We start from the raw sequence: 49,204 nt of genomic DNA, 5'->3' as shown, positions 1-49,204 counted from the left end.
GCGATCGGATCCGCTGACGCCGGGCGCCTCCGGCGTCGCGGTGGGCCGCCCGACACCGATGCTCCATGCTGCGGAGGCGGTGTTGCTTATGACGATGATGCCTCTGAGTCATATTTGTGCCTGAGAGTCATGACGCTCTCCAACACCTTGCCCCCGAGCTTCGGCATAGTCCGCTGCCGCTGCCGCTGCCGCTGCCGCTGCCGCTGCCGCTGCCGCTGCCGCTGCCGCTGCCGACTGCCGACTGCCGACTGCGGTGACCAGGCCGTTGCCTCTGCGTTCCGCCGGTCGTCGCAGGCGGCTGAGAGCAAACTCGGGCTGGGGTCCGGATCAACTGCGTCGGTGTCGGCCGACCTGTGGTCCGTCCGGCACGGAGTCCAGGCCGTGCCCGCCAGCGAGCAGGCCGCCTTCGACACCATCGCCAGCCCAGTCGTCGTCACCATCCCAGCCCGGTGCACCGGCGGGTGCCATCCCGCTACCGGGAGGTGCCATGCCACCGTCGGCGGGGGCCATGCCGCCGGGAGATGCCATCCCGCCACCGGCGGGCGCCGTGCTGCCGGGAGGAGCCATCCCGCTGCCGGGAAGTGGCATTCCGCCGTCGCGAGGTGCCACGCCGTTGCTGATCGGGGCCGTGCCGCCGTTCGGCGTTGCTGAGGCTTCGATGGCTGCGGCCGCCCGGCTGGCGGCCCACGCGGCACCGCTTCCGGCGGTCCCACCGCTGGTCCGCCTGGTGGCGCTGCTGGTCTGGCCCGTGCCGTCAGTACCCCGGCCACTGCTTCCGCCGGTCCGACCTGCGCCGCCGGTCCGGCCACTGCTTCCGCCGGTCCGGCCACTGCTTCCGCCGGTCCGACCACTGCTTCCGCCGGTCCGGCTCGCGCCGCCGGTGCGCCGGCCCGCGCCGTCCCGGGGCGTGCGGGGGGACGCGGCTAACCGAGGAGCCGCCCCGGCGGTTGCCGGGCGGCGGCGTAGCCCCAGTACCGCACCGATCTGGGCGCCGACGATGCTCGCCACGGCCAGCACGGCGGAGACCGCCAACGGTCGGTTCACCCGGTCGGTGGTGCTGGCCCGGGCTGCGCCGACGGTCATCGCGGGCGGTTGACCTGCTGACTCCGTACCGCTGGGTGGTGCCGTGTCCGCACGCTCCGGTGCTGTCCGCTCCGGTGCCGCCCGCTCGGGCGCCGGCCGGGGCGCAGGCGGCTTTGGCGCCGCGGGCCGGTCGACCAGCCGGCCGGTCGCGTGCTGGCGGGCCCCCTGGTCGGCGGCCTCCGTGGGCAGTCGGAGTAGTTGGCCGGGCCGGATCCGGTCCGGGTCGTCGAGTTTGTTCAGCTTGGCGAGCTGGCGGTAGTCGCCGAACTCGTCCAGGTAACGCTCGGCCACCTCGCCGAGGTAGTCGCCCCGCGCCACCCGGTATACCGGCTCAGCCTCCTCGTTCGCTGCGGAGCCACCGGGCGCGGCGAGCCCGGTGCCGGCCAGGCCGAGTAGTCCGCTCCGGGTCGGCGGGGCCGCCGCATCGGGTGTCGCGCCCGCGCGGGTCGGCGCGGCGAGGATGGCGACGGCGGGTGCGTCCGGATTCGCGTACGCCGGGGGGCCGTAGATCGCCGCGGCGCTGGCGGCGGCCGGGCTGGCAGCGAGGATCAGCGCGACCGAGCCGACCAGCGCGGCGGCGGCCTTCTGTTGGCGACCCATCCCGGGCAGCTTCGGCGCCGGCCGGCGCAGGCTCTGCGCCCCCAACTCGACGAGGACGGAGAAGGCGAATGTGGCCCAGCCGAACCAGCCGGCCACAGCCAGTGCCCGGAGGAAGAGCTGGCCGTCGTCGCGGCTGGTCAGAGCGGTGCCCACCTCGCTGATCGTGGGTAGGTGATCAGGCAGGGGGTTGCCGGCGAAGGCCAGCAGCGCGATCGGCGCGCCGGCCAGCAGCGCACAGAGCACGGCCAGCGCGCCGATGCCGGTGAGGACCCGTCCGGTCCGCCGTACGACGGACCCACCCGATACGGGCATGGCTGCCTTCCTTCCTACGGTCCTGCGGTGATGGCTCGCGCGGTCGCCTCGCCGGTGACGGTGACCGTGTTGTCGAAGCCGAACAGCCCGAGCATCGAGCGCTGGTAGGTGATCGTGACGGTTACCCGGATCAGGGTCTCGCCGCCGACCTGCGGGAAGCTCACGGTGTGGCCGGTGGTGCCAGCGGACGTCAGGTAGTTGGCCACCGCAACGAGAGCCTCCGGCTGGTCGATCCGCTTGGGGCCGCCCTCGATCGCAGTGGCCCGGTCGATGGCCTGGCCGCCGGCGCGGGCCGCCTCGGCGGCCAGGTTCTCGGCACGTTGCAGGGTGCGTAGCTGCCCGGCGCCGTCGAAGGAGAGGCCCACGATGGCGAGTACGCCGATCATCGTCACCGCCAGGAAGATGCTCACCCGGCCGTGCTCGCCGTGCGAGTCCGCCCGACGCCACTGTCCTGACCTGCCGAGAAGCCCCGTCATCGGAGATCACGTATTAATGTTCGACGATGGACTGTTTTACCTGCCACAACAACGTACGGATCGGCTCGCTGTCGCCACGTGAGCTCGTCGCAGTCGACCACCACTGGCGGATCGCCCACGCCTTCGACTCGGCCTTGCCGGGCTGGCTGGTGCTCGTCCCGCGCAGGCACGTGACCTCGATCGCCGACCTGACCGATGCCGAAGCGGCGGGCCTCGGCACCTGGCAGGTCCGGCTCTCCCGGGCCCTGGGTGCCGTGACCGGATGTGCGAAGACCTACCTGGTGCAGTTCGCCGAGAAGGAGGGCTTCGCCCACGTGCACTTCCACGTGGTGCCACGAATGCCCGATCTCCCTGAGGACCGCCGCGGCCCTCGCGTCTTCGCCTACCTGGGCGCACCGCAGGACCAACGCGTCGATGAGCGGCAGCAGGACGAACTCGCGGCGGCACTCCGTGCACAGCTTGATCACGTCGGCGGATAGGACCGGGCGACTGCGGGGAGACCTCCCACGGTGGTCACCGGGGTTGGATCTGGGACGGTGTCTGATCCGTACCCTCATCACGCGCCACCCGCACTCGTGTTCACCGCAGAACCCGCTCCCGTGATCCCGGACCCGAGGGCTCTGCTCCGGTAGCGGTCCAGTGGCGAGGTGAAGTTCGCCGTGATCCGCTTGTCGGCCGGCATTCCGGGCAGGATGTCGAGCGTGATGTCCTGTAAGGACACCAGGCAACTGATCTCCACGGTCACCGTGGCGTCCACACCGACCGGGCTGCTGAAGGCGTCGTCGAAGCTGGTGGACGTGCCGGCCACCGAGCCGGTGAACCTCGGGCTCAGGTCGTTGGTGCAGGCCAAGCCGTGCCAGTCCAGTTGTTTCCGGGCGGCATCCAAGGCCGCGGTTCGGGCGTCGCCCGCGTCCCGGGAGATCGAGGCGGCGCGGGCTGCGTCGTGCGCGGCGGCACCGATCGCCTCCGCCGCCACCGCGCTGCGCCCGACCACGCCGGCCAGCACCATCAGCGCGATGAAGGCGGGCGCGAGGACCGCCACCTCGATGGAGACCGAGCCCCGCTCGGTGGTGCGGTTCATGGCGGGGTCACCCTTTCCACCGTCCCGTGGGCGGTCTGCCGCACCGCGAAGTCCACGCCGGGCACCACCGACAGGGACCGGCCGCTCACCGTGCAGGTCACCTCGACGTCGTCGGTGGTGACGCAGCTCGGGCCGGCCTTGTCCCAGCCCACCAGCCAGCCGCCGGCAGCCTCCAGGAATCCGGTGGCGCGGTTGACCCCGGCGCCGTCCCCGGCCTGGTGCAGCCGCTGGGCGTTGACGCCGCTCTGGGCGGCGTTCAACGCGGTGGAGCGGGCGAGGAAGACGGCCGCGACCTGGATCGAGGCGAAAAGCAGCACAAGGATCAGCGGCATCATCACGGCCAGCTCCACCGGGTTGGCACCCCGCTCCCGGTCACCGGCCGCGAGGTGGCGCCGGGCGGCGGTGACCGCCCGGTGCCACCTCGGGATCGGGGCTCGACTCATGTCGGCTACTACGGGGCCGTGGGGTTCGAGAAGGTCGGGATGTTGGTCATCCAGTTGTTGGCCCTGCTCAGGGCCAGGCCAGTGACGATCGTGGCGACGAAGACCAGCCCAAAGATGATCACTGCGGTCGGCACCGGGCTGTCACCGCGCTCGCCGTCGTGGCGCAGCTCGGCCAGGCGCGTCGTCAGCGCGACGTGCAGGTAGCTGAGGATGGACATGGCGTGCTCCTTCAGGGATGAGGTCAAATACGGGCGATGAACGGATAGACGACAAAACCGAGCAGCACGAAGACGAGCAGTGCGCCCGGGATATCGAGTCGGCTGGTCACCCCCTCGGCGCGGGCGAGGTTGTCGGTGCGGATCTGGTCGCGTAGCGAGTCGGCCCGGCTGCGCAGGGTCTCGTGCACCTGCGCCCCCTCGCTGCCGGAGGAGCGCATGATCGCGCCAACGTCGCCCAGCTCCGGAATGCCGATCTTGTCGGCGAGGTCGCGCAGCTCGTCCCAGGGCGCGTGCATCTGCATCTGGGCGATCCGCAACGACTCCTGGAGCCGGTCGAACACCCAGCCGTCGCAGACCGCCGCCGCCCGCTCCAGCGACTGCACCGGCCCATGCGCGGCGGAGAGCTGCAACGCCACCAGGTCCAGGTACGTGCAGACGGCCTGGCGGAACTCGTCCCGGGCGGCATCGGCCTTGGTCAGCACGGCCCGGTGTGCCAGCAACCCGCCCATCAGTGCCAGGCCGAGGCTGCCGAGCACCGGTATGACAAGCGGGAACGAGACGCCGAGCACCAACAGCGCCACCCCGAGCACGGTCGGCGTGGCGAGCCCGATCAGCGCGGAGAGCAGCACCGACAGCGCGTACTGCTCGGGGGTCTGGCCGATCAGGGCGAGCTGCCGGTGCGGCGGGCGCAGCCAGCGGGACAACCCGGCCAGCCAGTCCAGCCGTCGAGAAGCGGGAGTGGCGACGCGGCCGGTGCCCGGCGGCTGGTGCAGCCGGCGCAGCGCCGGCCTGAGCGCCGGAGTCGCCGGCACCAGCTCCCGGACCACCAGGAACACACCCAACCCGATGGCCGCCCCGCCGCACACCGCGATGGCCAGGTGCACGTTCAGGATCACGCTCACGCGATCACCTCGCTCGGGTCGGGCGCCGGCAGGAACCGGGCTGGCCGCTGCGGCTGGCTCATCGACCGCACCCAGGCCAGCAGGCCGATGAAGGCGGCGCCGAGGGCGGCCATCACCACCTGACCCACCGGCGTGCCGTACGGCTTGATGTACTCGGTGTTGATCAGCCCGTACGCCAGGGTCGCCAGGGTCATTCCGGTGAGGAAGCGCACCGCGAACCGGGGCTGGGTGCGCTTGGCCTCGATCTCCCGGCGGGTCGCCACCTCCGCGGACGCCGCGCCGGCGATCGAGCCGAGCACGTCACCCAGCCGCTCACCCCGGTCCGAGAGGTGCAGGATCAGCGCCGCGACCACCTGGTCGCAGACCGGGTCGGCGATCTCGTCGGCGAACGCCAGCAGCGCGGAGCGGGCCATCCAACCAGCCTGCAGACGGGCGGCGAGCAGCCGTACCTCGTCCTCGATGCCGGGTGGCACGCTGCTGATCGTGCCGATGATCGACTGTTGGAGGCCCTGCCCGGTGCCGGAGACGTCCTTGAGTCGGCGGGTCCACTCGCCGACCGCCTCGATCCGGGCGATCGCCCGCTGCTCGGCCTTGCCCACTCCGAACAGCCACGGGGTGCCGGGCACCGCCACCGCCACCAGCAGACCCACCACCGGCAGCCCGGTCAGCAGGAAAGCCAACGCGCCAGCGACCAGTGCGGCGACCAGCAGTGCCTGGTGGGCCCGCTGCTCGGCCGGGGTGGTGCCGGGTCCGCGCCACAGCCGACCAAGGCCCGGCCCGCCACCCGGGCGCGGCCCGGGGGGCCGACGGGTGCCGACCAGCGCGACCACGGCGAGCAGCAGCCCGGCCACACAGGCCGCCCCGGAGACCACCGCGACCAACTCCAGGCTGTTTCCCATCAGGTCACCGCCGGGTCAGTCGGGTCTGCCGGGGCCGCCGCCACGCACCGGCTCCGGCCTCGATCCAGCGGGTCAGCAGCCGCACGTCGTACCCGACCCGCAGCAACTGGTCGCGGACCCGCTCCGGCAGGTGCCGGGGGACCGCACGGCCGTCCGGGCCGGGCCCGAAGACGGTGGTGGTGGTGATCCGGCCGGCTTCGCCAGCCCCGATCACCTCCTCCACATGGGAGACGAACCGGTGTTTACGCCCGCCGATCGCGGTCTCGTCCTCGACGGTGACGTAGACGATCAGGTCGAGGGCGTTGCCGGCCATCCGGCGGGCCTGGTCGACGGTCATCTCGCGGCCGTGCGCCAGCGCCAGCTCGACGATCCGTTCACCGACCCCGGAGGCCGTACGGGCGTGGATGGTGCACATCGAGCCCCGGCTGGTGGTCATGGCCTGGAGCATCGGCACGATCTCCCGGGACCGGACCTCGCCCACGATGATCCGCAGCACGCCCATCCGCAGCGAGAGCGGGATCAGGTCGGCGATGGTCACCTCACCTGCCGGTCGGCCGTCGAAGCCGCGCTCGCCGTGCCCCTCCCGGGCCTCGAAGCTCATCACCGCCCGGTGCCGCTCCCGGCGGCGGGCCGGTAGCAGCTCCCGGCTCTCCTCCAGCAGCACGTACGGCTCGTCGGGCGGGATCTCGTTCATCAGTGCCCGGACGATCGTGGTCTTTCCGGCTCCGGCCAGCCCGGCGACCATGATGTTCAACCCGGCGCGCATCGCCGCACGGAGGAAGTCGCGCAGCAGCGGGTCGATCATCTCGTCGAGGTCACCTCGGGTGCCCGCGACATCGTCGAGGCTCACGTCGAGGGTGTTGTGCTTGCGGATCACCGCGTACGGGCGGTGGCTGACGAGGAACACCGCGGCCAGCCGGCTGCCGTCGGGCAGTTGCAGGTCGAGGGTGGGCTTCACGGTGGACAGGGACCGCTCGGTCGCGCCGGCCCGGCGGGCCGCCGCCTGGAGGATCTCCACCAGCTCGGCGTCGCTGTCGGCGATCGGCTCGGCCCAGTCCACCCCACCGCCGTGCCGGGTGATGCGCACCTGGTCGCAGCCGAGGATGTGCACCTCCTCGATGGTGTCGTCGACCAGCAGGGTTTGTAGCCGGCCGAGCCCGACCAGCTCGGCGGTCACCTGGTCGAGCAGCAGGCGCTCCTCATCGGCGGCCATCGGCGTGCCGGCCCGCCGGACGGCGTCCGCGTACTCGGCGACCACCGCGACGGCGAGCCGGGCCCGCTCGGTGTCCTCCTCGTCGACGGTGAACTCCCGGCCGCGCTGCCACAGGGTGAGCCGTTCGGTGAGTTCCCGGCGCAGCTCCCGGACCACCTGGAAGTCCATCCGGGGCCGGGGTGCGGACTCCGGCGGCGGTGTGGCCGCGGGCAACGGCTGCGGCATCGGCACCGACTGGTGGTGTCGGCCGTTCGGCACGGCCAGTGGCGGCGCGGTGGAGGTGACACCCGGCGGCTGTTGGCGCGGGTCGGCGGAGACCGGCTCAAACCGCATCCGGCACCCCCTGCTGCACGGGCCACGTGAGCCGGGCCCGCCGCCGTTCCAGGAGTGCCCCGACCGGCACCTCCAGCGAGGCCGCCGCGCGCATCAGCGGCCGTCCGGTCCGCACGGTCCCACCCAGGGCGAGCACCCCGGCGGTACGCGGGTCGTGCGGCAGCCGTGCGATCACCGGCAGCTTCAGGGCGCGGCTGATCTCGGCTCGCCCGTGCCCGTCGCCGATCAGTAGCAGCCGCAGGGTGCCCGGCGGCACCCGGTGCTCGGCGAAGTCCCGTTCGATCGCGGTGACCACCGCCCTGGTGCCGGAGAGGTCCGGCAGTTGCGCCCGGGTGACCAGCAGCACCACCGAGGCGGCCCGCAGCACCGGCCACGGTGGCCCGGTCACGTGCAGCCGGCCACAGTCGACCAGGACGTCGTAGCCGGGGGTGCCGCGATCCAGGGCGTTGAAGTAGTCGGCGAAGCGTTGCCAGAGCGGCGTGACGCTGCCGCCCTGTGTCGGATCGACGAGCCCGGGCAGCAGCAGTCGTTCCCGGCGGGGCGCGTCCAGGTCGACGAGCTGCGACCAGAACGCGGTTTCCAGGTTGCCGTCGCGCAGCTCTCCGACGGCCAGCTCCCCGATGCCGCGTGGGCCGTCCAGTTGGCCGCCGAGGTAGCCGGCGAGGATCGAGCCGCCGGCCGGGTCGCATTCGGCGAGCACCAGCCGTCGGTGCCAGGCCAGTGCGCAGGCCAGCGCCGAGGTCGTGACGCCGGGCGAACCCTTCGCTGACACCAGCGCGATGATCGCCATGCTCAGGCCGCCTCGGTCAGCACGACAGCGATCCGTCCCTGCGCGGTGAGCGCCACCACCGCGGGCACGTCCCGGGTGGGGAGCGCCAGGTACAGCACCTTGTCGTCGTTGGCCGGGCTGACCATGTCGATCACGGTGGCCGAGAACCGTGTGCCGGCGGCCGCCGCGTCTCCGGCGGTGGTGCTGCTGCGGTCCGGGGTGCTGACGAGCAGGACCTTGTCCCCGGGGTGCAGTTCGCGGGCCGGCACCTGGGCGGTCTTGAGGCCGAGCGCGATCTGCTGCTGGCCGGGCCCGAGCAGCGGGTCATCGGTGACCTGCCCCAGGGTGAGCAGGGTGCCTGGGAGGAGCGCCACCGCGGCCCGTTTGCCGACCACCTCGTCGAGCCGACCGGCGGGCACCGGGCGCAGCCCCTGGCCGCCAGCGACCTGCACGGTGACCAGGTCGGCGGCGCTGATCTCCCGGCCCACCTCGACCGGTCGGGCCACCGCGAGGTAGCTGCCGGTGGCCCGGACCGAGGTGACCGCGAAGGCCGCGCCCAGCCCGCCCAGGGCGATCAGGAGTACGGCGAGGCCGAGCAGCCCCGGGCGGACCCGGCGTTGCCGGACCACTTTGGGCGGGTTGACCGGTGCGTCCACCGACCCGGTCCCGTTGCGTGTCGCGAGGCTCATCGGGTCACCACCTGGAGTTCGTTGATCTGGATCTGCACGGTGCCGCTGGTCCGGGTCTGGAGGATCGGTTCGCCCTGAACGCCGTCGTCGGTCCACCAGCGCACCGTCCAGTGCGTGGTGGCGCTGACCCTGTACGTGTCGGCTTTCGGGTAGCCCTTGTCGTAGCCGCAGTCCGGAGACGCGCGGCCGGCAAGATCTTTGTTCTTCGCGTCGTACGGGGTGCCGGGGCCGTGGCAGGTGACCCGCTCCTTGTTGCCCATGTCCCAGACGATCCGGTCGACCTTCGCCTCGATGGAGACGGTTACGCCCCGGTCGGTCGCGGAGGCGGTCAGCGGGCCGAAGTAGCTGGCGCTCGGGGTGGCCCACATCCACACCGGCAGACCGACCAGGCCGGGGCCGATGTCCTTGCGCGGTGCGACCTTCAGCCGTGCCGGCAGCAGCTTGATCGATGCGAGGGCGCGGCGGGCCAACTCCTCCGGGTCGGGCGGTGCGCCGTAGCCGGGTGGCGGCTCGTCCCGCAGCTCCTCGCGCTGGCTGCCCTGGTTGCCGCCGTCGCAGGTCAGCAGGTACCACTGCTGACCTGCGGGGGTGTTGTCCGGCTGCGGCTCCTCCAGCTTGTAGTAGCAGCCGTCGCCGCTGTTGAACCAACCCTTCAGGTCGTCGTAGCAGGGGATGGTCTGCCCGTCCCACTGGCAGACACCACCACCCCCACCGCCGCCGGAGTCCCCACCGCCGTTGTCCCCGCCGCCGCCGGGATCTCCGGGGTTGCCGGGGTCGTCGTCCCAGACGCTGCAGTCGGGCTGGTCGGGTGGGCAGCCGGCCCCCGGGTCGGCGCGTCGAGCGGCGGCGGCCGGCAGGGTCGCGCCGATCACCAGCAGGAGTGCGAGGCCGATCCCGGCGAGCGCCGGCCGGGCCCGGGGGGTACGGGCCGGAGCACCCCTTCCTCCCCGGGTCAACATGGCTGGTCCTGGTGGGTCGCGCCTGAGTTGATCAGCCAACGCCCGTCGGGATATCGGGCCGCGGTGGCGGTGGAGAGGTGCCTGCCGCCCCCGCTGCCCGGCACCACGCGCTGGTCCTTGGCGTAGATCAGCCGGTAGCTGGTCGTGTCCAGGCAGTCCTGGATCTCCACGGTGGCCGGTTTCGCGTCCAGGCTGACGGCGGTCACGGTCGGGTCGGACTTCAACGTCCCGGTACGCATAGCGCCGTGCTCCTTAGCCGCGCGAATGGACAATCGGACCCGGGTGAGCAGTGGATCAGCGATAAACCGGGACAGTTCCGGCGCGCGTGGATCACTGCGCCCACTCGCCGTGCGCGAGGCCGCGAGATATCCGGAGTACGCGTCAAGTGCCGCCTTTTCGGCGGCTTGTCGGTCGACGTCGGGACCTGCCGGTTGTCTGTCGTCCCGGGCCGCTGTCGGTCGTTCGACGGCCTCCCGTCCGCTGGCGCAGGCGGTGACCGGCACCGCCGCCACGACCGCCAGCAGGCAGATTGCCGCTCGTCTGAGCTGCCGTCCGCGCACCGTCGAGCCTCCTCGTGGTCGCCCGGTGCGGTGACGGGTCACCGCCGCCGGGCATGCGGAAGCGCGCCCGGATCAGCACATCCGGAGCCGTTCATTGCGCTTCTGCATTCACCGTTACGGATCTTTTACAAATGCTTGGTCCTGTGTCGTCCGGTTGTAGAGGTGAGGCTTGCGTCACACCCAAGGGGCGAGCATAGGCTGACGTTCGCCGATGCAACAGAGGCAATTCAAGTGAACACTCTCTGTGATGACAGGTGGTGGTGACGGGTGTCCGCACTGCGTCCCGGACAGCGGCCGAGCGTGGCGTCGTCGAAGATGGGGCGTCGCCGGGTCGCCGGGGGTCGCCTCGGCCTCGTCGCCGGTCCCGGGAGTGGGACATCGCGGCCTCATCCCGGCATCCGATGGGAGTTTTCAGCCGATAGGCGAGCTGCTTCGTCCGACGGGGTGCCCGGCCCGGATCCGGCCGAGGGCGCCCTCTGGTGGCCGGGTGGGGAGGTCGCTTTCCGCGTCATCCGCTACACCGAAGCGATCGTTCAATCACGATCCGTGTTCACCTTCGCGGGGGAGCCCCGGGGCGCGATGGAGGCGTCATGGCGCTGACCGGCCCCCCTGCGGCCGTCCCAGGTCGGGAGAACCCACCCGATCAGACACCCCGGCCGTCCGGCGGCGCGGCGGAACCCGCCCGTCAGGCGGCACCCCGGCCGCATCGCGAACGAACGGCGAGGGGCGTCTCGGCGGAACCCGCCCGTCAGGCGGCACCCCCGCCGCATCGCGAACGAACGGCGAGGGGCGTCTCGGCGGAACCCGCCCGTCAGGCGGCACCCCCGCCGCATCGCGAACGAACGGCGTGGGGTGTCTCGGCTGCGGCACGCGCCCGGGTCTCGACCGTGCTCGCGATCCTTGCGGTCAGCCCGCTGATGCGGATGGCTGCGCTGCGCTACGCCGTACCCCCGGGCATGCCCAGCCGGACCGGCTGCGACGCCTGCGGCGCGTCGGTCGGCCTGACCCGGCCCTGGCCGGCGCTGGGTCCGGCCGCCAGGTGCGGTCGCTGCCGAGCCCGGGCCGGCCCGCCGCCGGGCACGGTCGAGGTGGCCGTGCTCGCCGCGGTGGTGCTGCTGGCACTGGTCGGTCCGTCGGGTGGGGCGCTACCGGCACTGGCCTGGTGGCTCGGCTGGACGATTCCGGCGGTCTTCGTCGACCTGGCCGTGCACCGGTTGCCGGATCGGCTCACCCTGCCAGCGGCAGCCGGAACCTGGCTGCTGCTCGGCGTGGCCGCGCTCGACGCGGAGCCGGGGCACTGGCTGAGGGCCGTCATCGCCGGCGCGGGGCTGGCGCTGTTCTTCGCCACCAGCACGCTGCTGCTCGGCCGTCGGGGCTTCGGGTTGGGTGACGCCAAGCTGGCGCTCAGCGTGGGGGCGCTGCTCGGCTGGTACGGCTGGCCGGTGCTGCTGCTCGGGCTGCTGCTCGCTTTCGGGCTGTCCGCCCTGGTCAGCCTGGGTCTGCTGGCCGCGCGTCGGGCCCGCTGGAGCACGCACCTGCCGTTCGGCCCGTTCCTGTTGCTCGGCACGGCGGGCGCGCTCCTGCTGGCCAGCTGACCGCCCGCCGCGCCCCTCAAGATCGCGCTCGATCCAGGATCTAGTGGTGTTGGTCGCGCTGGAAGACCACTACAACCAGGATCGAGCGCGATCTTGTGCGCGGAACCCACGGCGGAGCGTGCGTGGGGTCAGGGGCGTGCGTGGGGTCAGGGGCGGGAGCGGGGTCAGGGGCGTGCGCGCGGTCAGGGGCGGGAGCGGCTCGCCAACTTGGGGACCGTGCTGTCGGCACGCTCGGCCCGGCGGCGCAGCACCTCACCCGCAGGGCGGGCCAGCAGTGGGGTTGCCACCACGGCGACCAGAGCGCCGAACAGCACGCCCGCGATCACGTCGTGCGGGTAGTGCAGACCCACGAAAACCCGGGAGAAGGCACCGAACGCGGCCAGTGGCAGCGCGATCAGGCCGAGTCGGCGGGAGAGCAGCAGCGTGGTGACCGCCAGCGCGCCGGCCAGGGTGGCGTGGTTGCTGGGAAACGACCAGTCGCCGGGGGGTGGGCAGGCGCCCGCGATGATCGCCCGGCCGACCGTCCGGCATGGCCGATCCTCGTCCACCACGGTCTTGAACCATTCGCTGCCCGCGTACGCGAGGAGGGTCGGCACCGGCGCGATCAGGGCGAGTGCCCGGTCGTGCGGGCCGCCGGACCGGCGGCTCAGCGCGGCCATCAGCAGCAGCGCGCCGAGCAGCAGGATCACCCCCTCGGTGGCGTGTCCGACGAACCACTGCACCGGCTCTGGGCTGGCGGCGGCGGCGTCGATGACGTCGCGGTACCACTCAACGCTGATCTCCGGAACGTCCATGCTGCCGTTGTCGAGCATGCATCACCTCACATCATGTTCATACCCCGTTCACCCTGAGGACACCGTAGAAACAGGGCAGAGGGACGGGCAGCTACGTCAACGGCTTCCACGAGCGGCGCGAGCTGAGCTACCCCGAAGAGGGGTACGCGTTTCCGCAGGCCAGCGACACCGTCGTCAGCGCGCCGAACGCCGCGCTGATCCGGCTCTGGGTCGACGACGAACCGCTGGACATCCGGACCGGGACGCTGCGCAGCCACGAACGGGTGCTCGACCTGCGCGCCGGAGTGCTGCGGCGGGAGACCGAGTGGATCTCACCTGCCGGGCGAGGGGTGCGCATCCGCAGCATCCGGTTGGTGTCCCTCCCGCGTCGCCCGGTGGCCGCCGTCCAGTACGAGGTCGAGCCGTTGGACGCCGCCGTCGAGCTGCGGGTCTGCTCGGATCTGCTGGCAAACGAGAAGGTGCCGGAGCGCTCGGACGACCCTCGGGCCGCTTCGGTGCCCACCGACCCGCTGACCGCCGAGGCATACCGTGCGGCCGGCCTCGACGGGGTGCTGGTGCACCGCACCGAGCGCAGCGGCCAGCGCGTCGCGGTCGCGGTCAGCCACCAGGTGGAGGGGCCGGGCACGGTCACCACCACCGGTGACTGCACCCCGGACCGGGTACGGCTGACCGTGACGGGTCGGCTGCATCCGGGGGAGCGGTTGCGGCTGACGAAGTTCGCCGCGTACGAGTGGTCGGCGGTCGACGGGGCAGCCGCCGACGAGTTGGCCGCCCTGGTCGCCGCCGAGGCGGATGCGGCCCGTGCGGACGGCTTCGACGCCCTGCTCACCGACCAGCGTGCCGCCCTGGACGCGGCCTGGCAGGTCGCCGACGTGCAGCTCGACGGCGATCAGGAACTCCAGCAGGCGGTGCGCTTCGCGATGTTCCACCTGATCCAGGCCGGTCGCCCGGACTCCGACCGGACCATCTCCGCCAAGGGCTTGACCGGCAACGGTTACGACGGGCACGTGCTCTGGGACACCGAGACCTACGTCCTGCCGGTGCTCACCTACCTGGCCCCGGCGGTGGCCCGTTCGGCGCTGAGCTGGCGGCACGCCCACCTGCCCGAGGCCCGGGAGCGGGCGGCGGAGCTGCGGCTGACCGGTGCGACCTTCCCGTGGCGCACCATCGGCGGCCGGGAGTCCTCCGGCTACTGGCCGGCCGGCACCGCCGCGCTGCACGTCAACGCCGACATCGCCGACGCGGTGCTGCGCTACCTGGCCGTCACCGACGACCAGCGATTCCTTGCCGAGGCGGGGCTGGAGCTGCTGGTGGAGACAGCCCGGCTCTGGCACGGCTTCGGCCACTGGTCGGACACGGGCGACTTCCACCTGCACGGGGTGACCGGCCCGGACGAGTACGCCGCACTGGTCAACGACAACGTCTTCACGAACCTGATGGCCAAGCGCAATCTTCGGGGCGCGGCGGACGCCGCCGAACGGCACCCCGACGCGGCCGGTCGGCTCGGCGTGGACCGCGACGAGATCGCCGGCTGGCGGGCCGCCGCCGACGCGGTCTTCATCCCGTACGACCGCGAGCGCGGGGTGCATCAGCAAGCCGCCGGGTTCACCGAGCAGCCCGAGTGGGACTTCGCGAACACGGGCGAGGACGACTACCCGCTGCTGCTGAACTACCCCTATCTGGAGCTGTACCGCAAGCAGGTGGTCAAGCAGGCCGACCTGGTGCTGGCCATGCAGCTCTGCCCCGGCGAGTTCACCGCCGACGAGAAGGCCCGCAACCTGGCCTACTACGAGGCCCGCACGGTCCGCGACTCGTCGCTGTCGGCCGCCCCGCAGGCGGTGCTGGCCGCCGAGGTCGGGCATCTGGATCTGGCGTACGACCTGTTCGCCGAGTCGGTGCTCCAGGACCTGGCGGACCTGGGGGACAAGACCGCCGACGGGCTGCACCTGGCCTCGCTGGCCGGTGCGTGGCTGGCGCTGGTGCAGGGCTTCGGCGGGCTGCGCGACGACCGGGAGGTGCTCTCCTTCGACCCTCGGCTGCCCCGGCGGATCGACCGGTTGGTGTTCAGCTTGCGCTGGCGTGGCCACCGGCTACGGGTCACGCTGACTCCGACCGAGGCCCGCTACGAGCTGCCCGACACCGCCTCCGGCGCCGAGGTCGAGCTGTGGCACCACGGGGAGCGGTTGCGGCTCACGGGAACCGAGCCGGTCACCCGGCCGATGCCGCAGGTGCCCGACCCCGGACCGGAGCCGCTCTCTCCACCCGGCCGCCGCCCCACCCGCCGCTCGGCGGACTGACCCGCCGCAACCAGGGCTGACCCGCCGCGACCGGTTCAGGGGCTGACCCGCCGCGGCCGGCTCGGGTCGAGGTCGCGGCGGCGCGCTCAGGTCGGGCCGGGACCGCCGGCCATCCGCTCGCGGACGGCCTCCAGCGCCTCGAAGGCGTACGCCCAGTTGTGGCACTTGAAGCTGCGCAGGCCGTCGATCGCGGTGTGGCAGTCGGCGCAGCGCACGCCCGCGATGGCAGCCGGGATCTCGGTGTTGACGTACTTGCGTTCGCCGAGGATGACCGTCGCGATCATGGCCTTGTCGTGCAGGCCGGAGAGCGCCGAGGAGACGATGTCGTACCAGGTGACCCGTCGGCCGCACTTCGGGCAGTCCGGTTCGTCACCGCTGACCCAGAGTGGGGCGCCGATGCTGCGCGCCGGCATCCCGAGCAGTTTCTCCAGCCGCCGGACGTCCGACTCCGGGGTGGTCCAGCGGTGTCGGCCGGGCAGCGATGCGGGTGAGTCGTACACGGCGCGGAACAGATCGTGGTCGACCTGCACGGTTTCCCGCTGAGTGGTCATCGGCGTCCCTCCTCGTTGAGTCGGTGCCCCCACCGTGGTCAGCGATGACCATGGGTGCAGCCGGATCAACGACACGAGGGGTCAGCGGGTCATCGCCGTGGGGTGCTAGACATCGAGATCCGCCTCGCCGTCGAAGGGACCCCTCATGACCGAGCAGCCGGCACCCGACGTCACCACCACACCCAACGTCGCCCGGATGTACGACTACTTCCTCGGTGGCAGCCACAACTTCGCCGCCGACCGGGCCGCCGCGGAACGGGTGCTGGAGATCTTTCCGGAGACCGGGGTCGCCGCCCAGACCAACCGGCAGTTCCTGCGCCGAGCCGTCCGGTACGCCGCCGAGCAGGGCGTGCGGCAGTACCTGGACATCGGGGCCGGGCTACCCACCCAGGACTCCGTGCACGAGGTGGTGCAGGCGGTGGCACCCGACGCGAGGGTGGTCTACGTCGACTACGACGAGGTGGCCGTCGCGTACGGCAGGCGGTTGCTGACCGGCGTACCCGGCACCGCGGTCGTCCAGGGCGACCTGCGACGGCCGGACGATCTGCTGGCCCACCCGGACGTGCGGGCCACCCTCGACCTGGACCGCCCGGTGGCGGTGCTGCTGCTCGCGGTGCTGCACTTCGTGTCGGACGACGACGACCCGTGGGCGGCGGTCGCCAAGCTGCGTGACGCCACCGTGCCGGGCAGTCACCTGGTGTTGTCCCACCTGACGTTGGACGGCATCCCGCCGGAGCTGGCAGAGCGCGGGCAGGCCGTCTATCGCAACAGCAGCGCCCCGCTGGTGCCCCGCACGCACGCCGAGGCGTCGCGCTTCTTCAACGGGTACGACCTGGTGGAGCCCGGCCTGGTCGCCACCACCCGGTGGCGGCCGGACGGCGAGCCGGAGGGCGTGGATTCGCACGGCTACGCGGGGGTCGGCGTTCGCCGCTGACCCGCTTTCGCCTCCAGCGGCCTTCCCCGGGTGGTACGACGGACGCGGGGCGTGCGTGCCACCGGGAGGAGCGCCGATGGTGAGCAGGCCCCAGCGGCTGCTGCGGGGGAGCGACTCGCCACTCAGCGCCTCGTTCCTGGAGCTCTTCTTCGATCTGGCGTTCGTGCTCGCCCTCAGCCAGTTGGCCGGGCACCTGCTCCACGACCTCACCCTGGTCGGCGCGTTGCGGACCGCCCTGCTGTTGACCGGGATCTGGTGGATCTGGGTGACCACCACCTGGTTCGCCGACTGGTACGACCCGGAGAGCCCGGCGGTCCGAGGGCTGCTGGTCGGCGCCGCGCTGGGCAGTCTGCTGGCCGGGGTGGCGATCCCGCAGGCGCTGGACGGGCGGGGCCTGCTCTTCGCCGGCGCGTACGTCGCGGTCCACATCGCCCGGGGCGTGGTGACGGCCGTCGCGCTGCGCGGGCATCCGCGGCAGAGCCGGGCGGTGCGAATCCTGTGCTGGTTCAGCGTCTCCGCCGTACCGTGGCTGGCCGGCGGATTCCTGCCGGAGTGGCGGGTGCCGCTCTGGGTGTTCGCCCTCGCGATCGACCTCATCGGCCCACGGCTCGGCTGGCCCACCCCGCTGCTGGGTCGCGCCCGGCAACAGGAGCTGCACCTCTCCGGCGAGCACTTCGCCGAGCGGTACCAGCAAATCATGATCATTGCGCTCGGTGAACTCGTCCTGGTCGCCGGCCTCTCGTACTCGGGCACCCGCCTCCATTTCCCGGAGACCGCCGCCTTCCTGCTGGTCTTCACCACTGCCGTGCTGATCGGGCTGCTCTACGTGACGCCCGCCGGTCTGCGCCTGGGCCCGGTCATCGAGCACGCCGACCCGTCCCGGCTCGGCGTCATCACCGGATACCTGCACCTGGTGATGATCGCCGGGCTGGTGGTCACCGCAGTCGGGGCCGAGCTGAGCATCGCCCACCCCACCAGGACCGGTGACATGACCGCCGTCGTGGTCATCCTCAGCGGACCCGCACTGTTCCTCCTCGGACGGATCCTCTTCTCCCTGGCGATCCACCGGCGACTCTCCTGGCCACGGGTGGTTGCCCTGTTCGTGCTGGCCGGCGCAGCGACCGCCCTGTGGCTCCCGCTGCTGGCGGTCAGCGCGGTCGCCACCGGGGTGCTGCTCGTGGTGGTCCTCCTGGACCGCGCCGGCATCTTCTCCTACCACCGCTCCCGATCTGGCGCGTAGTCGAGAAGCCTGACTAAAGTCAGGTATATGGACTCCGCGCTCATCGCCGCCGTGCGGCGGTTCAACCGGACGGTCACCCAACGGGTGGGTGCGCTCGACGACGAGTACATGGCCCAGGGGCGCCCACTGGCGCAGGCCCGTCTGCTCTGGGAGATCGGTCCTGTCGGCGCCGAGGTCGCCGCGTTGCGAGCCCGGCTCGGCCTGGACTCGGGATACCTGAGCCGCCTCCTCCGCATCCTGGAGAACGACGGCCTGGTCACCGTGGGACCGGCCGACCAGGTCGGCGGTGATGCCCGGGTACGCACCGTCGCGCTGACCGCCACCGGCCACACGGAATGGGCCCAACTCGACGAGCGGTCCGACGACCTCGCCGCCTCGATCCTCGAACCGCTCACCGAGCACCGCCGCGAACGACTCGTCGCCGCCATGGCCGAGGTCGAACGGCTCCTCATCGGGTCGATGGTCGTCATCGAGCCATGCCCGCCGAGCGACCCACGGGCCCGAGCGTGCCTGCGTGCCTACGCCCGGGACATCGCACGACGATTCGACGACGGGTTCGACCCGGCCCTGAGCAACCCCGTCCACGACGAGGCGCTCGTCCCGCCGGCCGGCGTGCTCCTGCTCGCCACCCTCAACACCGAACCGATCGGCTGCGGCGCGGTCAAACTGCACCCCGACGCACCCGCCGAGATCAAACGCGTCTGGGTGGCCGACACCGTCCGCGGGCTCGGCGTCGGGCGGCGGCTGCTGGGCGAGCTGGAACGGTACGCCGCCGAGCGTGGCGTGACCGCCGTCCGGCTGGACACCAACCGCAACCTCACCGAGGCGATCGCCCTGTACCGCGCGGCGGGTTACCGGGAGATCGAGCCGTACAACACCGAGCGCTACGCCCACCACTGGTTCGAGAAGCAGCTCAGGCAGTGAGGTGCTGCGCGGTGCCGGCGAACGATCGGATCAGTGCATTGGCGAAGGGTTATGGCACGTCACCGGACGTGATCTTGTAGCCCGGGGCGCCTCCGGGCACGCTGATGGTTGTCGGAACGAGAAACAGCATCCGGCACCGCAACCAAGGAGACGTTCGTGCGTAAGCTCGTCTATTACATCGCGGCCACCCTGGACGGCTTCATCGCCGGTCCCGACGGCGCCGACCCCACCGGCCCGGACGGCTTCTGGCCCATCCCGGACGACTACCTGCACCACCTCGTCAGTGAGTATCCGGAGACCCTGCCCGGTCCGGCCCGGCAGGCGTTCGGCATCACCGACCAGGGCAGCCGGTTCGACACCGTGCTGGAAGGGCGCCACTCCTACGAGGTGGGCCTGAAGGCCGGCGTGACCGACGCGTACCCGCACCTTCGCCACCTGGTGTTCTCCCGCACGCCGGGTGGCAGCCCGGACCCGGCCGTCGAGGTCATCGCCGAGGACCCCATTGCCACGGTACGAGAGCTGAAGCGCCACGACGGCAAGGACGTCTGGGTGATCGGCGGCGGTGCCCTGGCCGGTGCCCTCTACCCCGAGATCGACCAGCTGATCATCAAGCTGGCCCCGTTGACCATCGGCGCCGGCATCCCGCTCTTCGGCCGCGACGCGGTCTTCGCACCACGCAACTGGCGTCTGACCGATCACACCGTTCTGGACAGTGGCGCTCTGTTCCTCACCTACACGCGCGCCCAGACCGGAAACGAGTCCGCATGAGCACATCCCCCGACACCGTCACGATCCGTCCCATCACCGGGTCGGACGAGATCGCCCTGTTCAACCGCCTGCCGTACACCATCAACCACGAGCTCGACGACGACCTTGCCGACAAGCGCCGCCGACCGGAGTGGATGTGGGTGGCCCTGCGCGGCGACCACCTGCTGGCCAGGGTCGCCTGGTGGGGCCGCGCCGACGATGCCGCTCCGCTGCTGCTGGACATCCTCGACGTCGACGACGGCGCCGAAGACCTGACCGAGGTGGCACAGGCGTTGTACGAGACCGCCGCGAAGCAGGTCCTGGCACCCGGCGCGGTCCCTCCCGAATACGGTCGCTTCATCCCGGCGGACTGGCGCGAGGACCCGGACACGTACCGGGCGGTGCGTACCAGGATGGGTGTCCTCGAGCGCACCGGCGCACGCCTGACTGTCGAACGGCTACGCCTGGAGTGGCGCCCAGCGGCCGGCCTGCCCACGCCCGACCAGCGACTGGCCTTCCGCCCGGCCCTGGACACCGACGAGTTGGTCGCGCTGATGACCCGTGCCCTGGACGGGACCCTGGACGCACACAGCCGTGCCGACCTGGCGCAGATGTCGCCCCACGAGGTTGCGCTCAGGCACTACGAGCAGGAACTCGCCACGTACTCGAGCCCTCGTGAGTGGTGGCGCATCGGCACGTTGGGCGAGAACGGCGAGCAGGTCGGGTTCGTCATTCCGGCGCGCAACGCCTACCACCCGGTGATCGCCTATATCGGTGTCGTCCCCGAACACCGGGGCCACGGGTACGTCGACGGCCTCCTCGCCGAAGGCACCCAAACCCTGGCCGCGGAGGACGTCCCACGCATCCGCGCGGCCACCGACCTGGGCAACGTACCCATGGCGAAGGCCTTCACCCGCGCCGGTTACGTCAATTTCGAGCGCGCGATCAACATGGCCTGGCAGTGAAGGGCGGCCATGGTCACCGAGATGGCGGGTCCGTTTGTCGACCACCTGGCGGTTACGTGGGTTACTGCAGGCAGCGCGGCATCGGCTGACGTTCAGCGGCGCGCAATTGCGCTTTTCCACGGCGCAAGCGAGGCTTAGGCTGCTCGCCGTGTTCCCTCCAGTGAAGATCGTCTCCAGCGAGCTGGAAATTCGTGAGTTCGGGCCGCAGGACGTGGCCCAGGTAGCCGCATTCGTGGCTGCCGAGGACCGAACCGCGCTGCCGCCGGGCTCCCCTGAGGCTGTTGCCGACGTGGACGAATGGCTGGCCGCAACGGTGCACCGGCGTCGGCTGGACGGCGAGGGTGTGCACCTCGCGATGGTGCAGACGGCCAGCGGCGAGATCGTCGGCAGCCTCGGGTTGCGCGACACCGACTGGAGGGCTGGACGCAGCGAGATCGGCTACGGGGTGCGAGCCAGCCGACGAGGCCGAGGCCATGCGACCGAGGCGGCCCGCGCGGTCGGCCGATGGGCACTCACCGAAGGTGGGATGCGGCGTATCCAGATGCGCGTCCGTCTCGACAACGTCGTATCCCTGCGGGTCGCCGAGAAGGCCGGATACCACCGGGAAGGCATACTGCGGATGGTCGACTGGGATGGCGAGAAGGCGCATGACTTGGCCGTCTTCTCGATGATCGCCACGGACCTGGAGACGGCCGAAACCGCCCACTGACCCAACTCTGCCGCGCTACATCGGCTGGCGTGGCCGCTGGTGCCTGTCGGCGACCGCCCGAACGGGCACCAGCGGCCAGGCGGGGTCAGGCCACGAAACGAGTGCGGCGTCGACGTGCGATCAGGTAGCCCGCGCCGCCGAGGAGCAGAAGCGCACCACCCACCCCTGCCACGCTCATGCTGGCGGCACCGGTGACGGGCAGCCCGCCGCCCTCGCCGCTGGCGCCACCCGAATTGGCCGAGGGAGCAATGGTCGTCGAGGCGCTGGGCGTGGCGGCCGGCGTCGCCGTCGTGCTCGGCGTCGCGGTCGGCGTCGCGGTCGGCGTCGGCTCGCCGGTTGGCGGCGTGTTGAGGCCGACGCCAGCGAAGCCGATCGGCCCCCCGAGCCCTCCGAGCGGCCCGGACGGCGTCGTCAGCGTCAGTGGGTCACCGGTGCCGCGCACCGCCTTCGTTCCCTGCCCAGCCGAGATGTCGGCCAATGCCTGCAGGCCGCCCCGCTCGTCGACGTTCTCCTTGCTGAACCACTGGTGGACGATCGACGAGATCTTGTCGGCGCTGGCGTCCGGCTTGGTGGAGATTCCCGCCCCGGTGACGGCGAGGCTGGCACCTGGTGCGAGTTCGTCGGTGAACCCGCACCAGGCCGTCTCCTGGTTACTGTCGACGGCGTACCAGCAGTTGTCGTACTTCTTGGTGAAGTCGAGGTCGTTGAGGACCCGCACCTGAACGACAAGACCCTTGACCGGCGCGTTTCCGATGTTCGTCACGCCCAGCACGGCGGGCACGTCCTCGCCCTGGCCAACCACGTACTTCCGGTTGCCTCCCGTTTGCGGGTCCTTCAAGGTGCCGGCGGCAAGCTTGGCAGAGTCGGGACTGCTCGGTGCCGGGGCGGCGGAGGCAGGAAGGGCAGCGAGCCCAATCGAGAGAATCGTGGTGCTGGCGGCAGCAATTGCGTATCGACGGATCGTCATGGAACCCCCGTAGCTGTATGGACAACCGCGACACCGTACAACCCTGCGCTGCGGTCGTCTGCCCCGAACGTCTCGGCGTGATGAGGCCGCGACCTCACCGAGGCGATTCGCCCTGTACCGCGCCACCGTTAACGCGAAATCGCGCCGAGCACCACGCCCACCAGTGGTTCGAAAAGCACATTGGGCAGTGACGGCGGTGTCAGCCCTTCACCGCGCCCGCGGTGAGCCCTTCGGTCAGGAAGCGCTGCCCGAGGGCGTACATGATCACCACCGGGATGCTGACGAGCAGCGACGCCGCGGCGAGCTGTCCCTGCGGCACGACGTCTCCGGCGATCATCGATTGCATCCCCACCGGAAGCGTCTTGTACTCGTCCTTCGTGATGAACACGAAGGCGAAGAGGAATTCGTTCCAGGCATTGGTCAGGGTGAAGAGCGCGACCGCCAGCAGCCCTGGCTTGGCGAGGGGCAGCACCACCCGACCGAACGCCTGGACGCGGGTGCAGCCGTCGACCAGCGCGGCCTCCTCCAGCTCGACGGGGATCGACGAGAAGTACCCCACCAGCAGCCAGGTGGCGAACGGAAGCGTGAAGGTCGGGTACGTCACCACCAGAGACCACAACGAGTCGGTGAGCCGCGCGCCGATGAGCATCTGGTACAACGGGATGAACAGCAGCGCGCCCGGCATCACGTAGGTGAGCAGCACCGTGACGGTAAAGCCCTGCGCCCCGCGGAACCGCAGCCGGGCCAGCGCGTAGCCCGCCAGGGCGGCGCAGACCAGTGCCACCGCGGTGGACGCCGCGGACACCAGCAGAGTGTTGAGATACCAGCGGCCGAACGGCTGGTTGTCGAACAGGGCACCGAACTGCTCCAGGGTCCACGGAGTTGGCCACAGGTCGTCGGTACGCATGACGACCTGGCCCTCGGACTTGAAGGCCGTGACGGCGATCCAGTACAGCGGGCCCAGCACGAAGACGAGCAACCCGGCCAGTGCGACACCGGACCCCAGGCCCGACACCAGGGACGACGCCCGGCGACCGCCCCGGGACTGGAGGCCCGAGACCACCCGGCCGACCGCCGCCGCGATCAGCAGAATCACCCCGAGGACCACCGCGGCCTTCCAGAAGATCCCTGGCGATGCCCAGAAGAGCAGACCGGTGACCCCTGCGGTGACGACCCACGGGAGCGCCTTCCGCGCCGTCCCGGCCCACCGCCGCGCCCCGATCCACCACGCCGCCCGGCGTCGCCGGGTCGATCTGATGCCGGTGTCCTGGCGCAACAACCGGACCAGGACGAACACCAGCCCGCCGATGATCGGCAGCATGACGAGCGTGACCGCCGCCCCCGCGCCGTACTGCAGCTGCAGGATCGCCTTCGAATAGGCGACGAGCACGTACGGCGCGGTCACGTCGCCCGGGCCGCCCTGCGTCAGCAACCAGACGAGGTCGAAGTTGTTGAACGTCCAGATCGACGACAGGGTCACCGTCACGGTGATCACGTGGCGCAGTCCGGGCAGCGTCACGTGGGTGAACCGCTGCAACGACGACGCGCCGTCGATGGTCGCCGCCTCGTACAGGTCCGCCGGGATGGCCTTCAACCCCGCGAGGAAACACACGGTGAAGAACGGCACCCCCTTCCAGACGTTGACGAGGATCACCGACGGCATGGCCAGCGAAGGGTCGGACAGCCAGCCTGCGGGCCAGCTGTCGACCAGGTGCGCGCTGGCCAGCAGCGGCCCGATCCCCGAGGCGGTGAGCAGGGTGTTGACGCTGCCGAAGATCGGGTCGAGCAGCGCGCGCCAGCTGAACGCCGTCACCACCGTCGGCACCACCCACGGCACGAGGAGCAGCCCGGTCAGCAGGGCCCGCCCACGACGCCGCTGGTGCAGCAGCAGGGCCGCGGACAGCCCCAACACCACCTTGAAAACCTCGGCGTACGCCGTGAAGACGAACGAGTTCACCACGCCTGTGTGGAACTGCTCGTCGCCGACGAGGGCGAGATAGTTGTCCAGGCCGACGAACACGGTGTCCTGCCCGTGCCGTTCCGTGGTGCTGGTGAGGATCGACCGGGCGATCGGCACGAGAACGAGACTGCCGACCAGCACGGCCATGGGTGCGAGGAACAGTGCGGCCAGCCGCCAGTCACGACCCAGCCGTCGCTGGGTCGCTGTGAGAGAGCCGGGTCCCGACGGCGGGGAAATCCTCGCCGTCGGGACCCGCGCAGGGCGGACCGATTTCACTGCGGCAGCCCCTGCTGGTTGAAGATCTGCACCATCTTGGCGTCGGCGGCCGTCACGGCCTGCGCCGGCGTCGTTCCCTGAACGACCTGCTGCATCATGTCGGTGAGGACGTAGGCCGCGCCGACGGCCTGCTGGCCCGCGCTGGCCTTCTGCGGGAAGGCCAGGCCGTTCTTCGTGGAAAGCGGCAGCGACAGCTGGGTGATCTTGCGCAGCATGGGGAACGCCGGGTCGCCGCTGGTGAAGAACGGGTCGGCGTCCCAGACCTTCTCCCAGGCCGGCATGACGAGACCGGGTGCCTCCTTCGCCACCCCGAGCAGCGCGGGCGCGCTGACCAGGTACTGCGCCAGGAGCTTGGCGAGCGCGGGGTTCTTGGCGCCCTTGAAGACAACGAAACCTTGCGACTGCCCGAGCAGCAGGGGGTTGGCGGTCGCCGGCCCGATGCAGTCGGAGAACACGTGGGTGTTCGCGTAGACCGGGTTCTTCTTGGTCCGGGAGTCCGCGTAGACGCTGAACTGGTTGCGGGTGTAGCCGAGGACCCCCGCGAGCCAGTTCTCGTTGTTGCTGGTGTCGGTCCAGCTGGCCACCCCCGGCGGCAGCATCGGCTTGTACTTGGGATTGGTGTAGATATCGCCCAGGAAGGTCACTGCCTGCACCGTCTCTGGGGAGTTGAACGTGACCTTCCGGCCATCGTTGGAGGCGATCGACCCGCCATAGGCGTTGATCAGCGCCTCGATCATGCCGTTGGCGTCACCGGACCGATTCACCGTCATGCCCCAGCCGAACCGGCGTTTGGTCGGATCGGAGATCGCCAGGCACAGATCTCGCAGCTCCTCCCAGCTGTAGATGTCCTTGGGGGAGATGCCCTTGTCCTGCATCCAGTCCTTGCGCAGGAACGACCCGATCCCGATGAAGTGGTACGGGATCGCGAACCACTTGCCGTCGAAGACGCAGAAGTTCTTGGCTTCAGCGCAGGGTTCGCCGTACTTGGCCGTCAGCGCCGTGACGACGTCCGTCACGTCCTCCAGGTCACCCAGCGCCTGGAACTGTGCGACGAACCGTGAATCGGTCATGAACGCCAGGTCACGCGCCACCCCACCCTTGACCTCAGCGTCGATCTTTGCCACCACATCACCGGCGTCGGCCTGGACCAGACTGTTCTCGATCTTCGTTCCGGTGGTGTCGGCGAACTTCTTGATCGAGCTGTCGAGGGCGTCGTTCGCCGCAGTCGAGTACAGCTTCTGCGACAGCATCCCCATCGAGGAGCCCTTCAACGCCGCCGCGGCGTCGATGAGCTCCTGCGGAACCTCCGGCTGCACCCTGGTGGGCGATTCGGAGTCGCCCCCACACGCCGCCAGACCGGTTGCACCGAGGACCCCCACCCCCATCCCCAGAAAGCCGCGCCGAGACCACATCGGGTTGTCCTTCATAGACATTCGCCTCCTTTTGTCCCGGCGCCGCTGCACACCGAAGGCGTACTTGGCGAACACCGCGGTCCTCGTGCTTCGGGTGTGGATCGATGCGGGCCACGTGTCCGTGGCCGCCTGCATCGATCGATTGCGTTCACGTAGATCCATCGAATGCATCGGGGCCTTGGCCTCGACGAACAGCGTCGACAGGCCGAGGCCCGGATGTCATGGCGGTGAGTTCGCGAACCGCGCGAGTCCGGTCGGCGCGTCCCAAGAATCCGGGCGAGCCTCGCGAGAGATTCCCGCGCCGCTCGCTGGGTGGTGCGACAAGCACGGGGCAGTCGACGATCGGGCTGAGAATGCGGCGCTGAGGTTCCACTTCGGTCGGACCACGGAGGACCACCGCCGTTCGAGATTTCGAACTGAGTTCGAGATACCGTATCGAGTGGTCGCGACGCTAGAGCAACACCCTGATGGGTGTCAATGTTTCGATGTTGTTTCGGTCCGAAACGGCGAGCCGACTATCGCGGCTGGGCCCGGTAGCCCATCCGGGCGGACAGCGTGGCCGCGCCCTCGCGAACCAGCCCCGTCCACTCCATGTGCGCCTGGGGGGTCCAGCGAATGATCGGCGCGGACAGGCTCATGCCAGCGATGATTGCGCCGGAATGGTCTCTGACCGCCGCAGCGACGCAGCGCATGGCGGTGTCAGACTCGCCGATGTCGACCGCGACGCTCTCCGCCCGGATCCGTTCGAGATGTGCACGTAGGCGGTCCGGGTCGGTGATGCTGTCCGGCGTCATGCCAGGCAGGGGGCCCTTCAGGACGGCGTCCAGGCTCGCCTGATCGAGGCCCGACAGCAGTACCTTGCCGACCGCCGTGCAGTGGGCCGGTAGCCGCCGCCCGACCGCAGAGACCATCCGGACGGGATGTGTGCTGTCGAACTTGACGAGATAGATGACATCGGGGCCGTCGAGCACGGCCACGTGGACCGCCTCGTCGCACGCCGCGGCCACGTCCCGTGCGACGCTCTGCGCCTCGCGGACCAGGTCAAGCCGGCCGGCGAACGCCGCGCCGAGCTGGAACAGCGGCATGCCGAGCCGATACTGCACCGGCTGGCCCGGGACGGAGATCAGGTACGAGCGAGCTTCGAGCGTGACGAGCAGCTCGTGGACGGTGGTGCGGGGGAGGTCGAGCCGCTCCATCACCTGGCGGGCCGACAGTTGGGGGCGGTCCAGGAACAGTTCGAGGATGTCGAGTGCGCGGATGACCGCGGATACCACACGAGGCATGTCGATCGTCCCTTCGAAATGCCGGACTCGTGCCAACGATCTCCACGTGGGCCAGCTTTTGAAGAGGATAACTGCGTCAGCCCCCGGTGCCAGGTTTCAGACTCTTGGCGAGGTCGGCGGGAAGCTCGTGGTTGGTGGTGTAAGGCAGGGGGCTTTTTCGATGCGACGGGCGTATAGCGCGATCGAGGGTGTGGGGCCGCGGCTCACCCCCTGGCGTCCCGAACCCTGACACCAGGGGGTGAGCCGCGGCTCCTCGCGGTCGTCGTCAGGCGCCGCTGGACACGTAGATGTAGTAGCGGGTGGCATCGGTGTCCGTGCCGTCCGCCTTGTGGCCGGTCACGGACAAGGTGTGCGTCTCGAAGTTCTGCGCCGGCGTGTACGTGATCGACGCCTTCCCGTTGCTGTCGGCCGGCACGTCCGTTGACGGGCCGTCGTCGATCTGCCAGGAGAAGGACACGATTCCCGCAGTGTCGCCGCTGAATTCGAAGGTGCCGGGAACACCGCCACCGCCCGACCAGGTGCCGTCCGGATATTGAGCGCTCACGACGTAGGGAGCGTTGCCGACCGTGAAGTCGTAGTCCGTCACGGGCGAGAGTTCGCCGCCCGCCGTCAGGCTCTGTACGTGCAGCGTATTCGTGCCGTTGCGTTCGAACGGCACCGCGACCAGCGTCGACGTGCCCTCGGTGCTGGCCGGCAGCACCTGCTCTGGGCCGTCGTTGACCCGGTAGTGGTACTCGGTCACCTCGCCGAACAGCTGCGTGTTGAAGTAGAAGTATCCGGTCCAGCCGATCCCCACGCGCGACCAGTCGTAGGTGCTGTACACGTAGACCTTGTTGTCCCGGACATCGAAGGGCTCCATCCGCAGGTCCGATTCGGTGCCGTCCGCACCAACGCTCGTGACCCGTACCTCGTTGTAGCCCCACGAGCCCGGCGTGTACGTGACCGTCGCGGTGCCGTCGGGACCGGCCGCGATCGTCTCCTCATCGGCGCCGTTCAACGAGTAGCGGTAGAAGGCGACATCCGGCAGCCCCGGGTGGAAGGTGAACGTCGCGGGCCGGCCGACGGTGCCGCTGCCCTCGGGCGTGTGCGTGACCACGGGACCGGACCAGATACCGAACGTGTAGGTGGTGGCGGGCGATCGGGTACCGTCCGACAACAGCGCCTGAAGGATCAGGGCATTGTCGCCGGCGTGCTTCGGCGTGACCGTGATGAGAGCGTACGTATTGCCCTCGTTGGGCACGGTCTGCTCGGCGCCGCCGTCGAATCGGTAGACGAATCCGGTCAGGTTCGGCAGCTGGCTCTCCAACTCGATGCCCAGCGGCACGCCGACCCCGTCCCGGCGCGGCCAGCTGCTCAGCTCGTGGGCGTAGGCGGTCGGACGCGTGTCGATGATGTTGAATTGATGGTTCGCCTCCATCGACGTGGAACCATCCGACCGCACCGACCGTACGGTCATCGAATGCCAGCCCGGCGTCGCCGTCCACGTCAGTACGGCGGTGTCGTCGTCCGCCGCCGGAATGGTCTTCCACTCGTCGTCGAGGTTGTACTCGTAGGCGACGACATCGTTGCTGTGCGGGGTGAACCGGAACGAGCCGGTTTTGCCCGCGACCTGGTCGGTATCCAGGTTGAACTCCGCCGACTCCACGCCGGGAGCGTCGGTGACCCAGACCTGCAGGGTTTCCTGCCCGATGAGCTTGTTCTTGGCGTAGCTCCGGACGGCCACCTCGACCCCACCGGCGGCGGTGAACGTGACCGGACCGCTCGCCTTGCCGTCGACCGCCGGGAGGCGGACCTCCGCGCCGTCCTTGAGCTGGTAGCCGAACGCGGTGGTCTCGGGCTTCGACGCGACAAACGTGATCGTGCTCGGCAGGCCGACGCCGTTCACGGTGACATAGGCGTACGGTGCCGTCTCGGCGACCCGGAACCGGTAGTTCTTTTCGGGCCCGCGGTTGCCGGCCGCGTCGACGGACGCGACATAGAGATCACTGCCGAACCGCGGCTTCGGGGTGTACTTCAGGATCGCCTTGCCGCCCGGCCGCCTGGCCGGAATCTGCCCGGAATACCCCATGGAGTCACGCCAGCCGAACGCGACCACGTCACGGTCGCCAGCCCCGTCGAAGCGGAACGTCCCCTCGATTCCAGTGCCACCGCCCGGGGTGTCGCCCTCGGGATAGGTCCGCGACGAGACCTTCGGCGGATTCGCCGGGGCGGTCCGGTCCATGACGAGGTAGCAGGTCCCGCTCCACGGACCCGGGTCGTAGTAGTCGCTGGCCTGTGCCTGCCAGGCGAGGACCGTGCCGTGGGCGTACTGGCTCAGGTCGGTGCCGTTGTAGTCACGGAACTCACGACGCTGATCGGGGTGGTCCACCGGCCAGACCGCGTACAACACGGTCGGGTGGTCGCCCTCGTCCGCATCGCTGGCGGTGGCCGCGAACAACGTGTTCTGTGCCGCGGGCGACGGCTTGGCCAGCGTGCCGCACGGCCGGTCCGGGTATGCCAGATGGAGGTTCGTGACCGTGGGCGGATGGTTCACGGTCGCACTGACCGCCGGCTTCTCGAAGGTACGACCGGTCCGCGCGTCGGATTCCTGATCGGCGGTGACCCGGAACTCCAGGGTGATGCTCTTGTCGTGCCGGCCCAGCGCCGTGTTGAGCGTGGCCACCATGTCGAAGCCCAGGTAGCTCGGGCAGTAGGAAGCGCCGGCGCCCCGCTTGGCGGTCACCAGCTTCTCGAGCTCGGCCGGCGGACGCAGCCAGGTCGTGTTGCCCTTCACCGGGCCGGTCCGCCACACCTCGATGGTCGCCGGGGCGGAGCAGTCGGCGACCGTCTTCTCGGTCGTCGACAGGTACGAGCTGTGGACGACCGTACCCTTCAACTTGGTCAGGTCGTACGTGAAGTACGAGCGGTAGGTGTGCGTCCGGCCGGCGTCGTCGCGAGACGTGCCGACCGGCGGCGCCACCGCCGCATCGACGACCTTCGCGCGCGGATTCTGCGAGTCGAGATAGGCCCAGCTGGTCAGAGGTACATCGGACGAGCTGGCGGCCGACGCCGGAGAGCTGGTGGTCATTACAGCGGCCGTGACGGCGACGACCGTCAACGGGATAGCTGCTCTGAGGCGTTTCATGTGGACGCGTCCCTCCCCGTGGCGGCGCGGCCCGATTGACGCCGACGGGCGTCATCGTAGCGAGGCGGCGGCATTCGTAGGGGGCGGCGCCGGCGGCGTCCACGCGCAGCAGTTCGTCGAGATGATGCCGGTCGAATGGGCCGTCCTGCTACCTGCCTCCCCGCCCCTGACCATCGTTACTGGCTTGGCGATGAACGGCGCAGGCCATCGTCGGCTTCCACCGATACCGGAGCATCCCGCCCCGGCGAACTATCAGATGCGGCTGGCCGACGCCGCAGGCCCAACCACCGACCGCTTCGATATTCTCGATCGGCTGCTCACCGAGGAGCGACCTACCGAGCCCCACTATGAGCTCGCGTTCCTGGCGGTACGGCCCAGGTACCGATCACGGATCGGCCGGGCGGTTTCAGCGTGCACCCGATGCGCCGCAACCCGGAGTCAGCCGGCGATCGGCCGCCGGTCATCACCGCTCACACGCCGTGGCGGGTGTAGATCAGCAACGCTCGTCTGGAGCGGGGGCGGACATCAACCCGGGCACAGGTGGTCGGGCAGCCTGATACCGCAGAGGGCCGTTAGCTCAATGGCAGAGCTGAGGACTTTTAATCCATAGGGAGTGAGTCACTGACGAGGGCACTCGCCTGATAGATAGCTGGGTCTACCTGCAGCATCCTCTAGATCGTAAAGCCCTTGGATGTCCTCGGTGGACGGTGGCGCCTCGTAGGGTGCTCGTCTATTCGGATATGGCCTCGCGTCCGGCGGGCGCCATTGGCCAACGCGGCGCCTTTGCGCGCGCCCCCCGCGACTCGTCAGCTCACGAAGATCCGGCCACCACGGCAGTTGTTCAAATGACCTGTGTGTTGGCTCGGCGCTGTCGCTCGGCGTGACCCGCCTGTCCTGCTGCGCCAGACCCAAAGCGCTACACGCGCCCGACACCGTCTGGATCAACCCGTCCGACCCAGCAACCGATCAACCAGCACTCTCAGCTGCGCGCTGGACCGGTAGGACGTACTGATTCGGTCGGAGCGGCCGACGCCCCTGGTTTCACTCCAGTCCGCTACCGGTCGACGTAGTGGTACCGGCAGGCGATGATCTCGACGTCGTCCTTGGTGATCCGATACACCAGCCGGTGTTCGCGATCGATCCGCCGGGACCAGAAGCCGGACAACTCTCCCCGCAGGGGTTCCGGTTTGCCGATTCCCTCGTATCCGTTGCGTATCACGTCCGCGATGAGGTCGTTGATGCGCTTGATCAGCTTTCGGTCTGTGTGGCTGAGGTACTGGTTCCAGGCCGTCGCGGTGAAGACCAGCCTCACGCGACGTCCCGGACGGTGGCTGGGTCGACCAGATCGCGCTCGGCCGTGTCGTCCTGTTCAAGCTCCGCGATCGATCGGCGCAGAGCTGCGGCGTTGCTCGGGCTGCGCAGGAGGTACTCGGTCTCCTTCATCGACTCGTACTCGGCGAGCGACACGATCACCACCGGCTCGTGTCCCGACCGGGTCACCACCACCTCCTCCGCGTCGTTGATGACGCTGTCGAGTTCAGCGGCCAGGTTCTGCCGTAGTTGGGTGAAGTTCACGGTCCGCATAACCACCTCCAGGGCAAGTACAGAAAACTGTACCTTAGGTGGAGCTGCGTTTCGCTCCTGGCCGACGTGGCGGTGCAGCCACGGGTACTGCTGCACTTCGCTGCTGTACGAGCCAAGATCGCGGCCCGAACGACCCCTGAGGGGGCTGTTGACCTGCGGAGGAGTGGGCCGCCAGGGACTCGAACCCTGAACCTATGGATTAAAAGTGGCCAGAACGAGACAAAGCATAGCGACCTTTCCGGATTGTTCTTTTGTCCGCAATCGAGGCGGGCCGTCTGGGGGCCGTCCGCGCTGGTCCGTGCCCCGCTACCGAAGGGCCACGTCGCATTGAGTGGTTGACAGAGGTGTGAATCCGAAAATCATGCGTTGAGTTCGCCCGGTGTCGGAACATCCGAGCACCCTCGGAGCACCCGGCGTCTCGTTGGCCGTATAGGACGCGGACCGAACGGCGTTGCCTCCACCGCGGCTGCGAATCCCTTGACTGGGTGTCTATCCTCGCGTGGCACTGGGCGGGAGAGCGAGGAATTGCTCGATGTCGGCGATGGCGTCCTCCACCGTGCCGCCGACCTCCGGGTCGTCCAGCCGGGCGCGCAGGGCGGGTAGGACCCGATCACTGTCGAGTCGGCGGTGGATGCGGGCCAGGTGGCCGAGGCAGATTGCTGCCGTGGCCCGGACGTCCTCCTCCGGGTGATCCAGCACGCGTAGGTAGAAGTCCTGGCACCAGCGCCAGTCCGAATCGTGCAGGGCGAGCCCGACCATCGAGTCGGTGAGGGTGTCGATGTCGCCCGCTGCGAGCGCGGCCGTGGCGCTCTCGTGAGTCGTCGGAGCCGGCTCGTAGTAGCTGCGTTGTGTGCTCATCCCTCGTCCTTCGGCGGAGCGGTTGGCCTGCCCTTCTTGTCTACCAGTCCGTCGCGCTTGAGGGCGTTGCGCATGTCGTCGTTCAAGCCGTCCGAGCTGTGATCATCCCAGTTGCGGACGTGGCCGTGGTAGATCTCGACGACGTCCTCGCCGGGATTGCGCGGCTCGATGCGGCGGTGCCGGTCAAGGATGACGATCTCGCCGGTCTCGTGGTCGACACCGATCCGGCGACGTTCGTTGGTCTCCTTGATCTGCACCGAGCGATCCAGCGCGGTCTGACCGTTGGCGGGGGCACGGCTCGCGCTGCCCATGGCCAGATTGCGGTCGGTGTCCCGGTGCTTGGGCCGCTGCTCGTCGCCGACGTGGTACTCCCGGCGTACCCGGGGGGTCCTGGCGAGTTGCGCGACCGGCTTGACCAGCGCCGACTCCACCTCGGGCGGCACAGACGCCTCGCGGAGATGCCGGTTGCGGTTTCGCTTACCCACCGAGGATCGCCCGCATGGCCATGTCGATGAGCTGGTCGACGATCAGGCTGGTGATCATCTTGAAGATCGGGATCTCCAGCAGGGATGCACCGAAGGTGGGCACCGCGGTGGCCACCGCCTGGGCGATCTGGACCGCCAGGATGATCAGTTGGACGATGATCTGCACCTTCAGCGCCAGCACGATCGCGGCGACCACCACATAGCCGGCGCCCAGCACGGTGGTGGCGGTGGTGTTCCCGGCCAGCACACCGCCCGGCCCGTCGCCGCCGGACCAGTAAGCCTCGAAGGCCGCAATCACGTCACCCCGGTTGCCGCTAGCCACCTCTGCGGCCAGCGCGTCAGCCTCCCGGCCCACCTCCTCGACCGTGCTGGCGAAGTCCATCCAGACTTGCCCGAGCTCGAAGAGCTTCTCCTCGTCGCCCTCCGGCCAGTCGTACCCGATCATGGCGAGCACCGAGGCGAGTTCACCCGGAATCGTCATGCCCATGATCAGCCCAACTTCGAGGCCAGTACGCCGAACTGGCCGGTCAGGTCCTCCTCGACGGCCATCAGGTCTTCCGCCAGGGTCACCAGGTCCTCGCCGCTGCTCTGATACTCGTCGGCCATCGCGGCACAGCACTGCACCAGGTATCCGGAGACAATTGGAAACGAGAGGCCGACCAGGGTGCCGAGCATGTCGCTACCCCACGGCTCGCCAAAGCTCTTCAGCCGGGCGTCGAGCGTCTCGAGTGCGCTTGCCAGCCGGTCACCCACGTCGACGAGCCGACTGCCCGATGCCCGGACGTGATCCGGATCGATCTCCAACGACATCGTCAACCCGCCGGCCGTACGGTCCGGGCCTGGGCTGAGGTGAGTGCGCTCAGGAACGACTGCATCTGGTGCACCGACTGCTGCTGGACTTCTTCAAGCCGTTCGAGCAGCACGGCCGGATTTGGAGCGTCCGGTGCCTCGGCGACCGTTCGGGCTTGCAGGTCGTCGAGGGCCGCGTTGACAGCGATCGTCAACTGCTCGGCAAGGTAGCCGCTGCCCTGCCGCAGGGCCTGAGGTGCGACGGTGATCGACTCAATCCGACCACCCGGAGCGGCGATCACGGCTATCAGTCCGTCCGCCGCAGTGGCCTCTCCGCAGGTCTCGACGTTTGCTGCCGCGGGGCGGTTGACCCGCAATTCACGCAGGGCACTCAGGGCGTCGTCCATCGACTGGCGGAACTTGTCGGCATCTGCCGTCATGAGGGACTCCTCATCAACCGATCGCCAGCATCTCAGCGGCCATGACGTGGCACCGGTCAGGTGCAGGCTCGCGTCGTCCATTGGGGAAGCATTCTGAGCGGAGAGTACCGGACCAGTTACCGCCGCGGGTCCCCGCAAGGTCGGCATCGCTACCGCGCTCGTGCTCCATCGTCCACATAGCTCGGGTTTGATCGTCGGAACTTGCGGGGTGCTCACTCGTCGGCAGGTGCTGAAATCCGACACCCGGTGCTACTTAATGTCAGTGTGACAAGAAGGCTATGGTTCGCCCATGCCCAACCCCCAACGGAACGCGCCGGCTGTCCTCGTCGCGGTGGATCTTGTGGTCCTCACGCTGCGCGAGTCCCGCCTTCACGCGCTAGTGATCGAGCGGGGTATTGAGCCGCACCTCGGCCGCCTCGCTCTCCCTGGTGGCTTCCTCAAGCACGCCGAGGAGGACCTCCTCGACGCGGCCCACCGGAAGCTGGCAGAGGAGGCCAGTCTGGGCACAGAGCAACCACACCTCGAACATCTCGGTGTATACGGAGCCCCCGGCCGAGACCCTCGAGGTCGGGTGCTGTCCGTCGCCTACCTGGCCGTCGCACCTCGGCTGCCCGACCCGACCGCAGGCATCAACGCCACACGCGCTTGTTGGACTCCGGTCGAAGAAGCCCTCTCCGATCGCGTGCACCTCGCGTTCGATCATCGCCAGATCCTGGCCGACGGCGTGGAGCGCGCCCGCGACAAGCTCGAACGCACCTCGCTCGCAACCGCCTTCTGCGGGTCGACGTTCACGATCTCCGACCTGCAAGAGGTCTACGAGGCGGTGTGGGGCGTCCTGCTCGACCCCCGGAACTTCTATCGCAAGGTGCAGAGCGTTCCCGGATTCATCGTTCCCGCCGGTCCCACAAGGAAGGCGGAGAGCGGACGGCCGGCGCGGCTTTTCCGTCCCGGACCGCAGGTGACGCTACGGCCGCCGATGACCAGACCTCACCCGACAGACGAGGAGACAAGGTGAGCATGAACGAAAATCTCGTAGTGGTCCTCACGGCCCTTAACCTGGAGTACGAGGCAGTCCGTGAACGACTGACCGGGCTGGCGGTGCGGCGGCACGCCGCCGGCACCCGCTTCGAAGTCGGCCGTATCGGACAGAGCGGCCCCCGAGTCGCGCTGGGCCTGGTCGGTAAGGGCAATCATCCCTCCGCAGTGCTCGCCGAGCGCGCGATTGCCGAGTTCCGTCCCACCGCCTTGCTCTTTGTCGGCGTGGCCGGTGGCCTGCGGACCAAGATCGCACTCGGCGATGTCGTCGTCGCCAGCAAGATATACGCCTACCACGGGGGCACCAGCGAAGACGACGGACTGAAGGCCCGGCCAAAAGCGTGGGAGATCCCGCACGAGGCGGACCAAGTTGCCCACCATGTTGCCAGAGCCGGTGAATGGCGCCGCGATCTCTCCGCCGATTCCCACCCTCGCGTTCACTTCGGCGCGATCGCTGCCGGGGAGGTCGTGCAGGACTCCGCGATTTCCGCTCAAGCTCGATGGATTCGGCAGCACTACAACGACGCGGTGGCAATCGAGATGGAAGCGGCCGGCGTCGCGCAGGCCGGCCACCTCAACCGAGCGCTTCCAGTGGTGGTCGTACGAGGCATTAGTGACCGGGCTGACGGCAGCAAGGCTGTCACCGACGGTGATAACTGGCAGCCACGGGCCGCGCGTCACGCTGCCGCCTTCGCCGCCGCGCTGGCTCAGGAACTGACCATTGACAGCGGCCGCCGTGGAGACGGCATGCCGGGCGGACACGGGAGCGCTCCGATGCCTATGAAGAACGAGAACCTCGCCACCGGCAACGCCCGAGTGGGCGTTCAGGCAGGCCAGATCCACGGCAACGTCACCATCGACGCCAGCCGGGAGGAACCGGTTGATCTCGCGATCAGCATCGCCGACCTGCGAAGTCGGCTCAAGCAGGCATGCCTGGACGGCCGGCTGGACAAAGAAACCTACGCAGCGGCCGAGGCAGAGCTGGACGCGGCGACCAGCTGCCTGCGAGACGGATCCGCCGCCGATCGTGGCGGCTTCCTGATGTCACTCAAGCGGCTGCGAGGCTTGGTTGCCGACGCCTCTGAGTTGGCCGCACGGCTGGCAATGATAATCGCGGCCGCACGAGGCATAGCGTGACAACGCACTCCACTCACAACGTCGCCCAGGGCAGCGCGTACGTCGGCGTCCAAGCGGGCTCAATAAACGGCGACGTTCACAACCACCAATACGCGCCTCCGGACCCTAGCGCCACTCCGCAGGGCGAATTCGAGGTCGGTGTGCAGTACCTCGACAGGTTCCTGCTCGACACCGCACGGAAGCACATCGAGCGAGCGGTCGCCCGTGGCTACCCCATCACAACCCGGGTCCAGTTCTATCGACTGGTCGCCTTTCTCAGTGGGCGCACCCCGCGCCAACTGGAGGCCGAGGAGTGGCGGCGCCTTCTGGCTATCTGGGACGCCCCGCCCGACCTCGACGAACATGATGAGTGGACGTTGGGGCTCCGGTTCATCCTGCGGCTACTCAACTCGGATGACAGTGCCGTACCGGAAGCCGTGACCGAGGACCTTGAGTCGCTGCCGTTACGCCAGCGACGCTACGTCCTTGACCATCTGGACGGACTGCTGGAAGGGGCATTGGGTAACAGGCTGTGGCAAAAGTCGGTCGCCCAGGCGCAACAGCAGCGGACCGCCGGCGACCGGCTCGGCCGAGCGTGGAAGTTCTTTCATCCCACGCCCATACCGCCGAGAACCCGGCCGGTCGCTCCGGCCGAGTTCGTGGTAGCGGACCGCGTCAAAGTTGGAATTGGAGCGGCTCTTCTCCTGCTGGCGGTAGGCAAGCTGAGCGTGCTGCTGGCCGCCAACGGCGAGTTCGGGGGATTGATCGGCCTGTATTGCGCGGCGGCCGGGCTGGCTGTCTTCGGCGTCGGCGGGGCGGACCGGCACTTCCGACACCGCCGTCGGCGGGCGCAGGACAGCGAGTTGCGGCCGCCCCGCCGCCAGTACTCCGACGCTCGACCCGGTGGTTTCGCCGGCAAGATCGACCGCCTGTTCACCCACTACTTCGCTCGCTATAGGCCCGACAAAATGGCCAGCGCTCAGTGGCTCGCTGAGACGGCCGGCATACGTCGGCACTTGCGGAACGAGGTGGTCGATGCCTACCGCGAGGAGCGCGTCAACGTCGAACGGGTCGCCTGGTTGGTCCGATACCTGGCGAGTGATGTGAGGAACCGCTGGAATCAGGGGACCCTGACCGCATACCGCCAGGAGTTGCGTGTGCCCCTTCGGACCTGGCTGCTGCAGATCACCGGTGCCATCGCCTTAATCACGGGTTTTGTCTGGGCAACCTCGGCCGTCTTCTCGGCTGCAGTCCTGCCCGGCACTTTCTGGCTGGCGCTGATGGTGCCGGCGGCGGTAGCCGCGACGCGGGCGGTGTTCCGCATGGTTGCCGAGCGTCGGAGGGTGATCGCCGACAGCGCCCATAGGGCTGCCGAACAGTTCAGGCGAAGGGAGGCGTATGACCGCTGGGTGGCCAAGCTTGCCGACAAGCCAACAGACATCGAGATGGCCACATGGCTAGAGTGCGACCGGAAGGTCATCACGGACCAGGCACTACAACAGTTCCAGCTTCAGCCGAGCCAGGTCGTCGCTCATGCGTTCCTGGAGGCACCAGCGGGTTCCGCTCGGAAGAGACGTGCTGAGGACGGTCCGTGGCGGTACACCCACTACCGTCTTCTGCTCTTCCTTCTCACCAAGGATGGGGTTCGGCAGATCGACTTGGAGCTGGACTTCCGACGCGCTGATCATCGCGACACGCAGCGGCTCAACTACCGATTCCATGCGATCTCCGCCGTTCGGATCGATGGACTGGCCCTGGACAAACCGACCTTCCATCTGACGCTAAACAGTGGCGAGACGATCTCGGTGCAAGTAACCGGGACCGACACCAAACCGACCGAACGCAACGAGGACCCACGCTCAATCACCGAACTCACTGTTGATGCCTCAGGACTCCGCCAGACCCTGCATGTGCTTGAGGGCGTTGCCGCAGAGGGCAAGGATTGGGTGCGGCTCCGCGGAGAACAGGCAGATGACCGGCTCGCCGAGTTGTCTCGTCGCACCAGCGGTCTCCTCAACTGAGGCACCAGGCTGGATGAGTCACTCCTTGCAACCACATAGGCGCGTTCGACATGGGGAGTGCCGTACTTCGTAACCTCGGGCAATAGCGGGATGCGGACCGCGGCTGAGCATTGTCGGCATCGACGAGGACTGCGAGGCGGGTGGTGCTCTGGTGGTTGCTGTCCAGCTTCACCTGCCGGCTGCTGGTGGGGTCGCGGCAGCCGTAGCCGGCGACTGCGCAGCGGGTGCCGGCGTAGGCGTGGCGCGGATTGGCATGGCGGTGGCCAGTGCCTGGGCGCCGAAGCGGAAGTACGCGAAGAGCACCGCGTGAGCCCATGCGGCGGGTCCGCTCAGTCGCAGCGGCTCGGAGTTGGCGAAGTTGAGCACCACGCCCTGGTGGTCGAGGTGGTATTCCATGACGGCGGCGTGGTCGAACGACAACCACTGTCCAGAGGCGTAGCACCAGGTTCTGGTCGGTGTGAGCACAACTCGGGTAAGTTGCTGTTCGCGCCACTGCGGGCGGGCCAGACGTTTGGCCCGGGACCTGGCGCTGCTGTTGCTGATGGCGTTGGCGACCAGTGCGCCGGCGACGAAGCCCGCCGATCCGAACGCCACTGCCGACGTCTGGTTGTAGGTGACCATCGAGCCGTAGTGGCGCGCAAAGTGCAACCGGGCGTCCAGGTTCACCGGCTCCTCGGTGAGAAACCCTGGCGCGAGGATGGGGCCAGGCTTCCCACCCAGGGAAAGGAACTCGAGGATCCGACGCGCGGCGTCCCGACCTTCTGCCCACGCTGTGTCGACGGCGGGAGGCGGCACAAGCCTGCCCACGCCCTAGCCGGCGGCGTAGGTGGCCAACGCCCATGTGGCGGCGACTCCGACGACGGTCACGGTGAACCAGCGTCGGTGGCCGAAGCCGCGCCGGTGCCGCCCCTCCGCCGCTCCCACGCCTAGGCCGGTGATCGCGGTCGCGGCAACGTAGGCGGTGGCGATCAGTACCAGCAGGGCCAGAAGGGCGCTGACCTCAGAGCATGCGTCGGGTATGTCTGTCTCTGAATCATTGATCGATGATCCGTGGGCCCGGAGGCACTTTTCCGTGGACCGGTATGACCGGTCGACGCCCCACCAGAGCGCCGGTGTCGCGAGCGCGGCGGCGACAGCGGTGAAGGTCCAGTGCCGGCTCTTCAGCGGCGTGAGCGCGAACGACATAATCCTCCGCCACTCCTGGTCGTCACCACCTCGGTACGCTCCGACGCGAGAGCCTATCGTTTGGTCGATGCATCGTGGGGGCCTGCAAGTGAGCACGCGTCGTACCCGGGATGGTGCGTCGGCGACTTGTTGAATGGGGTGGCGGCGGCGACATCGACCAGTCCGAATGCTGATTGCACCTGCGGCTGTGCAGCGGAGTTGGCCGCGCTTTGCGCGGAGGGGGCTGCGTTGCGAGCTGCCGTTGGGCGGTTGCTGCCGCCGGCCGCTGGAACAACGGTGCAGGAGCAACCGCCTGCCAATCGGGAACCGCTCTGATCCGGACGACGAGTAGTCATAGGGCTGCTGTCCTGCATAAAAGTGGGCCGCCAGGGACTCGAACCCTGAACCTATGGATTAAAAGTCCACAGCTCTGCCATTGAGCTAGCGGCCCGCGCGCTCAGGTTACCCGACGGTCAGCGCCGACGACTCTCGGCTTCCGGCCGGCCGTCGATGCCTGCTGCTGAGCGGCGCTCGCCGCGCCTGATCATCACCAGATCGGCGCGCTGGCGGTGTCCGGCGCGCTGGATACCGCCATGTCGGGGATGTGGAGTGGATTAAGCGCGCGGAGGGCGGCGGTGCATGGGTTCGGGCGGGTGGGGAACCGGGACGGGTATGAGAGCGAGCAGCACCCCGGCCGTGGCGGCGTCCGGGGAGGAGGTCGGGTCGGATGGCGTACGCCAGCCGGGTGGTGAGGTGCATGCCTGGCTGCCCGGTCAGAACCAGACCGTCTGCGGCCTGGCCCTGAGTCGGACCCGGTTGCGCCGCTTTCCGCACGTGAGCTTCGACTACTCGGGCACCGACGTGCTCACCGAGGCGGACGCGGTCGGCTGGATCTGCCCGCGTTGCCTGGCCGCCACGACTGGACGGCGGGGGAAGGAGAAGCACGGCTGGGTCCGGGACTCCCCTCGCCCTTGATCGACTCGTGAACCCGGGAAGCCAGAAGTCGAGGGGGTCAAGCCGCAGGCCGAGCCGGCTGTGCGTGGTGCCAGGGCGAGCGCGGGTGGGCGATTGAGCTGCGGCTGGGCGGGTACGGGGTCGGGCATGCGGATCGTGGTGGTGGGGGCGAGCGGCAACGTCGGTACGGCGGTGCTGCGGCGGTTGCGCCGGGAGCGGGGCGTGGATCTGGCCGGGGTCGTCCGGCGGTTGCCCGGCCCGGATGCCGGCGAGCCGTACGACCAGGTGGAGTGGCACTCGTGCGACTTTGGCGCACCGGGTGCGGTGGGGCAGCTCACCGAGGTGTTCGCGGGCGCGGACGCGGTGGTGCACCTGGCCTGGCAGATCCAGCCCAGCCACGACCAGCGGGTGCTACGCCGGACCAACGTCGAGGGCAGTCGGGCGGTGTTCGACGCGGTGATCCGGGCGGGTGCGCCAGCGTTGGTGTACGCATCCTCGGTCGGTGCCTACGCGCCCGGCCCGAAGGACCACCCGATCAGCGAGCGGTGGCCGGCGACCGGTGTGCCCGGCTCGTCGTACAGCGAGCACAAGGCGGAGGTCGAGGCGCTGCTGGACAAGGTCGAGCGGGATCACCCGACGCTGCGGGTGGTGCGGATGCGGCCCGGGTTGATCTTCCAGCGGGCCGCCGGTGTGGAGATCACCCGCTACTTCCTCGGCCCGCTGGCGCCGGTGCGGCTGCTGCGCTTCGGCCGGATCCCGCTGGTGCCGACGAACCGCCGGCTGCGGATGCAGGCGGTGCATGCCGACGACGTGGCTGATGCGTACGCCAGGGCGGTGTTGGGTGATGCGCGCGGCGCTTTCAATGTCGCCGCGGACCCGGTGCTCACGCCGGAGCTGGTGGCCCGGCACTTCCACGGTTGGACGGTGCCGGTGGCCGCGCCGGTGCTGCGGGCGGCGGCGGCCCTGAGCTGGCGGGCACGGCTGCAGCCGGTCGACGCTGGCTGGGTGGAGCTGGGTCTGAACGCCCCGCTGATGTCCAGCGAGCGCGCGGAGACCGAGCTGGGCTGGCAGCCCAAGATCAGCGCACTCACCGCGCTCAAGGAACTCTTCGTCGGAATGGCCGACGGCGACCACACGGGAAGCCCACCCCTCTCCGGCGCACGCGATCTACCGGGCCGCCCCGCAGCCCTCCTCCAAGCCCGCCCCCCAGGCCAAGGAAACCCCTACTGACCCCCACCCGGTCCTGGTGATCAAGAGCTTTCGGTCAGGAAACGCAGCCCCGGTGACCGAAACCTCTTGATCACCAACGCGGGCGGCGCGGGGCGGGCGGCGGGGCGGCGCGGCCGGCGGGGCGGCCGGCGCGGGCGGTGGGGGGACCGGGTCAGCTGAGCTTGGAATTGGTGACTGTGGGGTTGCGGGCGCCCAGGAAGAAGATGCCGGGGAAGCCGCGGGTCTCGAACTTGCCGCTCGGGTTGCGGCGCAGGGTCGAGTTTTCGATCTTCATCGTGCCGGTGCGGTTGTTGCTCACGAAGAAGACCGCGCCGCCACCCTCGTTGGCCTTGTTGTTCTCGATGATGGTGCCGGCGATCCGTACGGTGAACTCGTTGCCGTCGCAGTAGATCGCGCCGCCGCTGCCGCCGCCCGGCGTGCCGGACTTGGCCGGGTTGGCGCCACTGCCGATTGCCTCGTTGTGGCTGAGCACGCTGTTCAGCACCACCCAGGAGACGCCGATGCTGCTCAGCGCGCCCCCGTTGGAGCAGGAGCCGCCCTGACCGGCGGCGCCACCGAAGGTGCTGCCGACCACGTACACCGGCTTGTTGTCGTACTGGCTCAGCACCCGGATGGCCGCGCCGCCCAGGTCGGGGCCGGTGCGGTCGCAGCGGTTGCGGACGAAGCGCGAGTTGACGACCTTGAACCGCCCGCCGCGTACGAAGATCGCGCCACCACCGCCGCCCTCGGCCTTGTCGCCGGTGGAGCTGCCGTCGGCGAAGGTCAGGTTCTGCACGGTGAGCTGCGGGTGATCCTGGTTCTGGCAGTGCGAGGTGGTCCAGCCCTGGGCCTCGTCGCAGGTGTTCATGTAGAGGATGCGGCGCTTCCCCTGACCGCTCAGCGTCACCTTGCCGCCGCCGTCCAGCACCACCTTCGGCCCGTTGGCGTTGCGGACCTTCGCGGTGGCGGTCATCTTGATCGTCACCGGGGCCGGTCCACAGTTGAACGTGATGACACCGCCGGCCGCGACGGCCTTCACCACGGCTGCGGAGGTGCAGCTCGCCGGGGTGCCGGTGCCGATGGTCCGGGTCGGCTTCGAGGTGCTCACCGCGCGCGCCTCGGCCGGCACGGTGGCCTTGCCGTTCGGGTTGCCGGCCGCGAGCACCTTGTCGGCGGGCTTCGGGCTCGCGCTGACCCCCGGGCTCGCGCTGGCCGGGGTCGCCGGCGCGACGCCCTGGTCGCCGGTCGACAGCGGCTGCGGCTCGGCGGACGAGCCGGGCTGGAAGGTGGGAGCCGGATCGTTGGGCGCGCAGGCGGGCAGGGTCGCGGTGGCGACACCGAGGACGAGCAGAGCGGCAAGCGACGTCAGGCGCACCCCGTGATGCTAGGAGCCGCGACGGCGTCGCGACGAATCCGCCGTGCCGGTTTAACCCCTGGCTAAGGAAGGGTGGGCAGTCAGACGTGGGAGAGGGCGAAGGCGGTCAGGAAGCCGGCGACCGTGATGAGGCCGACCAGCAGATGGGCGTCCTCGAACGCCTCCGGGACCATCGTGTCCGTGATCATGGCGAGGATCGCACCGGCGGCCAGGGCGGTGATCGTCGCCAGCACCTCCGGCGGTGCGCCACCCAGCAGGGTGTTGCCGAGCAGCGCCGCCACCCCGCTGACCAGTGCGATCCCGGTCCAGAGCAGGAAGACGTACCGTCGGGAGCGGCCGGCCTGGCGCATGCCGGCCGCGCTGGACAAGCCCTCCGGGACGTTGCTGAGGAACACCGCCGCCACCGTGACCAGGCTGACCGCGCCGCCGCTGAGCAGGCTGGCGCCGATCACCACCGATTCCGGTACGCCGTCCAGCAGCGCGCCCACGGCGATGGCCGACCCCGAGCCGGGTTTCTCACTCTCGGAGGGCTGGGCACCTGAGCGCTTCCGGTGTCGCGCGCCGTGCCTGGCGAGGCCCACGTTGGCCAGGGTGTAGACGATCGCGCCACTGGCCGCGCCGATCGCGGTCGGCAGCAGCCCGCCCTGCTCGTGCGCGACCTCGATCAGCTCGTACGAGACGGCGGAGAGCAGCACGCCCGCGCCGAACGCCATCACGGAGGCGGTGATCCGTTGCGGCACGCGCGTGAACCAGCCGACCGCCGCCCCGATCAGCAGGGCCGACCCGGCCAGCAACCCCCACCCGCCCGCCTGCAACCACTCCGGCATTCCGGGGACCGTACCCGCACGGCCCGGTGCGGCAAACCGTGCTCAGAAATCGGCGAAGAGGTACGGCACCCGGCGCGGGAAAATGCCGCGCAGCTCGGCGGCGGCATCCGCCGGCACGTCGCCCAGCCCTCGCAACGGCAGCTCGGCGGGATCCAGCACCCCGTACGCGATGGCGGAGAGCCCGGCGGCGGTGAGGGTTGCCGTCGGCACCCGACCGCTGCTGTCGGCGACCAGTTCCAGCGCACCAGTCGTGCCGTCGAGCAGGTGGCTGCCGGCCAGCCACCGGTCCCCGGTCAGCTCGATCCGGACCCGGCCCGGCCCTGCGGGCAGGCCGCTCAGCGCGTCCAGTGACAGCAGGCGGGCCATCGGTGCCGACGAGCCCGGTCGGCCCACCCGTGCCTCGACGTGCACGTCCAGGTCGGTCAGCCACAGCTCCGGCAACTCGTCCGGCGGAACCTGCACGGTGACCCGTTCGACCTGGTCGACGTGCCGGGCGAAGAACTGCAACAACAGCGCTCGGGCGAGGGGGTCGGTGAACAGCAGTTCGTTGCCGTGCAGCGTGCCGCCGTGCTCGTCGATGCGGTACGTGACCGCGCCGGTGGTTTCGCCGTCCACCCGGGCGGTGAGCAGCCAGTGTTCGTCGCGCTCGCGCAACCCGACCGCCCGGTAGTCCGGGAAGGTCGCGAAGCCGTGCCGGGCCTGGAGGCAGCGTTCGGTGAACGCACGCCACACGGGGTAGCCGGCGCCGATCCGCTCCCACCCCACCTCGCCGGGCAGTTCGGCGCGGACCAGCGACCCCAGATCAGCCGGGGTGAAGGTGACCATGCGTGGCTTGGGCAGCCCGGTGTAGCCGAACCGGGCGTAGAAGCTGGGCCGGAACGGGTAGAGCGCGCTGAGCGCATGCCCCTCGTCGCGCATCTCGTCGAGGAGCTGGTGCAGCAGCGTCCGGACGTGCCCCTGCCGGCGGGCCAGCGGATGGGTGGCCACCCCGGCGACGCCGGCCATCGGCAGCACCACCCCGCGCAGGTTCTGCCGCATCGGGATGGCCGTAACGGCGGCCAGCGTGACGCCGTCCTCCTCGACGGCCAGCGTCGTGTTGCCCTCGTGATAGGGCAGGTAGTCGCGGAACTGCTCGGCCCGCGCCGCACCGAGCGGCGACGACTCGAAGGCGTACGCGGCCAACGGGAAGCTGGTGGTGAGGCGGTCGTCGGCGGACACCCGGCGGATGGTCATCCGCTCATCTCAACCTGCCCTGATGACCTGAGCAACCGGATTGGCCCGATCCGCGCGGATCGCCGAGCGGGCCGCACGGGTCAGCGGGCGACGACGTCGGAGACCACGACTGTCACGTTGTCCGGTGCGCCGGCGTGGTGGGCGAGCTTCACCAACTGCTCCCCACACTGCTGGCGGTCGGCGTACATGCCCAGCGCCGCCGCGATGGGCTCGTTCTCGACGTAGTCGGAGAGCCCGTCGCTGCACAGCAGCAGCCGGTCGCCGGGGACCACGGTGAGCACACCGATCGCCGGTGGGGTGTCGGCGCCCTGCACGGCCCGGGTCACCAGGGACCGCTGCGGGTGGTGGCGGGCCTGTTCGGGGGAGAGTGTGCCCTGGTCGACCAGCGCCTGCACGAACGTGTCGTCCCTGGTGAGCTGGGTCAGGTCCCCGTCGCGCAACAGGTAGCAGCGGGAGTCACCGACCTGGGCCAGCACCAGTGTCTCCCCGGCCAGCAGCGCCGCGGTGAGAGTGGTGCCCATCCCGTCGCGGCTCGGGTCGACGGTGATGGCGGCGTGGATGCGTTGGTTGGCGGTGCTGACCACGGCACGCAGGGCGTCGGCTGCGGCGTCAGGGTCGGTGGGTGGAGCCAGCTCGTCCAGGATCCGGATCACGATCTCGCTCGCCACCTCGCCCGCGGGCAGCCCGCCCATGCCGTCGGCGACGGCGATCAGGCGGTCCCCGGCGAGGGCGGAGTCCTCGTTGTTGGTGCGGACCAGACCGATGTCGTTGAGGATGACCGAGCGGAGGATCAGCGTCATGGGGACAAGCTTGCCAAGAACACCCCGCATTCGTCTCTACGCCTACTGCGTAGGTCGAGAAATCATTGCGAAATCCGCCGTCGGTCGGGCGAATCGGGGTCGATCGGCGGGGCTCAACGACGCGGATAGCGCAGTAGCAGGCTGGCGGCGACCTCCTCGTCACCCACCGTCGCGTAACTGTGTGGCACGTCCGACACCCAACGGAGGTGGCCGCCGGCCGGGGCGGTCAGCGGCGCGTCGGCCGGGCCGGCGCGCAGCACCCCGGCGAAGACGGTGACGTGCTCGGTGACCCCTGGCTGGTGGGCGGGGGAGAGCTGCCCCGGGCCGGGCGCGACCCGCATCCGGTACAGCTCGTAGGTCGCGTCGGTGTCGGTGAACACCTCCAGCAGGGTGGCGCTGACCGCGGTGCCGTGCACGGTGGGCCCGGCGTCCGGCTCGGCCAGCACGGCGGTCAGCGGTACGCCGAGCTGCGCGGTGACCGCCCAGAGCGTCTCCAGGGTCGGGTTGCGGGTGCCGTGCTCCAGCCCGGAGAGGGTGGCCTTTCCGACACCGGCTAGCCGGGCCAGTGTGGACAGCGAGATCCCCCGCTCCTCGCGCAGGGCGCGGACCCGGCGGCCGACGACGGCGGGATCCGCGTCGAGGCCCGGACGGCGGGCTGGTGGTGGGTGCGGCACCCCGCTATCGTGCTACACGCTGTCGTTCCGTAAACGGAACAGTCGGGAGGGTGGGATGGCCGGACGCGTACAACCGCTGTTGGCGGGCGTGGTGACCGCGCTGGTCGGCTTCGCCAGCTCGTTCACCGTCGTGCTGGCCGGGCTCCGGGCGGCCGGCGCGTCGGACGCGCAGGCCGCGTCGGGCCTGCTCGCCCTCTGCGTGGCGAGCGGACTCGCCGCCGCCTGGCTGGGCTGGCGGCACCGGATACCGATGAGCGTGGCCTGGTCCACGCCGGGCGCGGCGCTGCTGGTGGCGACCGGGCCGCCGCCGGGCGGGTGGCCGGTCGCGGTGGGCGCCTTCCTCGTCTCCGGGGTGCTGATCGTGGCGTCCGGATTGTTCCCGCCACTCGGCCGCGCGGTGGCCGCCATCCCCAAGCCGGTGGCCGGCGCGATGCTCGCCGGGGTGCTGCTGCCGCTCTGCACCGCCCCGGTCCGCGCGCTGGTCGAGCTGCCCACGGTGGCCGGCCCGGTGGTGGTCGGCTGGCTGCTGCTGCACCGGTTCGCCCGCCGCTGGGCGGTGCCCGGCGCGCTGGTGGTGGCGGTGGTGGCGATCGCGCTGACCGCACCGCCGGCCGGCCTGACCGGTGCCGCGCTGACCCCGTCGGTCACGCTGACCGCGCCGGCCTGGAACGCGTCCGCGCTGATCGGCCTCGCCCTGCCGCTGTTCCTGGTCACCATGGCCGCCCAGAACGTGCCCGGCATGGCGGTGCTGGTCGGCTACGGCTACCGCCCGCCGTTCGGCGCCGCGCTGCGGGCCACCGGCCTGGCCAGCCTGCTCGCCGCCCCGGCCGGTGGGCACGCGGTGAACCTCGCGGCGATCACCGCCGCGCTGGCCGCCGGCCCCGACGCGCACCCGGATCCGGAGCGCCGGTGGGTCGCCTCGGTCACCGCCGGCGCAGGGCTGGCCCTGCTCGGGTTGGGCGCCGGCGTGGCCACCGCGCTGGTCGCGGTCGCCCCGCCGATCCTCATCGAGGCGGTCGCCGGGCTGGCCCTGCTCGGTGCCCTCGCCACCGCGCTCGCGTCGGCGGTGACCGACCCGGCGACCCGGGAGGCCGCCGTGGTCACCTTCGTGGTGACCGCGTCCGGGGTGACGCTGATCGGCGTGGGCGGCGCGTTCTGGGGACTGGTAGCGGGCTGCCTGATGCTGCTGCTCTTCCGCCGCAGCCCAAGCGCCGCCCCCGCCGCCCCCGCCGCGCCTGCCGTGCCCTTGCCGGAGAGATCCACACCAGATCAGCGAAGTGGTGCTGTCCCCGCCGACCGGACACCGCAACATCGCTGATCCGGTGTGGATCTCCGTCAGGCACTTCCCGCAGTCCGGGCCAGGACCACGGCGTCTGCCCGACGACCCGGGAAGGCGAGGAAGCTCCGCAACACACCCTCCTCGACGAAGCCGGCCGCCGCGAGTACCCGCCGGGACGCCAGGTTGTCCGGCTCGACCCACGCCTCCACCCGGGCCAGGCCGGCGGTCTCCAGCGCCCACTCCGTGAGCAGCCGCGCCGCCCGGCTGGCGAGTCCCTGTCCGCGCCCGGCCGGGATCAGCCAGTAGCCAAGGCCGGCCACACCCGGCTGAGGCCGCAGCAGCAACGTGACCGAACCGACCGCGACGTCGGTGTCCGCGCGGGCGACGGCGAGGGAGAGGCCGGCGCCGTCGGTGGTCCGACTCCATTGCCGGCGTACGAAGGCAGAGCCCGCTTCCTCGGTGAACCGGACCGGGACGGTGGTGGCCTCGGTGATCCGCCGATCCGCCGCGGCCTGCCGGACGCAGTCGAGGTCATCCATCGTCCACGGGCGGAGCCGGACGCAGCCGTCAGTCAGTTCCGGTTCCGGTGGTGCCAGTGACATCCGGCGGACGGTACGCGCCCGTCGGCGAGCAGGCTCACTCCCTGATCCACTCCGGATCGCCGACGTGGCGGTATCCGGGCTCCAGGACACCCCCACGTCGCCGATATGGAGTCGATCACCCGACCCGACCCGACCCGATCCGACCCGGCTCGGCCCGACCCGATCCGACCCGACCCGGCTCGGCCCGACCCGACCCGATCCGGCTCGGCGCGACCCGGCTCGGCCCGACCCGCGCGGCGGGTGGCGTCGTTTTCGAGGGCTGGAGGGCTACTCCTCGGGCGGCAGGTCGGCCACGCCCACGGCCAGGAGGACCCGACCGTCGGCCACCGACCCGATCCGGTCGGCCGGTACGTAGACCGCGCCGGTGCGGGTCAACTCGGTCGAGACCTTCAGGTAGCCGCTGTGCAGCAGCCGCGCCGCCAGATCGGCCGGAACGTCCGGCTC

General features: G+C 70.0%; 50 protein-coding genes, 1 tRNA gene and 1 pseudogene (1 of these 52 running past the window's edge). 16 read left to right on the top strand and 36 right to left on the bottom strand.

Annotated elements, in window-relative coordinates; genetic code table 11:
- Positions 1-116: 116 nt before the first annotated feature.
- On the top strand, positions 117-257 hold the full coding sequence (locus tag ABZS37_RS07980) for a hypothetical protein (RefSeq protein ID WP_355166716.1): 141 nt from the start codon (positions 117-119) through the stop codon (positions 255-257).
- A gap of 688 nt (positions 258-945) precedes the next feature.
- Here ABZS37_RS07980 and ABZS37_RS07975 read toward each other — a convergent pair.
- Positions 946-1,995, bottom strand: a pseudogene (locus ABZS37_RS07975) (LysM peptidoglycan-binding domain-containing protein); the annotation flags it as partial.
- 14 nt (positions 1,996-2,009) lie between these two features.
- A complete protein-coding gene (locus tag ABZS37_RS07970; RefSeq protein ID WP_355166714.1) occupies positions 2,010-2,471 on the bottom strand; it encodes a pilus assembly protein TadG-related protein in 462 nt (153 codons plus the stop codon).
- 26 nt (positions 2,472-2,497) lie between these two features.
- Between ABZS37_RS07970 and ABZS37_RS07965 the strand changes: the two genes are divergently transcribed.
- Positions 2,498-2,950: an HIT family protein gene (locus ABZS37_RS07965; RefSeq protein ID WP_355166712.1), complete on the top strand. Its 453-nt coding sequence runs from the start codon at positions 2,498-2,500 to the stop codon at positions 2,948-2,950.
- A gap of 77 nt (positions 2,951-3,027) precedes the next feature.
- Here the strand turns inward: ABZS37_RS07965 and ABZS37_RS07960 are convergent, their stop codons facing one another.
- Genes ABZS37_RS07960 through ABZS37_RS07915 form a run of 10 tightly spaced genes read right to left on the bottom strand, consistent with a single transcriptional unit; the run spans position 3,028 to position 10,537 of the window.
- Positions 3,028-3,552, bottom strand: coding sequence for a pilus assembly protein (locus ABZS37_RS07960; RefSeq protein WP_355166710.1), 525 nt, complete (start codon positions 3,550-3,552; stop codon positions 3,028-3,030).
- Positions 3,549-3,995, bottom strand: coding sequence for a TadE family protein (locus ABZS37_RS07955; protein WP_355166708.1), 447 nt, complete (start codon positions 3,993-3,995; stop codon positions 3,549-3,551). The genes ABZS37_RS07960 and ABZS37_RS07955 overlap by 4 nt, the downstream gene beginning before the upstream one ends.
- An 8-nt stretch (positions 3,996-4,003) precedes the next feature.
- Positions 4,004-4,213: a hypothetical protein gene (locus ABZS37_RS07950; RefSeq protein ID WP_354992791.1), complete on the bottom strand. Its 210-nt coding sequence runs from the start codon at positions 4,211-4,213 to the stop codon at positions 4,004-4,006.
- Positions 4,214-4,236: 23 nt separating this feature from the next.
- Positions 4,237-5,106: a type II secretion system F family protein gene (locus ABZS37_RS07945; protein ID WP_355167076.1), complete on the bottom strand. Its 870-nt coding sequence runs from the start codon at positions 5,104-5,106 to the stop codon at positions 4,237-4,239.
- A 5-nt stretch (positions 5,107-5,111) separates the two neighbouring features.
- The gene (locus tag ABZS37_RS07940) at positions 5,112-6,014 is read right to left on the bottom strand and encodes a type II secretion system F family protein (RefSeq protein WP_354992790.1); all 903 of its coding nucleotides are present in this window, start codon (positions 6,012-6,014) and stop codon (positions 5,112-5,114) included.
- A 4-nt stretch (positions 6,015-6,018) separates the two neighbouring features.
- The gene (locus ABZS37_RS07935) at positions 6,019-7,560 is read right to left on the bottom strand and encodes an ATPase, T2SS/T4P/T4SS family (protein ID WP_355166706.1); all 1,542 of its coding nucleotides are present in this window, start codon (positions 7,558-7,560) and stop codon (positions 6,019-6,021) included.
- A complete protein-coding gene (locus ABZS37_RS07930) occupies positions 7,550-8,350 on the bottom strand; it encodes a ParA family protein (protein WP_354992788.1) in 801 nt (266 codons plus the stop codon). Before ABZS37_RS07930 ends, ABZS37_RS07935 begins: the two co-directional genes overlap by 11 nt.
- A gap of 2 nt (positions 8,351-8,352) precedes the next feature.
- On the bottom strand, positions 8,353-9,018 hold the full coding sequence (locus tag ABZS37_RS07925; protein ID WP_354992787.1) for an SAF domain-containing protein: 666 nt from the start codon (positions 9,016-9,018) through the stop codon (positions 8,353-8,355).
- Positions 9,015-9,977 carry a hypothetical protein gene (locus tag ABZS37_RS07920; protein ID WP_355166704.1) on the bottom strand — a complete coding sequence of 321 codons (963 nt, stop codon included), beginning with the start codon at positions 9,975-9,977 and terminating at the stop codon, positions 9,015-9,017. The genes ABZS37_RS07925 and ABZS37_RS07920 overlap by 4 nt, the downstream gene beginning before the upstream one ends.
- Positions 9,971-10,537 carry a hypothetical protein gene (locus ABZS37_RS07915; protein ID WP_355166702.1) on the bottom strand — a complete coding sequence of 189 codons (567 nt, stop codon included), beginning with the start codon at positions 10,535-10,537 and terminating at the stop codon, positions 9,971-9,973. Before ABZS37_RS07915 ends, ABZS37_RS07920 begins: the two co-directional genes overlap by 7 nt.
- 917 nt (positions 10,538-11,454) lie before the next feature.
- Between ABZS37_RS07915 and ABZS37_RS07910 the strand changes: the two genes are divergently transcribed.
- Positions 11,455-12,132, top strand: coding sequence for an A24 family peptidase (locus ABZS37_RS07910; RefSeq protein ID WP_355167074.1), 678 nt, complete (start codon positions 11,455-11,457; stop codon positions 12,130-12,132).
- Positions 12,133-12,314: 182 nt separating this feature from the next.
- On the opposite strand, the gene ABZS37_RS07905 is transcribed toward ABZS37_RS07910, so the two are convergent.
- A complete protein-coding gene (locus ABZS37_RS07905) occupies positions 12,315-12,944 on the bottom strand; it encodes a phosphatase PAP2 family protein (protein WP_355166700.1) in 630 nt (209 codons plus the stop codon).
- 104 nt (positions 12,945-13,048) lie between these two features.
- Here ABZS37_RS07905 and ABZS37_RS07900 point away from each other — a divergent pair, with 104 nt between their 5' ends.
- Positions 13,049-15,223 (top strand): glycosyl hydrolase family 65 protein, encoded by a 2,175-nt coding sequence (locus ABZS37_RS07900; protein ID WP_355167072.1) that lies wholly within the window; start codon positions 13,049-13,051, stop codon positions 15,221-15,223.
- 86 nt (positions 15,224-15,309) lie between these two features.
- Here the strand turns inward: ABZS37_RS07900 and ABZS37_RS07895 are convergent, their stop codons facing one another.
- Positions 15,310-15,774 (bottom strand): hypothetical protein, encoded by a 465-nt coding sequence (locus ABZS37_RS07895; protein ID WP_355166698.1) that lies wholly within the window; start codon positions 15,772-15,774, stop codon positions 15,310-15,312.
- Positions 15,775-15,919: 145 nt separating this feature from the next.
- On the opposite strand from ABZS37_RS07895, the gene ABZS37_RS07890 reads away from it, so the two are divergent.
- The 6 genes from ABZS37_RS07890 to ABZS37_RS07865 all read left to right on the top strand — a co-directional run bounded on the left by ABZS37_RS07890 (position 15,920) and on the right by ABZS37_RS07865 (position 21,293).
- The gene (locus ABZS37_RS07890) at positions 15,920-16,708 is read left to right on the top strand and encodes an SAM-dependent methyltransferase (RefSeq protein WP_355166696.1); all 789 of its coding nucleotides are present in this window, start codon (positions 15,920-15,922) and stop codon (positions 16,706-16,708) included.
- Positions 16,709-16,784: 76 nt separating this feature from the next.
- On the top strand, positions 16,785-17,948 hold the full coding sequence (locus ABZS37_RS07885; protein WP_355166694.1) for a low temperature requirement protein A: 1,164 nt from the start codon (positions 16,785-16,787) through the stop codon (positions 17,946-17,948).
- A 27-nt stretch (positions 17,949-17,975) separates the two neighbouring features.
- Positions 17,976-18,872 carry a helix-turn-helix domain-containing GNAT family N-acetyltransferase gene (locus ABZS37_RS07880; RefSeq protein WP_355166692.1) on the top strand — a complete coding sequence of 299 codons (897 nt, stop codon included), beginning with the start codon at positions 17,976-17,978 and terminating at the stop codon, positions 18,870-18,872.
- A 156-nt stretch (positions 18,873-19,028) separates the two neighbouring features.
- Positions 19,029-19,640, top strand: coding sequence for a dihydrofolate reductase family protein (locus ABZS37_RS07875; RefSeq protein ID WP_355166690.1), 612 nt, complete (start codon positions 19,029-19,031; stop codon positions 19,638-19,640).
- Positions 19,637-20,584 carry a GNAT family N-acetyltransferase gene (locus ABZS37_RS07870; RefSeq protein WP_355166688.1) on the top strand — a complete coding sequence of 316 codons (948 nt, stop codon included), beginning with the start codon at positions 19,637-19,639 and terminating at the stop codon, positions 20,582-20,584. Before ABZS37_RS07875 ends, ABZS37_RS07870 begins: the two co-directional genes overlap by 4 nt.
- Before the next feature lie 34 nt (positions 20,585-20,618).
- Entirely contained in the window at positions 20,619-21,293 is a 675-nt protein-coding gene (locus ABZS37_RS07865; protein WP_355166686.1) for a GNAT family protein, read from the top strand.
- Positions 21,294-21,378: 85 nt separating this feature from the next.
- On the opposite strand, the gene ABZS37_RS07860 is transcribed toward ABZS37_RS07865, so the two are convergent.
- The 12 genes from ABZS37_RS07860 to ABZS37_RS07805 form a co-directional block, all read right to left on the bottom strand.
- Entirely contained in the window at positions 21,379-22,260 is an 882-nt protein-coding gene (locus tag ABZS37_RS07860) for an LPXTG cell wall anchor domain-containing protein (RefSeq protein WP_355166684.1), read from the bottom strand.
- A gap of 199 nt (positions 22,261-22,459) precedes the next feature.
- Positions 22,460-24,367: an ABC transporter permease subunit gene (locus ABZS37_RS07855; protein ID WP_355166682.1), complete on the bottom strand. Its 1,908-nt coding sequence runs from the start codon at positions 24,365-24,367 to the stop codon at positions 22,460-22,462.
- A gap of 125 nt (positions 24,368-24,492) precedes the next feature.
- Positions 24,493-25,929, bottom strand: a complete 1,437-nt coding sequence (locus ABZS37_RS07850) for an extracellular solute-binding protein (protein WP_355166680.1) — start codon at positions 25,927-25,929, stop codon at positions 24,493-24,495.
- A gap of 494 nt (positions 25,930-26,423) precedes the next feature.
- Positions 26,424-27,191, bottom strand: a complete 768-nt coding sequence (locus tag ABZS37_RS07845; RefSeq protein WP_355166678.1) for an IclR family transcriptional regulator — start codon at positions 27,189-27,191, stop codon at positions 26,424-26,426.
- A gap of 265 nt (positions 27,192-27,456) precedes the next feature.
- Complete coding sequence (locus ABZS37_RS07840) at positions 27,457-30,315, bottom strand: hypothetical protein (protein ID WP_355166676.1); 2,859 nt, start codon at positions 30,313-30,315, stop codon at positions 27,457-27,459.
- Positions 30,316-31,369: 1,054 nt separating this feature from the next.
- Positions 31,370-31,627 (bottom strand): Txe/YoeB family addiction module toxin, encoded by a 258-nt coding sequence (locus ABZS37_RS07835; RefSeq protein ID WP_355166674.1) that lies wholly within the window; start codon positions 31,625-31,627, stop codon positions 31,370-31,372.
- Positions 31,624-31,899 carry a type II toxin-antitoxin system prevent-host-death family antitoxin gene (locus ABZS37_RS07830; protein WP_355166672.1) on the bottom strand — a complete coding sequence of 92 codons (276 nt, stop codon included), beginning with the start codon at positions 31,897-31,899 and terminating at the stop codon, positions 31,624-31,626. The genes ABZS37_RS07835 and ABZS37_RS07830 overlap by 4 nt, the downstream gene beginning before the upstream one ends.
- Before the next feature lie 489 nt (positions 31,900-32,388).
- Positions 32,389-32,757: a hypothetical protein gene (locus tag ABZS37_RS07825; protein ID WP_355166670.1), complete on the bottom strand. Its 369-nt coding sequence runs from the start codon at positions 32,755-32,757 to the stop codon at positions 32,389-32,391.
- Positions 32,754-33,242 carry a hypothetical protein gene (locus ABZS37_RS07820; protein WP_355166668.1) on the bottom strand — a complete coding sequence of 163 codons (489 nt, stop codon included), beginning with the start codon at positions 33,240-33,242 and terminating at the stop codon, positions 32,754-32,756. Before ABZS37_RS07820 ends, ABZS37_RS07825 begins: the two co-directional genes overlap by 4 nt.
- Positions 33,235-33,723 carry a hypothetical protein gene (locus tag ABZS37_RS07815; protein WP_355166666.1) on the bottom strand — a complete coding sequence of 163 codons (489 nt, stop codon included), beginning with the start codon at positions 33,721-33,723 and terminating at the stop codon, positions 33,235-33,237. Before ABZS37_RS07815 ends, ABZS37_RS07820 begins: the two co-directional genes overlap by 8 nt.
- An 8-nt stretch (positions 33,724-33,731) precedes the next feature.
- A complete protein-coding gene (locus tag ABZS37_RS07810; protein WP_355166664.1) occupies positions 33,732-34,052 on the bottom strand; it encodes a hypothetical protein in 321 nt (106 codons plus the stop codon).
- A 2-nt stretch (positions 34,053-34,054) separates the two neighbouring features.
- A complete protein-coding gene (locus tag ABZS37_RS07805; protein ID WP_355166662.1) occupies positions 34,055-34,552 on the bottom strand; it encodes a YbaB/EbfC family nucleoid-associated protein in 498 nt (165 codons plus the stop codon).
- 208 nt (positions 34,553-34,760) lie between these two features.
- On the opposite strand from ABZS37_RS07805, the gene ABZS37_RS07800 reads away from it, so the two are divergent.
- Genes ABZS37_RS07800 through ABZS37_RS07790 form a run of 3 tightly spaced genes read left to right on the top strand, consistent with a single transcriptional unit; the run spans position 34,761 to position 38,643 of the window.
- Positions 34,761-35,486 carry an NUDIX domain-containing protein gene (locus ABZS37_RS07800; RefSeq protein ID WP_355166660.1) on the top strand — a complete coding sequence of 242 codons (726 nt, stop codon included), beginning with the start codon at positions 34,761-34,763 and terminating at the stop codon, positions 35,484-35,486.
- Positions 35,483-36,643 carry a 5'-methylthioadenosine/S-adenosylhomocysteine nucleosidase gene (locus ABZS37_RS07795; RefSeq protein ID WP_355166658.1) on the top strand — a complete coding sequence of 387 codons (1,161 nt, stop codon included), beginning with the start codon at positions 35,483-35,485 and terminating at the stop codon, positions 36,641-36,643. Before ABZS37_RS07800 ends, ABZS37_RS07795 begins: the two co-directional genes overlap by 4 nt.
- The gene (locus ABZS37_RS07790; protein ID WP_355166656.1) at positions 36,640-38,643 is read left to right on the top strand and encodes a hypothetical protein; all 2,004 of its coding nucleotides are present in this window, start codon (positions 36,640-36,642) and stop codon (positions 38,641-38,643) included. Before ABZS37_RS07795 ends, ABZS37_RS07790 begins: the two co-directional genes overlap by 4 nt.
- A 168-nt stretch (positions 38,644-38,811) precedes the next feature.
- On the opposite strand, the gene ABZS37_RS07785 is transcribed toward ABZS37_RS07790, so the two are convergent.
- The 3 genes from ABZS37_RS07785 to ABZS37_RS07775 form a co-directional block, all read right to left on the bottom strand.
- Entirely contained in the window at positions 38,812-39,309 is a 498-nt protein-coding gene (locus ABZS37_RS07785) for a hypothetical protein (RefSeq protein WP_355166654.1), read from the bottom strand.
- A gap of 144 nt (positions 39,310-39,453) precedes the next feature.
- On the bottom strand, positions 39,454-39,828 hold the full coding sequence (locus tag ABZS37_RS07780) for a hypothetical protein (protein WP_355166652.1): 375 nt from the start codon (positions 39,826-39,828) through the stop codon (positions 39,454-39,456).
- 358 nt (positions 39,829-40,186) lie between these two features.
- Positions 40,187-40,258: transfer RNA gene (locus ABZS37_RS07775), tRNA-Lys, on the bottom strand.
- Between the two features lie 221 nt (positions 40,259-40,479).
- Here ABZS37_RS07775 and ABZS37_RS07770 point away from each other — a divergent pair.
- On the top strand, positions 40,480-40,782 hold the full coding sequence (locus ABZS37_RS07770) for a hypothetical protein (protein WP_355166648.1): 303 nt from the start codon (positions 40,480-40,482) through the stop codon (positions 40,780-40,782).
- A 126-nt stretch (positions 40,783-40,908) separates the two neighbouring features.
- Positions 40,909-41,991, top strand: coding sequence for an NAD-dependent epimerase/dehydratase family protein (locus tag ABZS37_RS07765; protein WP_355166646.1), 1,083 nt, complete (start codon positions 40,909-40,911; stop codon positions 41,989-41,991).
- 151 nt (positions 41,992-42,142) lie between these two features.
- On the opposite strand, the gene ABZS37_RS07760 is transcribed toward ABZS37_RS07765, so the two are convergent.
- The 5 genes from ABZS37_RS07760 to ABZS37_RS07740 form a co-directional block, all read right to left on the bottom strand.
- Positions 42,143-43,345, bottom strand: coding sequence for a hypothetical protein (locus ABZS37_RS07760; RefSeq protein WP_355166644.1), 1,203 nt, complete (start codon positions 43,343-43,345; stop codon positions 42,143-42,145).
- Between the two features lie 80 nt (positions 43,346-43,425).
- On the bottom strand, positions 43,426-44,172 hold the full coding sequence (locus ABZS37_RS07755; RefSeq protein ID WP_355166642.1) for a ZIP family zinc transporter: 747 nt from the start codon (positions 44,170-44,172) through the stop codon (positions 43,426-43,428).
- A 42-nt stretch (positions 44,173-44,214) separates the two neighbouring features.
- Positions 44,215-45,405 (bottom strand): GNAT family N-acetyltransferase, encoded by a 1,191-nt coding sequence (locus ABZS37_RS07750; protein WP_355166640.1) that lies wholly within the window; start codon positions 45,403-45,405, stop codon positions 44,215-44,217.
- 80 nt (positions 45,406-45,485) lie between these two features.
- The gene (locus tag ABZS37_RS07745) at positions 45,486-46,205 is read right to left on the bottom strand and encodes a protein phosphatase 2C domain-containing protein (protein ID WP_355166638.1); all 720 of its coding nucleotides are present in this window, start codon (positions 46,203-46,205) and stop codon (positions 45,486-45,488) included.
- A 113-nt stretch (positions 46,206-46,318) separates the two neighbouring features.
- The gene (locus ABZS37_RS07740) at positions 46,319-46,879 is read right to left on the bottom strand and encodes an XRE family transcriptional regulator (protein ID WP_355166636.1); all 561 of its coding nucleotides are present in this window, start codon (positions 46,877-46,879) and stop codon (positions 46,319-46,321) included.
- 55 nt (positions 46,880-46,934) lie between these two features.
- Here ABZS37_RS07740 and ABZS37_RS07735 point away from each other — a divergent pair, with 55 nt between their 5' ends.
- Positions 46,935-48,197: a benzoate/H(+) symporter BenE family transporter gene (locus ABZS37_RS07735; RefSeq protein ID WP_355166634.1), complete on the top strand. Its 1,263-nt coding sequence runs from the start codon at positions 46,935-46,937 to the stop codon at positions 48,195-48,197.
- Positions 48,198-48,214: 17 nt separating this feature from the next.
- On the opposite strand, the gene ABZS37_RS07730 is transcribed toward ABZS37_RS07735, so the two are convergent.
- Positions 48,215-48,760 carry a GNAT family protein gene (locus ABZS37_RS07730; RefSeq protein ID WP_355166632.1) on the bottom strand — a complete coding sequence of 182 codons (546 nt, stop codon included), beginning with the start codon at positions 48,758-48,760 and terminating at the stop codon, positions 48,215-48,217.
- A 267-nt stretch (positions 48,761-49,027) separates the two neighbouring features.
- Positions 49,028-49,204, bottom strand: partial view of a hypothetical protein gene (locus ABZS37_RS07725; RefSeq protein ID WP_355166630.1) — the 3' portion only. 195 nt of this gene lie beyond the right edge of the window; the window shows 177 of its 372 coding nt (coding positions 196-372); the start codon falls outside the window, past its right edge; it ends in the stop codon at positions 49,028-49,030.

This window comes from Micromonospora sp. NPDC005413 (assembly GCF_040606435.1).
Classification (GTDB): Bacteria; Actinomycetota; Actinomycetes; order Mycobacteriales; family Micromonosporaceae; genus Micromonospora.
This window is presented reverse-complemented; position numbering and strand designations above follow the sequence as displayed.

What these genes read in the sequence shown, in the direction of transcription:
- ABZS37_RS07845 (WP_355166678.1), bottom strand. Translation starts at nt 27,191, where the DNA reads ATGCCTCGTGTGGTATCCGCGGTCATCCGCGCACTCGACATCCTCGAA.
- ABZS37_RS07895 (WP_355166698.1), bottom strand. Translation starts at nt 15,774, where the DNA reads ATGACCACTCAGCGGGAAACCGTGCAGGTCGACCACGATCTGTTCCGC.
- ABZS37_RS07855 (WP_355166682.1), bottom strand. Translation starts at nt 24,367, where the DNA reads ATGGCCGTGCTGGTCGGCAGTCTCGTTCTCGTGCCGATCGCCCGGTCG.
- ABZS37_RS07780 (WP_355166652.1), bottom strand. Translation starts at nt 39,828, where the DNA reads ATGTCGTTCGCGCTCACGCCGCTGAAGAGCCGGCACTGGACCTTCACC.
- ABZS37_RS07950 (WP_354992791.1), bottom strand. Translation starts at nt 4,213, where the DNA reads ATGTCCATCCTCAGCTACCTGCACGTCGCGCTGACGACGCGCCTGGCC.
- ABZS37_RS07840 (WP_355166676.1), bottom strand. Translation starts at nt 30,315, where the DNA reads ATGAAACGCCTCAGAGCAGCTATCCCGTTGACGGTCGTCGCCGTCACG.
- ABZS37_RS07970 (WP_355166714.1), bottom strand. Translation starts at nt 2,471, where the DNA reads ATGACGGGGCTTCTCGGCAGGTCAGGACAGTGGCGTCGGGCGGACTCG.
- ABZS37_RS07870 (WP_355166688.1), top strand. Translation starts at nt 19,637, where the DNA reads ATGAGCACATCCCCCGACACCGTCACGATCCGTCCCATCACCGGGTCG.
- ABZS37_RS07885 (WP_355166694.1), top strand. Translation starts at nt 16,785, where the DNA reads ATGGTGAGCAGGCCCCAGCGGCTGCTGCGGGGGAGCGACTCGCCACTC.
- ABZS37_RS07940 (WP_354992790.1), bottom strand. Translation starts at nt 6,014, where the DNA reads ATGGGAAACAGCCTGGAGTTGGTCGCGGTGGTCTCCGGGGCGGCCTGT.
- ABZS37_RS07920 (WP_355166704.1), bottom strand. Translation starts at nt 9,977, where the DNA reads ATGTTGACCCGGGGAGGAAGGGGTGCTCCGGCCCGTACCCCCCGGGCC.
- ABZS37_RS07890 (WP_355166696.1), top strand. Translation starts at nt 15,920, where the DNA reads ATGACCGAGCAGCCGGCACCCGACGTCACCACCACACCCAACGTCGCC.
- ABZS37_RS07955 (WP_355166708.1), bottom strand. Translation starts at nt 3,995, where the DNA reads ATGAGTCGAGCCCCGATCCCGAGGTGGCACCGGGCGGTCACCGCCGCC.
- ABZS37_RS07830 (WP_355166672.1), bottom strand. Translation starts at nt 31,899, where the DNA reads ATGCGGACCGTGAACTTCACCCAACTACGGCAGAACCTGGCCGCTGAA.
- ABZS37_RS07750 (WP_355166640.1), bottom strand. Translation starts at nt 45,405, where the DNA reads ATGACCATCCGCCGGGTGTCCGCCGACGACCGCCTCACCACCAGCTTC.
- ABZS37_RS07930 (WP_354992788.1), bottom strand. Translation starts at nt 8,350, where the DNA reads ATGGCGATCATCGCGCTGGTGTCAGCGAAGGGTTCGCCCGGCGTCACG.
- ABZS37_RS07815 (WP_355166666.1), bottom strand. Translation starts at nt 33,723, where the DNA reads ATGACGATTCCGGGTGAACTCGCCTCGGTGCTCGCCATGATCGGGTAC.
- ABZS37_RS07730 (WP_355166632.1), bottom strand. Translation starts at nt 48,760, where the DNA reads ATGTCACTGGCACCACCGGAACCGGAACTGACTGACGGCTGCGTCCGG.
- ABZS37_RS07805 (WP_355166662.1), bottom strand. Translation starts at nt 34,552, where the DNA reads ATGGACGACGCGAGCCTGCACCTGACCGGTGCCACGTCATGGCCGCTG.
- ABZS37_RS07905 (WP_355166700.1), bottom strand. Translation starts at nt 12,944, where the DNA reads ATGCTCGACAACGGCAGCATGGACGTTCCGGAGATCAGCGTTGAGTGG.
- ABZS37_RS07880 (WP_355166692.1), top strand. Translation starts at nt 17,976, where the DNA reads ATGGACTCCGCGCTCATCGCCGCCGTGCGGCGGTTCAACCGGACGGTC.
- ABZS37_RS07735 (WP_355166634.1), top strand. Translation starts at nt 46,935, where the DNA reads ATGGCCGGACGCGTACAACCGCTGTTGGCGGGCGTGGTGACCGCGCTG.
- ABZS37_RS07935 (WP_355166706.1), bottom strand. Translation starts at nt 7,560, where the DNA reads ATGCGGTTTGAGCCGGTCTCCGCCGACCCGCGCCAACAGCCGCCGGGT.
- ABZS37_RS07755 (WP_355166642.1), bottom strand. Translation starts at nt 44,172, where the DNA reads ATGCCGGAGTGGTTGCAGGCGGGCGGGTGGGGGTTGCTGGCCGGGTCG.
- ABZS37_RS07810 (WP_355166664.1), bottom strand. Translation starts at nt 34,052, where the DNA reads ATGTCGTTGGAGATCGATCCGGATCACGTCCGGGCATCGGGCAGTCGG.
- ABZS37_RS07745 (WP_355166638.1), bottom strand. Translation starts at nt 46,205, where the DNA reads ATGACGCTGATCCTCCGCTCGGTCATCCTCAACGACATCGGTCTGGTC.
- ABZS37_RS07765 (WP_355166646.1), top strand. Translation starts at nt 40,909, where the DNA reads ATGCGGATCGTGGTGGTGGGGGCGAGCGGCAACGTCGGTACGGCGGTG.
- ABZS37_RS07925 (WP_354992787.1), bottom strand. Translation starts at nt 9,018, where the DNA reads ATGAGCCTCGCGACACGCAACGGGACCGGGTCGGTGGACGCACCGGTC.
- ABZS37_RS07800 (WP_355166660.1), top strand. Translation starts at nt 34,761, where the DNA reads ATGCCCAACCCCCAACGGAACGCGCCGGCTGTCCTCGTCGCGGTGGAT.
- ABZS37_RS07860 (WP_355166684.1), bottom strand. Translation starts at nt 22,260, where the DNA reads ATGACGATCCGTCGATACGCAATTGCTGCCGCCAGCACCACGATTCTC.
- ABZS37_RS07825 (WP_355166670.1), bottom strand. Translation starts at nt 32,757, where the DNA reads ATGAGCACACAACGCAGCTACTACGAGCCGGCTCCGACGACTCACGAG.
- ABZS37_RS07770 (WP_355166648.1), top strand. Translation starts at nt 40,480, where the DNA reads ATGAGAGCGAGCAGCACCCCGGCCGTGGCGGCGTCCGGGGAGGAGGTC.
- ABZS37_RS07910 (WP_355167074.1), top strand. Translation starts at nt 11,455, where the DNA reads ATGCGGATGGCTGCGCTGCGCTACGCCGTACCCCCGGGCATGCCCAGC.
- ABZS37_RS07965 (WP_355166712.1), top strand. Translation starts at nt 2,498, where the DNA reads ATGGACTGTTTTACCTGCCACAACAACGTACGGATCGGCTCGCTGTCG.
- ABZS37_RS07960 (WP_355166710.1), bottom strand. Translation starts at nt 3,552, where the DNA reads ATGAACCGCACCACCGAGCGGGGCTCGGTCTCCATCGAGGTGGCGGTC.
- ABZS37_RS07850 (WP_355166680.1), bottom strand. Translation starts at nt 25,929, where the DNA reads ATGTCTATGAAGGACAACCCGATGTGGTCTCGGCGCGGCTTTCTGGGG.